General features: G+C 41.0%; 55 protein-coding genes and 2 pseudogenes (1 of these 57 running past the window's edge). 20 read left to right on the top strand and 37 right to left on the bottom strand.

Going from position 1 to position 57,671, the window contains the following annotated elements; all coding sequences use genetic code 11:
• Positions 1-749 carry the 5' portion of an FAD-dependent oxidoreductase gene (locus RMY00_RS32600; RefSeq protein ID WP_322651505.1) on the bottom strand. The gene continues 508 nt to the left of window position 1, outside the view, so only the first 749 of its 1,257 coding nucleotides appear in the window; it begins with the start codon at positions 747-749; its stop codon lies off the left edge, out of view.
• Positions 750-914: 165 nt separating this feature from the next.
• Here RMY00_RS32600 and RMY00_RS32595 point away from each other — a divergent pair, with 165 nt between their 5' ends.
• Together RMY00_RS32595 and RMY00_RS32590 are read left to right on the top strand one after the other, a co-directional pair.
• Positions 915-2,234: an ABC transporter ATP-binding protein gene (locus RMY00_RS32595; protein ID WP_322651504.1), complete on the top strand. Its 1,320-nt coding sequence runs from the start codon at positions 915-917 to the stop codon at positions 2,232-2,234.
• A gap of 651 nt (positions 2,235-2,885) precedes the next feature.
• Complete coding sequence (locus RMY00_RS32590) at positions 2,886-3,254, top strand: hypothetical protein (protein ID WP_322651503.1); 369 nt, start codon at positions 2,886-2,888, stop codon at positions 3,252-3,254.
• Positions 3,255-3,270: 16 nt separating this feature from the next.
• Here RMY00_RS32590 and RMY00_RS32585 read toward each other — a convergent pair whose 3' ends face one another.
• Both RMY00_RS32585 and RMY00_RS32580 read right to left on the bottom strand, forming a co-directional pair.
• On the bottom strand, positions 3,271-4,197 hold the full coding sequence (locus RMY00_RS32585; RefSeq protein ID WP_322651502.1) for a phosphodiester glycosidase family protein: 927 nt from the start codon (positions 4,195-4,197) through the stop codon (positions 3,271-3,273).
• 96 nt (positions 4,198-4,293) lie between these two features.
• Entirely contained in the window at positions 4,294-5,559 is a 1,266-nt protein-coding gene (locus RMY00_RS32580) for a DUF4912 domain-containing protein (protein ID WP_322651501.1), read from the bottom strand.
• Positions 5,560-6,132: 573 nt separating this feature from the next.
• On the opposite strand from RMY00_RS32580, the pseudogene RMY00_RS32575 reads away from it, so the two are divergent.
• From RMY00_RS32575 to RMY00_RS32560, 4 genes and pseudogenes are all read left to right on the top strand, one after another.
• Positions 6,133-8,577, top strand: a pseudogene (locus RMY00_RS32575) (PAS domain-containing protein).
• 307 nt (positions 8,578-8,884) lie between these two features.
• On the top strand, positions 8,885-9,379 hold the full coding sequence (locus RMY00_RS32570) for a response regulator (RefSeq protein WP_322651500.1): 495 nt from the start codon (positions 8,885-8,887) through the stop codon (positions 9,377-9,379).
• Complete coding sequence (locus RMY00_RS32565; protein ID WP_322651499.1) at positions 9,345-11,234, top strand: response regulator; 1,890 nt, start codon at positions 9,345-9,347, stop codon at positions 11,232-11,234. Before RMY00_RS32570 ends, RMY00_RS32565 begins: the two co-directional genes overlap by 35 nt.
• A 210-nt stretch (positions 11,235-11,444) precedes the next feature.
• Positions 11,445-11,828: a nuclear transport factor 2 family protein gene (locus RMY00_RS32560; protein ID WP_322651498.1), complete on the top strand. Its 384-nt coding sequence runs from the start codon at positions 11,445-11,447 to the stop codon at positions 11,826-11,828.
• A gap of 33 nt (positions 11,829-11,861) precedes the next feature.
• Here RMY00_RS32560 and RMY00_RS32555 read toward each other — a convergent pair whose 3' ends face one another.
• From RMY00_RS32555 to RMY00_RS32540, 4 genes are all read right to left on the bottom strand, one after another.
• Positions 11,862-14,051 (bottom strand): tetratricopeptide repeat protein, encoded by a 2,190-nt coding sequence (locus tag RMY00_RS32555; RefSeq protein WP_322651497.1) that lies wholly within the window; start codon positions 14,049-14,051, stop codon positions 11,862-11,864.
• Positions 14,052-14,323: 272 nt separating this feature from the next.
• On the bottom strand, positions 14,324-14,860 hold the full coding sequence (gene pyrR, locus RMY00_RS32550; protein ID WP_322651496.1) for a bifunctional pyr operon transcriptional regulator/uracil phosphoribosyltransferase PyrR: 537 nt from the start codon (positions 14,858-14,860) through the stop codon (positions 14,324-14,326).
• A 101-nt stretch (positions 14,861-14,961) separates the two neighbouring features.
• On the bottom strand, positions 14,962-15,933 hold the full coding sequence (gene cbiB, locus RMY00_RS32545; protein ID WP_322651495.1) for an adenosylcobinamide-phosphate synthase CbiB: 972 nt from the start codon (positions 15,931-15,933) through the stop codon (positions 14,962-14,964).
• Between the two features lie 44 nt (positions 15,934-15,977).
• Complete coding sequence (locus RMY00_RS32540) at positions 15,978-16,418, bottom strand: Rrf2 family transcriptional regulator (RefSeq protein WP_229554448.1); 441 nt, start codon at positions 16,416-16,418, stop codon at positions 15,978-15,980.
• A 398-nt stretch (positions 16,419-16,816) separates the two neighbouring features.
• Between RMY00_RS32540 and RMY00_RS32535 the strand changes: the two genes are divergently transcribed.
• A complete protein-coding gene (locus RMY00_RS32535; protein WP_322651494.1) occupies positions 16,817-17,230 on the top strand; it encodes an AbrB family transcriptional regulator in 414 nt (137 codons plus the stop codon).
• Between the two features lie 69 nt (positions 17,231-17,299).
• On the opposite strand, the gene RMY00_RS32530 is transcribed toward RMY00_RS32535, so the two are convergent.
• Positions 17,300-19,204, bottom strand: a complete 1,905-nt coding sequence (locus tag RMY00_RS32530; RefSeq protein WP_322651493.1) for a chloride channel protein — start codon at positions 19,202-19,204, stop codon at positions 17,300-17,302.
• Between the two features lie 188 nt (positions 19,205-19,392).
• On the opposite strand from RMY00_RS32530, the gene RMY00_RS32525 reads away from it, so the two are divergent.
• The 6 genes from RMY00_RS32525 (at position 19,393) to RMY00_RS32500 (ending at position 24,175) form a co-directional block, all read left to right on the top strand.
• The gene (locus RMY00_RS32525) at positions 19,393-19,545 is read left to right on the top strand and encodes a hypothetical protein (protein ID WP_322651492.1); all 153 of its coding nucleotides are present in this window, start codon (positions 19,393-19,395) and stop codon (positions 19,543-19,545) included.
• A gap of 250 nt (positions 19,546-19,795) precedes the next feature.
• Positions 19,796-20,182, top strand: a complete 387-nt coding sequence (locus RMY00_RS32520) for a hypothetical protein (protein ID WP_322651491.1) — start codon at positions 19,796-19,798, stop codon at positions 20,180-20,182.
• 321 nt (positions 20,183-20,503) lie between these two features.
• Positions 20,504-21,388: a lipid kinase gene (locus tag RMY00_RS32515; RefSeq protein WP_322651490.1), complete on the top strand. Its 885-nt coding sequence runs from the start codon at positions 20,504-20,506 to the stop codon at positions 21,386-21,388.
• Between the two features lie 51 nt (positions 21,389-21,439).
• The gene (locus RMY00_RS32510) at positions 21,440-22,045 is read left to right on the top strand and encodes an exopolysaccharide biosynthesis protein (RefSeq protein ID WP_322651489.1); all 606 of its coding nucleotides are present in this window, start codon (positions 21,440-21,442) and stop codon (positions 22,043-22,045) included.
• Positions 22,046-22,664: 619 nt separating this feature from the next.
• A complete protein-coding gene (locus RMY00_RS32505) occupies positions 22,665-23,219 on the top strand; it encodes a hypothetical protein (protein ID WP_322651488.1) in 555 nt (184 codons plus the stop codon).
• A 179-nt stretch (positions 23,220-23,398) separates the two neighbouring features.
• Complete coding sequence (locus tag RMY00_RS32500) at positions 23,399-24,175, top strand: SDR family oxidoreductase (protein WP_322651487.1); 777 nt, start codon at positions 23,399-23,401, stop codon at positions 24,173-24,175.
• 74 nt (positions 24,176-24,249) lie between these two features.
• On the opposite strand, the gene RMY00_RS32495 is transcribed toward RMY00_RS32500, so the two are convergent.
• From RMY00_RS32495 to RMY00_RS32485, 3 genes are all read right to left on the bottom strand, one after another.
• The gene (locus tag RMY00_RS32495) at positions 24,250-25,029 is read right to left on the bottom strand and encodes a photosystem II S4 domain protein (RefSeq protein ID WP_322651486.1); all 780 of its coding nucleotides are present in this window, start codon (positions 25,027-25,029) and stop codon (positions 24,250-24,252) included.
• Between the two features lie 108 nt (positions 25,030-25,137).
• On the bottom strand, positions 25,138-25,365 hold the full coding sequence (locus RMY00_RS32490) for a hypothetical protein (RefSeq protein WP_322651485.1): 228 nt from the start codon (positions 25,363-25,365) through the stop codon (positions 25,138-25,140).
• Between the two features lie 99 nt (positions 25,366-25,464).
• A complete protein-coding gene (locus RMY00_RS32485) occupies positions 25,465-26,226 on the bottom strand; it encodes a hypothetical protein (protein ID WP_322651484.1) in 762 nt (253 codons plus the stop codon).
• A gap of 426 nt (positions 26,227-26,652) precedes the next feature.
• On the opposite strand from RMY00_RS32485, the gene RMY00_RS32480 reads away from it, so the two are divergent.
• A complete protein-coding gene (locus tag RMY00_RS32480) occupies positions 26,653-27,147 on the top strand; it encodes a hypothetical protein (protein ID WP_322651483.1) in 495 nt (164 codons plus the stop codon).
• 8 nt (positions 27,148-27,155) lie between these two features.
• Positions 27,156-27,530, top strand: a complete 375-nt coding sequence (locus RMY00_RS32475) for a hypothetical protein (protein WP_322651482.1) — start codon at positions 27,156-27,158, stop codon at positions 27,528-27,530.
• Between the two features lie 122 nt (positions 27,531-27,652).
• On the opposite strand, the gene RMY00_RS32470 is transcribed toward RMY00_RS32475, so the two are convergent.
• Positions 27,653-28,000 carry a GNAT family N-acetyltransferase gene (locus tag RMY00_RS32470; RefSeq protein ID WP_322651481.1) on the bottom strand — a complete coding sequence of 116 codons (348 nt, stop codon included), beginning with the start codon at positions 27,998-28,000 and terminating at the stop codon, positions 27,653-27,655.
• Between the two features lie 578 nt (positions 28,001-28,578).
• On the opposite strand from RMY00_RS32470, the pseudogene RMY00_RS32465 reads away from it, so the two are divergent.
• A pseudogene (locus tag RMY00_RS32465) lies at positions 28,579-30,121 on the top strand (group II intron reverse transcriptase/maturase).
• An 81-nt stretch (positions 30,122-30,202) separates the two neighbouring features.
• Here the strand turns inward: RMY00_RS32465 and RMY00_RS32460 are convergent.
• The 8 genes from RMY00_RS32460 to RMY00_RS32425 form a co-directional block, all read right to left on the bottom strand.
• Positions 30,203-30,367 carry a hypothetical protein gene (locus tag RMY00_RS32460; protein ID WP_322651480.1) on the bottom strand — a complete coding sequence of 55 codons (165 nt, stop codon included), beginning with the start codon at positions 30,365-30,367 and terminating at the stop codon, positions 30,203-30,205.
• Positions 30,368-30,877, bottom strand: coding sequence for a hypothetical protein (locus RMY00_RS32455; protein ID WP_322651479.1), 510 nt, complete (start codon positions 30,875-30,877; stop codon positions 30,368-30,370).
• Between the two features lie 247 nt (positions 30,878-31,124).
• Complete coding sequence (locus RMY00_RS32450) at positions 31,125-31,502, bottom strand: hypothetical protein (RefSeq protein WP_322651478.1); 378 nt, start codon at positions 31,500-31,502, stop codon at positions 31,125-31,127.
• 348 nt (positions 31,503-31,850) lie between these two features.
• Positions 31,851-34,085: a TolC family protein gene (locus RMY00_RS32445; protein WP_322651477.1), complete on the bottom strand. Its 2,235-nt coding sequence runs from the start codon at positions 34,083-34,085 to the stop codon at positions 31,851-31,853.
• A 103-nt stretch (positions 34,086-34,188) separates the two neighbouring features.
• Entirely contained in the window at positions 34,189-35,751 is a 1,563-nt protein-coding gene (gene kaiC / locus RMY00_RS32440) for a circadian clock protein KaiC (protein WP_322651476.1), read from the bottom strand.
• Between the two features lie 250 nt (positions 35,752-36,001).
• Positions 36,002-36,322, bottom strand: coding sequence for a circadian clock protein KaiB (gene kaiB, locus RMY00_RS32435; RefSeq protein WP_322651475.1), 321 nt, complete (start codon positions 36,320-36,322; stop codon positions 36,002-36,004).
• Between the two features lie 104 nt (positions 36,323-36,426).
• Complete coding sequence (locus RMY00_RS32430) at positions 36,427-37,008, bottom strand: KaiA family protein (RefSeq protein WP_322651474.1); 582 nt, start codon at positions 37,006-37,008, stop codon at positions 36,427-36,429.
• Complete coding sequence (locus RMY00_RS32425; protein ID WP_322651473.1) at positions 36,977-37,117, bottom strand: hypothetical protein; 141 nt, start codon at positions 37,115-37,117, stop codon at positions 36,977-36,979. The genes RMY00_RS32430 and RMY00_RS32425 overlap by 32 nt, the downstream gene beginning before the upstream one ends.
• A gap of 554 nt (positions 37,118-37,671) precedes the next feature.
• Between RMY00_RS32425 and RMY00_RS32420 the strand changes: the two genes are divergently transcribed.
• Positions 37,672-41,004, top strand: coding sequence for an ATP-binding protein (locus tag RMY00_RS32420; RefSeq protein ID WP_416212121.1), 3,333 nt, complete (start codon positions 37,672-37,674; stop codon positions 41,002-41,004).
• Positions 41,005-41,073: 69 nt separating this feature from the next.
• On the opposite strand, the gene RMY00_RS32415 is transcribed toward RMY00_RS32420, so the two are convergent.
• Positions 41,074-42,963 (bottom strand): glycosyltransferase family 39 protein, encoded by a 1,890-nt coding sequence (locus RMY00_RS32415; RefSeq protein ID WP_322651472.1) that lies wholly within the window; start codon positions 42,961-42,963, stop codon positions 41,074-41,076.
• A gap of 253 nt (positions 42,964-43,216) precedes the next feature.
• Positions 43,217-43,855 (bottom strand): hypothetical protein, encoded by a 639-nt coding sequence (locus RMY00_RS32410; protein WP_322651471.1) that lies wholly within the window; start codon positions 43,853-43,855, stop codon positions 43,217-43,219.
• 555 nt (positions 43,856-44,410) lie between these two features.
• Between RMY00_RS32410 and RMY00_RS32405 the strand changes: the two genes are divergently transcribed.
• Positions 44,411-44,743 (top strand): DUF565 domain-containing protein, encoded by a 333-nt coding sequence (locus tag RMY00_RS32405; RefSeq protein WP_322651470.1) that lies wholly within the window; start codon positions 44,411-44,413, stop codon positions 44,741-44,743.
• 8 nt (positions 44,744-44,751) lie between these two features.
• A complete protein-coding gene (locus RMY00_RS32400) occupies positions 44,752-45,762 on the top strand; it encodes a glycerate kinase (RefSeq protein WP_322651469.1) in 1,011 nt (336 codons plus the stop codon).
• A gap of 30 nt (positions 45,763-45,792) precedes the next feature.
• Here RMY00_RS32400 and RMY00_RS32395 read toward each other — a convergent pair whose 3' ends face one another.
• The 3 genes from RMY00_RS32395 to RMY00_RS32385 are packed head-to-tail and all read right to left on the bottom strand — an operon-like array spanning position 45,793 to position 50,214.
• On the bottom strand, positions 45,793-47,070 hold the full coding sequence (locus RMY00_RS32395) for a hypothetical protein (protein WP_322651468.1): 1,278 nt from the start codon (positions 47,068-47,070) through the stop codon (positions 45,793-45,795).
• 3 nt (positions 47,071-47,073) lie between these two features.
• Complete coding sequence (locus tag RMY00_RS32390; protein ID WP_322651467.1) at positions 47,074-47,808, bottom strand: hypothetical protein; 735 nt, start codon at positions 47,806-47,808, stop codon at positions 47,074-47,076.
• A gap of 54 nt (positions 47,809-47,862) precedes the next feature.
• Positions 47,863-50,214 (bottom strand): tetratricopeptide repeat protein, encoded by a 2,352-nt coding sequence (locus RMY00_RS32385; protein ID WP_322651466.1) that lies wholly within the window; start codon positions 50,212-50,214, stop codon positions 47,863-47,865.
• 81 nt (positions 50,215-50,295) lie between these two features.
• On the opposite strand from RMY00_RS32385, the gene RMY00_RS32380 reads away from it, so the two are divergent.
• Complete coding sequence (locus tag RMY00_RS32380) at positions 50,296-50,691, top strand: hypothetical protein (RefSeq protein ID WP_322651465.1); 396 nt, start codon at positions 50,296-50,298, stop codon at positions 50,689-50,691.
• Here RMY00_RS32380 and RMY00_RS32375 read toward each other — a convergent pair.
• From RMY00_RS32375 to RMY00_RS32320, 12 genes are all read right to left on the bottom strand, one after another.
• Positions 50,645-50,911 (bottom strand): type II toxin-antitoxin system RelE/ParE family toxin, encoded by a 267-nt coding sequence (locus RMY00_RS32375; RefSeq protein WP_322651464.1) that lies wholly within the window; start codon positions 50,909-50,911, stop codon positions 50,645-50,647. The two genes, RMY00_RS32380 and RMY00_RS32375, sit on opposite strands and share 47 nt — an antisense overlap.
• The gene (locus RMY00_RS32370) at positions 50,908-51,135 is read right to left on the bottom strand and encodes a hypothetical protein (protein ID WP_322651463.1); all 228 of its coding nucleotides are present in this window, start codon (positions 51,133-51,135) and stop codon (positions 50,908-50,910) included. The genes RMY00_RS32375 and RMY00_RS32370 overlap by 4 nt, the downstream gene beginning before the upstream one ends.
• A 94-nt stretch (positions 51,136-51,229) precedes the next feature.
• Positions 51,230-51,871: a restriction endonuclease subunit R gene (locus RMY00_RS32365; protein WP_322651462.1), complete on the bottom strand. Its 642-nt coding sequence runs from the start codon at positions 51,869-51,871 to the stop codon at positions 51,230-51,232.
• Between the two features lie 124 nt (positions 51,872-51,995).
• Positions 51,996-53,387: a histidine--tRNA ligase gene (gene hisS, locus RMY00_RS32360; RefSeq protein WP_322651461.1), complete on the bottom strand. Its 1,392-nt coding sequence runs from the start codon at positions 53,385-53,387 to the stop codon at positions 51,996-51,998.
• Positions 53,388-53,512: 125 nt separating this feature from the next.
• On the bottom strand, positions 53,513-53,959 hold the full coding sequence (locus RMY00_RS32355) for a DUF3598 family protein (RefSeq protein WP_322651460.1): 447 nt from the start codon (positions 53,957-53,959) through the stop codon (positions 53,513-53,515).
• 109 nt (positions 53,960-54,068) lie between these two features.
• Positions 54,069-54,245 (bottom strand): hypothetical protein, encoded by a 177-nt coding sequence (locus RMY00_RS32350; protein WP_416212120.1) that lies wholly within the window; start codon positions 54,243-54,245, stop codon positions 54,069-54,071.
• A gap of 258 nt (positions 54,246-54,503) precedes the next feature.
• Positions 54,504-54,710: a hypothetical protein gene (locus tag RMY00_RS32345; protein ID WP_322651459.1), complete on the bottom strand. Its 207-nt coding sequence runs from the start codon at positions 54,708-54,710 to the stop codon at positions 54,504-54,506.
• A 55-nt stretch (positions 54,711-54,765) separates the two neighbouring features.
• Positions 54,766-54,993: a hypothetical protein gene (locus RMY00_RS32340; protein WP_109007171.1), complete on the bottom strand. Its 228-nt coding sequence runs from the start codon at positions 54,991-54,993 to the stop codon at positions 54,766-54,768.
• 3 nt (positions 54,994-54,996) lie between these two features.
• Positions 54,997-55,470 (bottom strand): type II toxin-antitoxin system VapC family toxin, encoded by a 474-nt coding sequence (locus RMY00_RS32335; RefSeq protein WP_322651458.1) that lies wholly within the window; start codon positions 55,468-55,470, stop codon positions 54,997-54,999.
• A gap of 31 nt (positions 55,471-55,501) precedes the next feature.
• Positions 55,502-55,690, bottom strand: a complete 189-nt coding sequence (locus tag RMY00_RS32330; RefSeq protein ID WP_322651457.1) for a hypothetical protein — start codon at positions 55,688-55,690, stop codon at positions 55,502-55,504.
• A 125-nt stretch (positions 55,691-55,815) separates the two neighbouring features.
• Complete coding sequence (locus tag RMY00_RS32325) at positions 55,816-57,315, bottom strand: P-loop ATPase, Sll1717 family (protein WP_322651456.1); 1,500 nt, start codon at positions 57,313-57,315, stop codon at positions 55,816-55,818.
• An 87-nt stretch (positions 57,316-57,402) separates the two neighbouring features.
• Positions 57,403-57,546 carry a hypothetical protein gene (locus RMY00_RS32320; RefSeq protein ID WP_322651455.1) on the bottom strand — a complete coding sequence of 48 codons (144 nt, stop codon included), beginning with the start codon at positions 57,544-57,546 and terminating at the stop codon, positions 57,403-57,405.
• Between the last annotated feature and the right edge of the window lie 125 nt (positions 57,547-57,671).

Here is a 57,671-nt window from a genome sequence, read left to right as displayed (position 1 = left end):
TTGGGGATGACATAGGCAACTTGCCACTCATCACCACGGTCAAGCATGGCAATGATTTTACCTTTACCAAAGCGCCCCATTCCCCCCTCTGGATCTTCTGGCTGACGTGGTAGGCGGAACCAGAGGACATCCATTGGCGGCGAGGTTTCGATGGACTCAAACTCACCCAAGTGGCGCAAACGTGAGTGGCGACCATCTGCACCCACTGTCACTATTGCCCGGATTTCATGCCAGCCACCGCCTCCCCGATAGCGGACACCTTGAATTACGCCATTTTCCGCAATTAATTCCTGTACATTCGCACCCATTACCAGATGGAAATTAGGATATTTTTGTGCTTCTTGGGTGATGAACTCCAGGAATTTCACTTGCGGAAGCATTGTAATGTAGGGGTAATGGGTTTTTAGATGGCTAAAATCTGCCAATGTGACAGTATCTTCAGGAGTTTTAAACCTAATTTGGCGCATTTTGGCATGGGGAAGTTTTAGCAAGCGATCGCTAAGTCCCAATTCTTCCATAATTTCCATCACCGATGGATGAATCGTATCGCCGCGAAAGTCGCGATCAAAGTCTTTGTGTGCTTCGAGCAGCATCACCGAAATGCCTTGACGCGCTAACAACAGCGCCAAAACTGCTCCTGCTGGCCCCCCACCCACAATGCAACAATCTGTGGTTTGTGCGTCTACAATGTCATGGACAGGGTTAATGCTTGGTTCTTGGGAAAAATTTTTAGGTACATCGGTAGTCATAACAACACCTCTTGATAGCCCTAAAATTCAGGATAGTTTGCTTTTGATGGTGCAAGCTGTTTTTTTTACTTTTCGTATTTACATACAACGTGTATTATGATTGGCGCTAAACTGTCATTGGTCATTAGTCCAATGCCCAATGCCCAATGACAATAATTAACAATTGTGTCCCAAGTTGTTTTAGAAAACGTTTATAAAAGTTTTTCCCCGCGTAAAGGGGAAGGTGTTACTTCACAAACTCAATCCCCACTCACGCCTGGGGAGAAAACTGATGCACCCCAAGAACGTGGGGGAAGTGTCAACGTTTTGCGGCGGATTAACCTAACGATCGCAGATGGCGAGTTTATGGTGCTGGTAGGCCCTTCTGGTTGTGGTAAAAGTACCCTGCTACGCTTAATTGCTGGTTTAGAAGTGATGACTGGCGGTAATATCTGGATAGGCGATCGCTTGATCAATGACCTACCACCCAAAGAACGCGACATCGCAATGGTATTTCAAAATTACGCCCTTTATCCCCACATGACGGTGTACGACAACATCGCCTTTGGGCTGCGACGCCGCTTTGGGAGAGCAGGGGGAGCAGGGGAAGCAGGGGGGGAAATTACTTCCTCATCTCCTTATCTTCGGACGTGGACAGAAAATCTCTTCGTGGGTGCGACAAGAAAGTTACCGAAAGGACTGCGCTACATTTCTGATAAAGAACGGGCGGTGGATGAACAGGTGCGTAGTGTTGCCCAACTATTGCAAATCGAAACATTGCTGAATCGCTTACCGAAACAGCTATCTGGGGGACAAAGACAACGGGTTGCATTAGGAAGAGCGATCGCGCGTGACCCGCAAGTATTCTTAATGGATGAACCGCTTTCTAACTTAGATGCCAAACTGCGGGCGGAAACCCGCGCTCAAATTGTCAAATTGCAGCGCCAACTGGGGACAACAACAATTTACGTTACCCATGATCAAACAGAAGCGATGACGATGGGCGATCGCATTGCGATTATGTCTGAGGGTAAAATTCAGCAAGTTGCTTCTCCCTTAGAACTTTACAACCGCCCTGCCAATCTTTTTGTTGCAGAGTTCATTGGTTCACCACCGATGAATTTTATTCCTGTAGAATTTCATGCTCCACAGTCGATTACTTATTCCCAGTTTCGTTTCACACTCCCAGAAGTTTGGGGAAGAGCTTTACAAAAATATGATCGGAAAACTCTAATTTTAGGCATTCGCCCAGAACACTTGAACTTGAGTATGCCTGCTACTAAAAATATACCAGTGCAAGTAGATTTGGTAGAGAATCTCGGTAACGATTCTTTTCTCGCAGTTAAAATTGCTGAACCAGGATCTCAAAGAGCCACTACCAATTACTTACAAGTGCGAATCCCACCAGACCGATTTGTACAACCTGGGGAACAACTTTGGTTATCGCTAACTCCAGAGAAAATTCACTTTTTTGACCCGGAAACTGAGCTAGCAATATTTCCCTAAAGTGGGAGTAGGAGAGAAAGAATCTAACCCACCTTCCGCAAAGGGACAAACAAAATCAGAATTGAGAGCAGTTGTTTCAGATTGCAATCTCAAGGCAGAGCATCACAAATTTTATAATAAATTTAATTTATCCTTTTAACAAATAAGACTATTTGCTTTTATTGCATCAATCGATTTATGCTAAAACTAGCAGAGATTTGCGCTTTGAACAAATATAAACTTGGCTTGCGATTAATACTAGTCTTTAGCTCAGTAATTAACTTTGTAAATCTCTAGTACAACACGGCGGAAATAAACATACCCTTCGGGTGACGCTCCTACGGACGCTCGTTCCGACGTTCGTTCCTCACTAACGCTGCGCTATCGCTACCGCTTCGCTAACGCTACCGCTACGCTAACACCAGTTGCCTGCAAAGGAGCCAGTGCGGTCTTGGGGTCTCCCCAAGTGGAGCATCTGGCGTTGGAAACCCTCCCGCAGCGCTGGTTCACCATTTCAAATGGCGCAAGAGCATGGAATACAATTCTTTTGACTTCCGCCTTGCGGTATTAGTGGTATCAAATTTAGGTGTCTTGCCAGCATTCAAACAGCAAACTAATGCTAACTAAATTCCCCAAAGAGACTTTAAGAAAATAAAGGAGAACAATAATTAAATGCTAAATCAGGAGATTGATTATCCTACCATACCCAAGACAAGTGCAATGATCATGAAACTTTTCCAAATCACTCTAGTGGTTTTAGTACTGTTGATAAACTTAGCAATTGCTTTCCCTTCTTGGGCAGACAAAGCGCCGTCTTTAACTAGTAATTCTGACTACTTTCAAGTAGGGCAAAAAGTGATTTGGCTTTACAAACCTCGCGCAGATTCTAGCGATGTCCAAAGAATTCCCGCCGAAGTAGTCAAGTTAAGTTCCAAGCAAGTGCAAATCAAGGTGTATAAACATAATCACGAAATTGTCAATCGTTGGGTGAATCCAAACAAACTTGAGAATTCGCAAAAAGTTAAAGAGTCAGTACTATAAAATTGAGTGATTATTTTTATTTTTTGTAAATCAAAAAAACTGAGCCAATCGGCCCAAGGTTTTCTACATAAGTTTTCTGATTATAATACAATCCTGGAGACATACCGCCATCAAATAATATCGCTTCTTGAATCTTACCTAAACAGTTATTGTTAGCAATACCTTCTAAGACATTATCAAACATGTCTGGCAGTAACTCTTGATTAACTTGAGATAATTCAATATCTGAATTAGCTTTCAAGTCATTAACTAATAAAATTACATAGCCTTGATTAGTAATAGCTGCCATAGAGCGATTTTTAGCATTTTTACAAGCAAATTCTCCTAAATCTTGACAAATATCTTTAAATTTACCCTGACGATAGAATCTGCCATTACCACCCACTAAATTGTAATTGAGAATATCACTTTTTCTTCTACCAGCTTGGATAGTAGCCTGTCGCTGATTAGGTGTACCCCCTGATATCCCAAAGGAAGAACGCTTATTTTTAAATACTCCGGAATACTCGACACCACGAGAAATATTTAAGCCCTGTGGTTTATCATCAGTACCTATATAGTCAGCATTAATTGCGGCAATGGGTAGCTGTCCGTTTAATTTGGCATTCTCATCGCCAATGAGTTCACGAAACTGTTTTGGTACATATTCTTTACGCAGTTTCCCTCTAGCATCTTTGGCGTAGAGTTTATGAGATAGACCAACATTAACTTTGAAATCTAACTCTGCTGATTTAGGATTGAAAATAATCACATTGTTAATACCTCTTTGATTTCTTTTACCTTGATTATTGGTTTTAAAAAAATCGATGCTGAACTTAGCATCTTTACCAGGGCAAGTTTTTGATGCTTTTGGGGCTGAATTCGCCTCAATCTCTTGACAACCTGATAATAAGGTTGCGCCAATTATCAAGATAAATAACAAAAATAATTTTTTTGTATACATAACTAATGCAAAAAAACCGCTACAGAATTACTATAGCGGGGAATAATTTAAAATTTCAGTCTGGAGTTTATCTCAGAGGTTGTTTGAAACCAAAACTTAAGAGAACCATTCTAAAACAGCTTCTTCTTTGGTGTTGGTATTTCTAGATGGTGTCTCACGATTAAATTTCATCTGAATTGACCGGGTTTGCTCACCATCAGCAGCTACAGCCAAAATCGGATAGTCAATTAAACCATCCTGGAAGGACATCTGGAAGCGGAATGTTCCATCTGGATTTAGCTGAATTGGACGGCCGCCAATGGTTACGGTAGCATCTGGTTCGGTTGCACCGTAGACTATCAACTCAGCATCGGCAATTAACCAGAACTGGCGCGGACGCACTGGTACGGCGGAAGCCGAGAAGCCAACACCTGACATTCCTGCACCGGAAGCGGTTAAGCCTGACACGGTAGGAACTGCCCACATACCCACACCAGATGGGAAAACGTAAGAGCTAATAGCTTGTTCAGGACGCGCTGCTCCTGGTACTTGGTGCTGGGAACCGAAGATAGAACCAGCAACCCGTAGTGATTCGGCAGATTCTGCTAAACCAAAGATTTGGTCGTAGATAGGGTTGCCGTTACCATTGACAACAGCAGCATTACCATTGGCGGTAGCTGCAACCTTCTTGGCTGGGGGAACTAGTTCGTATTGAGTCTTACTACGCAAATCTTCTTCAAAGTTAACAGTGATGAAAACATCTTCAATCCAGTCAGAAGGATAAACGGGAGGAATGTGTACTCTAGCAGAACGAGCAAGTACCAACCAGCGACCATCAGCAGCACGATAGCCGATATCTATCACATAATCGCGATCGCTAACTGGAACTGGTAGATACCATTCTCTAGCTAGTTCATCAGCAGGATATTCTTGAATGCTGTGGGGGCTTTGGTATTCGATATTGATGTCGGTGACATCATAAATTCGTAGTGCAAGTTGTTGTCCCCCTTGCCTACGCAGTTCTTCTTTGTGCTCATTGGGAATATCCCAGTAAGTGTAAGCCCACTGAGGATCGCGTGGTAAGAGGACAATCCGGCTTTCACCATAGCCAGAGGGCAAATCTGCGAGTCCTTCATCAACATCAGCCAAAGATCCACCAGTTCGATCTTCCTGACCTAATTCAAACTTTGCAGCTTCCACGGTTTCCTGTGCCTCCAATGAACGAGATGGACTAAGTAAATTTTTACTGCGCTGGACTTCTTGAATTGATGCCAGTAATTGTGATTTACGCATTCGGCTATACCGAGAGATGCTATATTCGCTAGCAACTTTGCGTAGTTGGCGTAAGGTCATCTCCTCTAGGGGCGGGCGTTCTTTTGCCATTATTTTGGCCTCCAGTAGTTTAAGCGGTAAATGATTTCCCCTGGTTAAAGAATGCTATGTAAAATGTCATCCACTCCAGATGAATTTCTTATCCTGACTTCTGGTTTTGCCCAGTTTTTAAGGTTTTTTAGTCTGTTTTTAAATTGGGGTAACATCCAATCAATTCCTTAGTTATGCCATTAGCATTTCTTTGGGATCGAGGAAGTTCTATCTGTTAAGTCAATATTAACCACTAAGCATATCTAGGGATCAAGGGGTCTTAATAGCTTTTTTGCCTGTTTTACGAATTTACAAGCCCTTCTGGGATCGTTTTGTCATAATTTCATGACATTAGTCGCTGCTTAGATGTTGAGCAATAGTAATAATGTCAATTTTTCATGACATTGTGCTTTGGGCATTGAAACCACCACTATAGGGTTTCTAGGTTGAGTCGAATACAGACCTAACCCCCAGCCCCTTCCCTGCAAGGGATGGGGAGTAAGATTCAAAACTTCTCCGGGGTGTATTGCATACAAAAGGAAGGTGCGATCGCTATGATTCAGTCATTACTTAATCAGAAAGAACAAGGAATAAATGACTAACCTGATTCTAGTTGTAGACGACGACGATTTAATGCGATCGCAGCTGTGTGAGCAATTGACACAAGCAGGATATCAGGTGGTAGAAGCGAGTAATGGGTTAGAGGCGATCGCTACCTATACTCGCCTCCAGCCAGAGATAGTACTGTTGGATGCCATGATGCCAGTGATGGATGGGTTTAGTTGCTGTGTTCAACTGCAAGCACTTCCCGATGGCAAGAATACACCAGTGTTAATGATTACGGATTTTGATGATCAGGAAACCGTAGAGAGAGCTTTTGCTGTAGGTGCAACTGATTTTATTACCAAGCCGATTCAATGGCTAATATTACGTCAAAGATTACGCCGGATTCTGGGAGCTAGTCAGGCTGTGCAGGAATTACGACAGCAAACTGCACGAGAAACTCAACTCAGGATAGCATTAGACGCGGCTGGCGTGACCATTTGGAACTGGGATCTGCTAACGCACAAAATTACTTGTTCAGATAATTTGGAAGCGCTTTTTGGCTTAGAGAAAGGGACTTTCAACTACACATATCAAGCTTTCATTAGCTGTATTCATCCCCACGATCGCGATTTCGTGAGGCGATCGCATCAGCAAGCTATTCAGGATCGAGTCAAATACGACATCGAATTTCGAGTCCGGTGTAAAGATGACACCTATAAATGGGTTTTGGATCGCGGTCAGGTAGTATGGGATGAAGATGATAATGTCGTGCGGATGACAAGTTGCTATACAGACATCACTGAACGCAAACAGGCAGAAGAACAACTGCGTCAGAGTGAAGAACGTTTTCAAATAGTCGCCCGTGCTACCAATGATATTTTATGGGACTGGGATTTGCTGACTAATGAGGTGTGGTGGAATGAAGCTTTACAAACACTTTTTGGTTACTCAAAAGAACAAATAACATTCACCGCCCATTGGTGGAGTGAACATATACATCCAGATGACAGGAAGAGAATCGCCACCCAAGCACGGGCACTTATAGATAGCGGTAAAAAATTCTGGTTAAATGAATATCGCTTTCGCCGCAGCGATGGTTCTTATGCTTACATGTTTGATCGCGGCTATGTCGTTCATGACCAGACAGGTAAGCCAGTACGGATGATGGGCGCGATGATGGATATTACGGAACGCCAAGCTGCCCAGCGTGAGCGCAATCAGGTACAAGCAGAATTAGAACGCCAAAATATGCGATCGCAACTGTTCGCTAATATCACCCTGAAAATTCGTCAGTCTTTACAAATTGATGAAATTCTGCAAACCAGCGTTACAGAGGTACAAAAGCTACTGCTTGCTGACCGTGTATTAATCTTGCGCTTACAGCAAAATGGCTCTTTTCTTGCCGTTCAAGAGGCAGTAGTTCCCGGTTTACCCTTTGTTCTAGGGTAGCAAATTATCGACCCTTGCTTTCGTGACGATTACATTATGCAGTATCGTCAAGGACGAATTAGTTCCATTAACGATATACGAGAAGCTGATATCCAACCTTGCCATGTCGAATTACTGCAACGATTTGCTGTTAGAGCCAATCTTGTAGTCCCCATTTTCATTAAAAATCAACTTTGGGGTCTACTAATTGCCCATCAGTGCGCCCATCCCCGCCAGTGGACTAAATGGGAAGTTGAACTTTTGCAACAGCTGGCAGATCAAATAGGCATTGCCTCAGCTCAAAGCCTAATCCTAGAACAAGAAACTCGGCAGAGGCAAGAACTTATCCGTTCCAATGAAGAATTAAAACAATTTGCATTTGTCGCCTCCCACGATCTGCAAGAGCCACTACGTAAGATTAAAAGCTTTGGCGATCGCCTCAAAACTACCTGTGGCGATACGTTAACTGAACAGGGACGTGACTATCTAGAACGAATGCAGAATGCTGCATCGAGAATGCAAACATTAATTGAAGACTTGTTAACACTTTCACGAGTTACTACCAGAGCGCAACCTTTTGTATCAGTAAATCTCACAAAGATTGCCCAAGAGGTATTGTTTGATTTAGAACTTTATGTGCAACAAACTGAAGGAAGTGTAGAAATCGGGGAATTACCCACCATTGAAGCCGATCCTTTACAGATGCGTCAATTGCTGCAAAATCTCATTGGTAACGCCCTCAAATTCCACCGTCCACATATACCACCTGTTATCAAAATCTATAGTCAATTTTTAAACAATCAAGCAGATAACATACTTACTCATTCTGAACTTTGTCAAATCATCGTAGAAGATAATGGTATTGGTTTTGAAGAAAAATATCTTAATCGAATTTTCAATGTTTTTCAACGATTACATAGTAGCATTGAGTACGAAGGTACTGGCATAAGTTTAGCTATCTGCCGGAAAATTATTGAGCGTCATCACGGAAATATCACAGCCCAAAGTATACCTGGGCAAGGATCAAAATTTATGATCGTATTGTCAATGAATTCGCATTCTTGATTTTTATTTCTGGAGAGGGATAATATTAGACCCCAAAATTAGCTTAATTCTACAACTGCGCTCTGTAATTTGTCGATTGATGCATTGTAAAAACTAGTCATTATGTTAAGTATTAATGAGATTCGATTATTTCGGGCTATTGGCGATTACGACATGCAGTTTAGTGTTAAATATTAACGAAAAAATCAGCTTTCACAGCTAAATATATAAATTGCATATTTGATTCTTTATGTCAATGCAAGAGTTGCCATCTGTGTGTGCCAAGTTAATAATTTGTTTCATACTAATACAAAGGAGAAGATGCATAGTGAAGGGTCGAGAAACAAACGTCACAATCTTAATGGCTGATGATGATGAAGACGACTGCATCTTGGTTCGTGAGGCATTGGCAGAAAGTCAATTACCAATTGAACTATACATCGTCAGTAATGGCGAACAGTTGATGGATTATCTGTACCACCGTGGTGGATATGCTAACAACAGCATACCGCATCCCGATTTGATTTTGTTAGATTTGAACATGCCCAGAATTGGTGGTCTGGAGGCGCTCAAAGAGATAAAAACTGACCCACAATTGCGGCAAATTCCAGTTGTTATCCTGTCAACATCACGAAGGGAAGAAGATATATATAATACTTACAATTTGGGTGCAAACTCCTTCATCACTAAGCCAGTGACTTTTGCTTCATTAGTTGAGGTCATGAAGACTCTAGTTAAATACTGGTTTGAAATTGTGAAACTGCCACTAGAAGCTGTGGGAGATAAACATGAACAACAGCCCTATCAAAGTTCTGTTCATTGATGATGACGAAGACGACTATATTTTGACTCGTTATTGGTTCAGTGAATTTCAAGCAGCAAACTGCGAGTTGGAATGGGTAAATAATTATGAAGCAGCAAGGAATGCGATCGCTTGCGATCAACATGACATTTATCTTGTAGACTACCGCTTGGGTGCAGACAGTGGACTGGAACTTTTGCGCGAAGCAATTGCCAACGGCTGTTGTTCTCCGATAATTTTGCTGACTGGCCAGGGCGATTGGGAAATAGATATTGAAGCGATGAAAGCCGGAGCCGCAGATTATCTTGAAAAAAGCCAGTTGACTGCACCTTTATTAGAGCGTTCTATTCGTTATGCCATTGAGCGCAAACAAACAGAACAGAAAATCCGCGAACAAGCTGCTTTACTAGATGTTGCCACCGATGCAATTTTTGTGTGTGATTTAGAAGAGAAAATTTTATTTTGGAACAAAGCTGCTGAGAGTCTGTACAGTTGGAATAAAGAAGAAGCTATCAATAAAAAGACACGAGTTCTCTGGCATGAAAAACATGTGTCTCAAGTTGAAAAAGCACTCAATATTATGATGAAAAATGGCTCTTGGGAGGGTGAGTTACATCAAAAAACAAAATCAGGTAGAGAAATTATTGTTGAAAGCCGTTGGACGCTAGTGCATGAATTCGGTAATAAAGCACAATCTATTCTGATTGTTAACACTGACATCACGCAAAAAAAACTACTAGAAGCACAATTTCTCCGTGCCCAACGATTGGAAAGTATTGGTACTTTAGCCAGTGGTATTGCCCACGACCTAAACAATATTCTTGCCCCGATTCTGATGACAGCCCAACTGTTAGAGATACAAATTCATGATGAACGTTCTCGGCGACTATTGCAAATATTGATTACAAACGCTAAACGTGGAGCTACTTTAGTTAAGCAAGTCTTATCTTTTACTCGCGGAATTGAGGGCGATCGCACTATATTGCAATTAAAGCATTTAATAGTAGAAATTCAGCAAATTATTAGAGAAACTTTTCCCAAATCCATTGAGGTTTCCACTCAAATTTCGCCAAATCTTTGGCCTGTATGCGGCGATGCTACCCAATTGCATCAAGTACTGATGAATTTGTGTGTCAATGCCCGTGATGCTATGCCAAATGGGGGAACTTTAAAAATATTAGCAGAAAACCTCTTAATTGATGAAAATTACGCCAAAATGAATATAGATGCTAAAGTTGGTCACCACATTGTTATTACTGTTAGTGATGGCGGAATTGGTATTCAAACAGAAATATTAGATCGAATATTTGAGCCATTTTTTACTACTAAACAACTCGGTAAAGGTACTGGTCTTGGTCTTTCTACAGTACTTGGCATTATTAAAAGCCACGGCGGTTTTATCGACGTAGTAAGCGTTGAAGGAAAAGGCAGCCAATTTAAAGTATATTTGCCAGCACAAGAGGCGGCAGTAACTATAGAAGAACAAGAAGAGGGATTACCCTTAGGACAAGGAGAATTAATTTTAATTGTAGATGATGAACCTGCCATTATAGATGTGACAAAAACATCTCTAGAAAGCCATAACTACAAAGCAATCACAGCTAGCGATGGTATTGAAGCAATAGCCTTATATGCAGAACATCGAGATAAAATATCTCTTGTCTTAACTGATATGCTCATGCCGTCAATGGATGGGATAACTACTATCCGCACGCTGCGAAAAATTAACCCAAATGTCAAAATCATTGCTGTCAGTGGACTGACTTCGCAAGATAAAGTTAATACAGCTTATGACATGGGTATCAAAGCTTTTTTATACAAGCCTTATACAGCTAGCCAATTATTGCAAACTATTAGCACAGTCAAAAATAATTAGAAGTTGGGCATTGAGCATTGGAAATTACTAATAGACATAGGAGTGAAAATGAATGTAGAGACGTTGCATTGCAACGTCTCTCCAGGGGTTTCAGGTGACGCATAATTAATTTCTGGAAAGATCTAATTTATTTTTCAAAGTTGAGAGTTATAATTTAAGAATTGCTAACTCCCAACTCTTCACTCATAACTCTTAATTATTTAATTACCCATGACTAAGGATGAAGTCTTAGCGGCTAATGCGGCTTTTTATCGAGCTTTTGAAAGAAAAGATATAGAGACAATGAGTGCAGTATGGTCACAAGGAACTGGTAGTTTTTGTATTCATCCTGGAAGTAATATACTGCGAGGTTGGAAGGAAATTCGCACCTCTTGGGAGCAGATATTTAAAAACACCGCTTATATTGAAATAAACACAGATATAATTGCTACAGAAATCACTGAAAAAATTGCTTATGTTGTGCTGAGAGAAAATGTGTTCCAAGTGGTAGGTGGCAGAAGACTTGAAGCACAATCAACAGCTACAAATATATTTCAGTTCCTTGGCGAGAAGTGGTATTTAGTACATCATCACGGTAGCCCAATTTTGCGGTAGATCAACTACTAACCAATGCCCAATGCTCAATGCCTAATGACTAATCAAATCTTGAAACCGCTGGTCTTCTCGAATATTGCCAAAATTAAGATCAGTTTTTGCTGTCTCTCGATATTCAGGATTGAGGTTGATAGCTTGTTGCAAATTATCTATTGCCAAATCGATATTCCCTAGCAAACTATAACAGTAAGCTTTGTTATAGCAAGCATCGTGATAGTCGGGTTTGATTTCGAGGGCTTTGTCATAAGAGGCGATCGCTTTTTCTAATCTTCGCAAATTAAATAGTACAATGCCCCGGTTGTACCAAGCATCGTGATAGTCGGGTTTGATTTTGAGGGCTTTGTCATAAGAGGCGATCGCTTCTTCTAATCTTCGCAAATTAAATAGGGCATTCCCCCGGTTGTTCCAAGCTTCGTGGTAGTCGGGTTTAATTTTGAGGGCTTTATCGTATGAGATGATCGCTTCTTTTAATCTTTCCAAATTTTTTAGCGCAATACCCCGGTTGTACCAAGCTTGGTGGTAGTCGGGTTTAATTTTAAGGGCTTTGTCATAAGAGGCGATCGCTTCTTCTAATCTTCGCAAATTAACTAGCGCAATACCCCGATTGTACCAAGTTTCGTGGTCGTTGGGTTTAATTTTAAGGGCTTTGTCATAAGAGGCGATCGCTTCTTCTAATCTTTCCAAATTAACTAGCGCAATGCCCCGATTGTACCAAGCTTCGTGACCGTCGGATTTGAATTTGATGGCTTGGTCGTATGAGGCGATCGCTTCTTCTGATCTTCTCAAATTAACTAGCACATTGCCTTTGGCAAACCAGATAGAAGGGGAATCAGGTGTGAAAGTGAGAGCTTTGTTTAAGCAACGTAGTGCATCTTGATAGCGTTTTAAGTTAATTAGATTCCAGCTAAAACTCAATAGGAAAGCTGGAATTTCTTGGTGTTTCTCTGCTAGCTGCAAAATCAACCGCGTGAAGCGCAATGTGTATTCGCCTGCTTCTACTTGCTTTGGCTTGGCCTCAATTTGCCCATCACGTGGTTCTAGGATGCGTTCAGCTGAAATCAGATAATTGGTAGCCCTGCGTATTTGCCAATAATACCAAAGCTGCTGCCAGAAATTTCTCGCCGCTAACATCCGTGCAGTCGCCTCCACTGTGAAGCGATAAAGTGGAAGGTCGAATTGTTGCAGCAAGTCCACGGCATCATAAATATAGCGGCTCACAGAATACTTCTCTACTGCCTTGTTATAACGATTTTTCCAAGTGTCTTTTAGGGTGTCGCGGTAATTTTGTACAGTCAAAGCCAAGCTTTCATTTTGCAGGCGGTGGAGATTCTCGACTACATTTCTAAATGTGCTGTCATTGCGCCTAGCTAGTTCGGGATATTGTTCTGTCTCTGCTTTGATGTTAGTCTCAGGAACCGTTTTTGCTAACATCGCAATGATGGCATCATCTTCTGGTTGTGGCAATTCATAAGTTTTAAATCGGTTCCACAGCTTGGGGTATTTATCCCATTGCAGTTTTTCCCAAGGACTGGGTTTTCCAATATCTTCGGAGTATCTTTCATTTCGTGCAGTGGCGATGACGCGGATTTCTGTCGGTTCGCATAACTCTTCATACTTATTTAAAGCTTGCAACAGCCTTTCTTGCAAGGGGACTTGAAACCTTTCTGCTAAACTTCTCTCGGCTTCTGGGGATATTTCGTGGCGGCTAGCATACATTTTCTGATTGAGATCATCAAAGAAAAACAGCAATTTGCGGTTTGTGCCTATCTCCTTTGGCATAGCCGCCGGAATATCTAGCCATTCTCCTAATTTGAGGTAAAGCACCGTCCAGCCTTCTTGGTTAAGATACTTTGCCAACTCGGCTGCTTCCCGCGTTTTCCCTAATCCCGTGCGTCCTAAAATCAATATCCAGCGATGTTCTTCTAGCTGCCGCTTTAGCTCATTGCGGATGTGACGATTTGGTACACGTTGTTGGTAAACTATGTTTCTATCAGCCAAAGGGTCATCATCATTACCACCTAAAATTCGCTGCATCAAGTCTTGACTCTTCGGTTTAATCACCTCAAAGGCAAAAGTTTTCTCCGGAATGCGTCGCTGGCGGTATTGCCAAATGAGCCACCAGAAAACACCGACGATCGCAGGGAACGCACCTGAGAGCAGGTTGTTAATAAAGTCTTTGTTGTTGTTGTAGAATTCTACAATTGGCTGAAGAAGGTTAAACACGCAGTTTATTTTAAGCGATCGCTACCTAATTACTCCTTAATCACAGTGTAATTCTTCTTACTACTCGCTATGAAGCCCTTAGCTTTTAAAAATAACTGCTGATTCAACCTTATTTTAGTATTGGTGTAGCGCTCGTAGTTAAGTTTTTGAGCAAAGAACTCGGAACTTCCACCTTTTAACTCGAAACTTCGACCTCTGAACTCGAAACCCAAGCCAAAAGCCTTATAATTTTGTCTCCCAACTCCAAAGGACAAATGACTAATGACAAATAACTAGTGACTAATCAACTCCACTGCATCTCGTTCATCGTAATTTTGTAAGTAAACTTTGACAACTTCTTCCTTAGCAGTAGGTAACTTCTTGCCAATAAAATCGGGGTGGATTGGTAATTCTCGGTGGCCCCTATCTACCAGCACAGCTAAACGAATCACCTCTGGTCTACCGTAGTCGTTGACTGCGTTCAAAGCAGCGCGAATCGTCCGTCCTTTGAAAATTACATCATCCACAAGTACAACAGTTTTACCCGTCAGGTCAAAAGGAATTTCGCTTTTTGCTGGAGTCCGCAATCCAATTTTGTCGAGGTCATCTCGGTAAAATGTAATGTCCAAAGCGCCAACTGACACGGCTACACCTTCGAGCGACTCAATCTGACGTGCCAACAATTCGGCTAATAACGCACCTCTTGTATAAATACCAAGAAGCACCAGTTGAGATAAATCGCGTGTCCTTTCCACAATTTGAGAGGCAAGGCGAGTCAAGGTACGACGGATTTCTTCTGACGAGAGAATTTCAACTACTTTGGCAGACATAGTGAGTGATAAGTTAGGGGTGATGAGTTAGGAGTTAGGAGTTTTTATTCTTAACTCCTGTACAGACGTGATTAATCGCGTCTCTAACTTTATATTTATCATTACCTATTTGGAAGTATTAAGAATATTGCGATCGCTATCCCTAACCATACCAAAAAACAATATCGGGTCAACTGCAAAGCATTCTGAATGGAAGTTGCAGTAATGGGATAAATAGCATCTCCTAGCAGTGGTTTGTACTTAGCTACCCCGCGATACCAATTTGTACCCCCCATCTGCACACCCAAAAAAGCAGCATAGGCGCACTCACTCCAGCCAGAATTGGGACTAGGATCGTTAATTGCATCCCGACGACAAATTTGCCAAACATACATCGGTTTACCCGATAACAGCGCCAGAGTCATAACTGTTAACCGACAAGGTAGCCAAGTCAAACAATCTTCTAACCGCGCACAGAACCATCCCAAATAAGTATAGGGTGCTTCTCGATAGCCCACCATTGAATCAAGGGTACTGCTAGCTTTATATGCTAAAGCCAAAGGAGTTGGCCCCACAACTGGCACAAAGACACCAATAATTGCATAAAAAAGTGGAGCCATCACCCCATCAGTGGCATTTTCTGCAACCGTTTCTAAAACGGCTCGGTAAATTTCTGTTTGTGAGAGGTTTTGGGTATCCCGACCAACATAATTACTTAAAATCTTTCGAGCTTTTTCCAAATCTCCTGTTGTTAAAGGTTCTAAAACAGCCACTGCTGCGGCTCGTAAACTTCTACCAGCAAAACAACTAGCCAAAAGAATGCTATTTATGGCAATTCCCAACAACGGATGAACCAATTTGGCACTTTGAATAATCAAAAAGCCAACAAGCGCACTACCAATTATCAGGATAATACCTAGTAAAATTCCAGCTAGGCGTTGCGTTAGAGAATTTTGACATAATTTAAGAGAAAATTTGGTCAGACGAAAAATTACCCACCCCATAACTTGCACTGGATGAGGCCAATTCCAAGGATCGCCAATTAAGTAATCTAAAAGTGCAGCGATTATTAAGATATAGATGCTATTGCTCATAAGTTACGAGTCAAAAATCAATATTTGAACGTATTGACTTTTGACTAAACCACAAAACTAGCTTCTTCTCCAAGAGCAGCTTGCCAGCTACGAGCATCATAATAAAGGTCTGCCAAAGTAATACTGTATAAAGCTTCTTTAAGCTTTTGGTTGAGTCTCTGCCATAGGCTAAATGTTACCCAATCTTCAGCTTGTGCAGGTGCTGGGGTGTGATGGGGTAAAGGGCTAGTCTCGCCAACTGCTTCTAAAATTTGTCCTATAGATATTTGTGCAGGCTCTCTTGCCAATTGGTATCCGCCGATGCTACCACGAATTGATTTTACTAAAGATGCACGACGCATTTCTATTAGTAGTTTTTCAAGGTAAGGAGCTGGAATATCTTGGCGTTTAGCGATCGCTCTTACAGATACAGGGCCATATTTTGGCTGTAAACTCAAATCTAGCAACGCCTTCACACTATAGTGTCCTCTGGTAGTTAGTTTCATTTTGGTAAGCTTTATTGTTTGTCCTCTGTCTTATGTAAATAACCAATTGACCAATAACCAATTATCAATGGTTAAGGATCAGTTTTACTTATCATTCTGTGACACTGTTATCATCCTCAGCAAGTAAACAACTTTTCGAGCGTCACTTTAGAAAACTTAAAACTTGTATAGTCTAGCAGTGATTCACTAACTATATATAGATAGTTATCAGCATTGCCAGCGTTATCTAAAATAGATTGTCTTAGCAATATTGGTAATGGGATAACAATTGTGCATCTGAGTGTAATATACTTGGCTAGGTTGAGATAAAAACTAAAGGATTATGTTCCTATTAGCTCAACGTCAGCTAAAATAAAATCGATTCCAACACTTCAAACATTCATTTTCGACCTAAGTTGATGCCTAAACAGAAAAAAATTGAACCCCTACTCGGTGAAGAACTGCTCAAAAAAGTCAAAGAGCTAGAGAACGAGAGTAAAGAAGACAAAGCCAAAAAGTGCGGCTACTATACCGTTACCAAAAATGGTATAGAGCGTGTCAATATGATGAAATTCTTAAATGCCCTAATTGATGCTGAAGGCATTCAGTTGGATAGTACACCCAGTGCTAATGGGCGTGGTGGACGTAGTGCTAGCTATAGAATTAGTGTGCAATCGAATGGTAACTTACTGATAGGTTCAGCTTATACAAAACAGATGAATCTAAAACCAGGAGATGAGTTTCTAATCACTTTAGGTAAAAAGCACATTCGTCTAAAACAGGTAGACCCAGAAGATCGGGAAGGTGATGAAGACATAGACGCTACAGCTTAATAAATGGTCATTAGTCAATTGTCATTTGTCCTTTGTGAAAACCAATGACCGATGACCAATGACCAATGACTAATGACTAATGAATATATCTGTGGTTGGTAAGGCCGGAAAATAGTGGAGAAGTGCTTTGCGCGTAACTGCTAAATTGCAGGTTAATGCAATTTGCTCTTTTTCTAGTAAACCCAAAATGCGATCGGGTTTATCTCGTGCTACTACTGGTAATTGATGCAAACCTCTAAGACTCATGCGGTCTAAAGCTTCAGATAATAGTTCATCTTGCCATGCATAAAGGATTTCAGTAGTACAAATGTCTATGAGAGTTTGACTAGATAAATTATCTGGAATTTCAGTTGGTGAATTTGAGTAAGTTTGCCAAAGAGCAAGGGCACGGTTAATATCTTCCAGAGAGAGTATGCCAATTAATTGCTCTGCTTCATCAACTACTAAAGCACTGCGGACGCGATCGCGGATCATTTCTACAGCTGCATCTAATACTCCAAGAGTTGCAGGTAACTTTTTTGGGCAGGGATACATAGCATCTTCTACCAAAATTTGCTGTACAATTTCCGCTTGTTCATCTTTCAATTCAGAAAGACCAATTTGTTGTAAGTTAGAGTTAGAGTTAAAAGTTGGTTTAATCCTTTCCACTAGCCAAACACTCAAACCCACAGCGGCCATCAACGGTAAAACAATGCGATAGTCGCGGGTTAATTCAAAGAGCATTAAAATAGACGTTAAGGGCGCTCTAACACTACCAGCTAACACTGCTGCCATTCCTACCATTGCATAAGCTGGGGGAGCCGCCATCAGATCGCAAAGAGCCGGGAATGCCACAGCCAAAATTTTGGCGTAAGCCGATCCGAAAGAAGCGCCTAAAAACATTGCTGGTGCAAACAAACCGCCGATGAAACCACTACCTGCACTAATTGCAGTCATCACTAACTTCACCACCAACAGCACCACCAATAGGTAGAGTGGAAACTCCACATCCTGAAGCATTGCTTCTACAGTTTCATAACCCACACCCAGAATTTGCGGGAAGTGCAAAGCAACTGCGCCAATCATCACACCGCCAATAATTGGATGAATCGGCTCAGGAATTTGTCCCAAAAAGGCAAAACCTGGAACTTTGCCACCAAAGCAGGCTTTTGCTCCCCGAATTGATTGAGTATAAGTGACAGAAATTAGGCTGGCCCCTAAACCCAAGCCAAGGTAAAGGGGTAATTCTAAAGGACTGCGGACTTGGTAGACAGGTAAATCAAAAGCAGGTTGTGCCCCCAAACCAATTTGGGCAATTAATGCTGCTACCACCGCCGCTAACAGCACCACACTCACCGCAGAAGTAGCGAAAGATGTCGCCCCCATCACCACCTCTAGAGCAAAAAATACTCCAGCGATGGGAGCATTAAATCCAGCCGCAAGTCCAGCCGCAGCGCCAGCACCTAAAAGCAAACGTTGGCGTTCTTGAGATACATTCAGGATCACAGACAACAACATCCCAAAATTTGCGCCAATTTCTACACTCGGCCCCTCTGGGCCTAAAGAAGCACCGCTACCTAAAGAAACAGATGCAGCCAGCATCTTCGTGACAGGTCGTAGTGGTTGCTTAATCTCTGTTCCCTGAGAAGCGGCGATAAGAGATGAAAGTCCAGGGCCAAAATCTTGAGTGCGCCAGCGCATCAAGCCAACGATTAATCCGCCAAGGGTGGGAACGCAGGCTAAAGTCCAAGCACCCCAGACGCCGATTTGACCCATTAAATTTTCCAGCATCAACTGGTGAATCAGCTGGATTAAATAGTGAAAGGTGACTATACCCATACCCGTACCACCGCCAATGAGCATGGCTAAAAACAGGACAACGGTTTCTGGGGATGGTTGAAAACGATTAATTAGGTGGGCTAAACGAGCAGAAGGTGTAGGAAAGGCAGGTTGTTCCGTTACCTTCCTTAGTTGAGTGGGAGGCAAGAGAGTCATTGAGAGGCGGGGTAAATGTAAGAAAAAATTTAAATTTTTATCTGTTACTTATCATTGTGAGCCATTATTTAGCAACCAGACAAGTAGACTTTATTTGCTTGATTTACAAAGATTTAGTAAAAAATGTGATTGTGCAAATTTTTATGGGGAAAATGGTTACATGGGAGACAATTATTTAAGGGTCAGCGATGCCTAGTTTGGATGTAGCTGCGGCTAGTGGGGTGGGAGTGAGCGCCAACGCTATTCTTTTTAAAGACAACAAGTTTTTGTGGGCTGGGTGGACGCACCCACGAATATTAACTAGTAGTCCATTAAAGAAACTTTGCGGAGGTTTATGGTAAGAAAATCAAGTTGTTTTCTTCCCGTGCTTCGTTTCACCCGTCATTTTTGGGTTGGTCAAGTACTAGGAGTCATCCTTGCCTAAATCTAGCTATACTCGTGTTGCGACCATTGGCCATCCTTGGTAGTAATACAATATATGTATGATTTATGGCTGAGGTCAGACCATACTTGGAAGTCTGCTAAGTATTGATCGGAATTCAGTATAGCTATTGTTATAGAGCGAGTAAATGGACTAGGCGGACGAGGTAAATGAATATACACACCTTTGATAATCATTATGTTACTTGCCCAATTTGTCAAAGAAATAATACGCCCAAACTAGTTAAAACGCGCATGGGCTTGTTTTGCTGTCCCAATTGCCAGGAACGGCTAGTAGTTTGCCAAAGTGGTCATTATGTGCGCGATCCGTTTACTTGGAGACAATTGATGGTTGCTTCGTCGCTACGTCGTCAAAGCCGACCTTTAGCTAGGATTATCAGAGATTTTGTCTTGCTAAAACGTCCTATGGTAGCCTTGGCTGTGGGGAGTGCGATTTTCTTTAGTGCGATCGCCTTAACTCAGGAAAGGACAAACTACGATCACCCAGGATTACCCACAACAGAGAAAGTTAATAAACCAGGAAACAACTTTCAGTAAATGGATTACTTTGGTATAAATCAAATCTTACTTTGATTTTTGTAATATTATAACTAAATACTTCTATGAAACCGTGTCTTATTGCCCCAAATAGGACACGATTTTACATTATGTTCGCTTAAATATACCTCTCTGAAAAATACCTAAATTCAGCCATTTAGTGAGTATCAACACACCGACGGCTAATAGAGATAAAATAGAAATTATAAATTTGTAAGCACAATATAATAACCATTCATGAAATAAATTTTTGATAGTCAACTTGAAGCAGAATACATGGATGCGGATAACTGGACATATCAACTACAAAAGGTACAACCCATGAGTTCTCGCGCACTGTTGTTAGTAAATCGTCATGCCCGCCAAGGAGAAAAGGGTATATCGGAAGCGATTGAATATCTAAAAACACTCGGCTTTGATTTAATTGAGGAGTCTACAGAAGACCCCAAACATCTTGCGGAAGTTATAGTTCGCTATCAGCATCAAGTTGACTTAGTAATAATTGGTGGAGGAGATGGGACTCTCAATGCGGCAGTAGATGGTTTAGTTAAGACTCAGTTGCCCTTGGGAATTTTGCCTTTAGGAACTGCCAATGATCTGGCTAGAACTTTGGGAATCCCCAATTCCCTCAGCGAAGCTTGCAACATTATTGGATATAAAAATTCACACCGCATAGACTTGGGTTGGGTGAACGACAAGCACTTTTTTAACGTTGCCAGTCTGGGATTGAGTGTAAAAATTACTCAGCGACTTACCAAAGAAGTCAAACGCCGTTGGGGAGTATTTGCTTATGCTGCCACTGCATTGCAAGTGATTTTGGAAGCTAGACCTTTTACTGCGGAGATTTTAATCAATGGTGAATTAGTTCGCGTGAAAACAGTGCAAATTGCTGTGGGTAACGGCCGCTATTACGGTGGTGGTATGGCAGTGGCTGACGATGCAACAATAGATGATCAAAGGTTAGACCTTTATAGCTTAGAGATTAAAAATTGGTGGGAGATTCTACTATTACTCCCGGCGATGCAACGAGGGCGACATATACATTGGAAGAGTGTACGCTCTCTTCAAGGTCAAGAAATAGAGGTGCGAACTCGCAAACCTCGCCCTATTAATACCGATGGTGAAATTACTACCTATACACCTGCTCATTTTCGAGTTATACCTAAAGCTATAGCTGTTTTAGTACCCCCAGAAATTAGGAGTTAAGAGTTATTCTCTCTCATCTCCCTCTACTAAAAATGTGGGAACTTGCACCAAATGCATCTGAGATTTTCTCAAGATATAAAGTCCTTGTTGCAACGCCTAGCTGAACAACCGTTAACTCTAGGTGATATTTTGGCAGAAACCTCAGAACGGGGGTTCTGCCTAGTAATTACATTATTAATTTTGCCTTTTTTATTTCCTATGCCACCGGGATTAACTGGGCCGTTTGGTGGTGCTTGTTTACTGTTGTCAGTGCAAATGGTTTTAGGGAGGCGATCGCCTTGGCTACCGAAAAGAATTGCTAACTATAAATTTCCTCGTCCCTTTGCCCAGTTACTTTTGCAAAATTTGGGACGTCTTACCAAAGTATTACAGAAAATCGCCCGTCCTCGATTGGCAAAAATAGCCCATAGTCCTGTGATTTGGCGAATTAATGGGCTTTGTATCTCTTTTTTAACAGTATTACTAATATTACCAATTCCTTTTACAAATCCTATCCCCACTGTAGGTATTTTACTTTTGACTGTTGCCACCATCGAATCTGATGGTTTATTAATTTGCATCAGCTACGGTATTACTATCCTAATTACCTTGTTCTTTGGATTTATGGGTTATGCAGTATGGTTAGCTCCTAGTTTGCTGCCATCTATATTTAAATAATAAAAGCCCCCAACTTTAGGCTGAAGGCTGTAATTTATTAGGGTGCATCTACCATTTATTAATCCACTTTATTGATTGCCATATCCGGGAAAATTAAACCTTTATTCTTATATTCAAAAATATCAGCAATAAAAAAGCCTTCAACTAAAAGCTGAGGGCTGTGATTTAATTAAGGTGCATCTACCATTTAGATATCCGCTTTATTGATTGTCATATCCGGGAAAATTTAACTTTGCAAAAAATTATTTGAATTTAAAATCAAAAAATGTCAATAATAAAAAAAGCCCCCAACTAAAAGCTGAGGGCTGTGATTTAATTAAGGTGCATCTACTATCTATATATCCGCCTTAGTTATTACTGCATCAGGAAGAATTGAAAAAAATAGATAGCTGTAGAATTAATTTCGTTAGATACAAAAGTAGTACTGATATCATCGAGGATAACCTACGGTTTTTAACTAGGTAATTATTGCTCAACTTCATAGTAATTTTACAATTACCCGAAATTTCCCTTGGATACGCAAAGTTTCTGTTAATATCTTTGAGCCTATATCCGCAATAGTACGAATTTAGTTTATTAGTTGGGTATATAGCTATGAAAGTTAAACGTACCCAACTTGATGAAGCGATCGCAGTTTCTATTAGCCCTTGCTAGTTTTAGTATTGTCGGGGGAAGCTTTTTTCTGAGAACAACTTTTAACAGTACTAAGGAACCTAAAATAATAACCGATACATCACGCTACCAAGAAATTCGTAATCAACTATGGTCTGATAATGACCAAGTAAAACATTTTCCTAATCAGATTCCCACTGATGCCAAAGATGTTCGCATTGCTTACTCTCCCGAATTGCAAGGAAGTAGTTTTTTTCAAATTAGGCTGAAACAGCCACCAAACAAGATAGAAAAACTACTTTCACAATACAGAAGTAGTGCCAAGCACAAATATAGGGGTGGTAACACAAACGATCACATAAATCAACCTAATGGTGTGCCGACAACTTTTTTCTACACTAGTGGCTCTCATACAGAATCTTTTCCACCTAACTATGAAATATTGGTATTAAATACAGAGGATAAAGGTAGACCTGGCTTCAAGTGGAATCATGGAAATAGCTACGGCGTCGCTATTAATACTTCCGCCTCAGAAATTATTTACTGGTCTGAAAAATGGTGATTAACAATTTCATTTTGAATCGGAATCGCCATGAGAAAAATTATGATTTTGGTCATGTCCCTCACTTCATTACTAAATAGGGCTTTTCAGCTTTTAGGTATATCACTTTGGGTAGTTAAAACTTTTAGCCAACATCACTAAAATTATGATGGTGCTTAAAAACTATCTGAATATGTAGAATGCCAACTGCTTTAATTACTGGTGCTTCTAGTGGTATTGGTAAAGCTTTTGCCCAAGAACTAGCTGCACGCAAGACCAATCTTGTACTCGTTGCTCGTTCCCAAGAGAAACTAAGCCAATTAGCTAAAGAACTAGAAGAACAACACGAAATTCAAGTAGAGGTTATAGTTAAAGACCTCACAGAAGCTAATGCAGCAGCAGCTATATTTGATGCTACTAAAGAAAAGGGATTAACTATTGACTTATTAATCAACAATGCTGGTTTTGGTTACTATGGGGACTTTGCTGAAGGTGATGGAGAAAGACAAGTCAAAATTGTACAATTAAACATTTTGGCATTGGTAGATTTAACCCACAAATTTCTCCCATTGATGCGCCAACGTCGTTCTGGAAGTATTATTAACGTATCCTCTATTACCGCATTTCAACCGATACCATACCTTTCTGTTTATGCTGCTAGTAAAGCTTTTATTCTCAGCTTTAGTGAAGCACTATGGGCAGAAAATCGTCAATATGGTGTCCGTATTTTGGTCACTTGTCCAGGGCCAATAGAAACGAACTTTTTTGCAGAAGCTCATTTTCCTCCAGCGCTAGCAAGCATTACAGATAAAGTGTATTCTTCCGAAAAAGTTGTTTGGGAATCGTTAGACGCTTTAGAAAAAGGCTATCCAACTGTTATTAGCTCTGATAGTATTACTCAAATTAGAAGCAAATTATCTCGACTTGTACCGCGCAAACTTTTGTTGAATATGTTAGCAAAACACTTTAAAGCCTAAGTATATTTATTTAGGAGTTAGAAGTTAATGAAAGCGTGTAATTTAAAAATCCTAACTTTTCACTCCTAACTTATTTAGATATACCTTGTTAATTGAACTCGGTAACGGTCTTTTTTTGTAACGGCGATTTCCCCAACTTCTAAACGTCCTTTAGAGCGAATGGCGATTAAGTCGCCTGATTTGACTTGAGAACTAGCTTGAGTAACTTCCTTCCAATTGACGCGCACATCACCAGCATCAATAAAATCAACCATTTTGCTGCGGGACATGCCAAAACCAGCAGATGCGATCGCATCTAACCGCAAAGAAGCCTCTACAGTAGTTAATTCTTTTTTCTTTGGTTCCCTAACCCTTAATTCACTTACCTCAATTCGCTGAGTTTTCACAGGAACCGATCGCACCTGTTTAAGATTCAATTCCAAAAATTCCACCAACTCCGGCGTAACAATTGCCTGGGCCCCCCGTTCTCCCAAGACAATAATATCTCCTGTCTTTTCACGAACAATTCCCGTTCCCAACATTGCGCCTAAAAAGTCGCGGTGAGAGGCGGTATCAAACAGGAAATTACCAGCAATTTCTACAGCTACAAGGCTAACTTGAGATTGATCTAAGGGAAGTTCTGAACGAGCGATCGCTATTCTTTGGCGTTCAGCTTGCGGATATCCGCCCCACGCAGCTAACTGCACTTCTGTTAATCGGTTAAACACCCGTTGAATTTCTGCCAATTCTGGCGGAGATAGAAAATCAGTCAAAATCACTTCCCAAGTTTTGATGGCTTGCTCTGCTTGATCAATTACACGAGCTACACTATCTCTATTTTCAACACCTTTTAAAAGTTCTTCTCTTGGCAACATTCTTAAAAATTATGAGTTATGAATTGAGAATTAAGCTGCTATAACTATCTTGATTCTAACTTTCTAAAGCGATTACTGACAGAGGCATTACTTAGCCGACGCGATCGCCTACGGCGGGTGCTTGCGCCATCGCGCTCTGTTTGGGATTTGCGTGTTCACTGGTTGTCGAGTATCAGAAGCACTAGCACTCCAGACGACTGATATCAAATCTGATGCTATTACTTTTCGCAAGTCTACTACCAAAGGCAAGCATAAAACTTGGATTGTGGATATCCCATCAGCACTAGCAGCAATCTTAAACAAATACCAATGCCGGGGTAATGCACGAGATAGCATCGTATCTCCTCAATCCCCCTATTTTTGCTCCCTGCCTTCTTTTTTTACCCATGTTCTTCACTGCTACCTACTACCATCCTACTTTTAATTTATTTCAGTCTAAAGTCCAGAACGAAGATGTCCATGCAATAATTTATCTATACGAAACATCCCCAAATAATATATCCATACTCTTGACACATTGACAAGATCAAGAGCTAATTCTCGAAGGCATTCAGGTGTTAAAATAGCATTTTCTTTGCCCAATATTGTATTTATATACTCTGTAAGATTTCCATGACAAATATTATTTCTGATTCTGACAATCTCTACATTAATCCGGTTGGCTTTTCTTGATGTAAGTTTGCTTTCAAAATCAATTTCATTGGGCAAGATAAGTGCTTGCGTAGGAAGCCCAAAATCTTTTGCCTTTGATATTAAAGGGTTGCTTAAGACTTGATAACAAGAGAGGTTAGAAATATCCTCAGACTTTTCGAGTTGGTGTATTGTTATTCTTAAAGAAGCCTCAATCCCATTTAGTATGGTTGAACACGCAGGAATATATAAATCATGTTCCAAAGCATCAATAGCTTGTACAAAAAACCAATGCATAGCAGCATCTCCACAATAGAGAATAAAAAACTGGGTCGCCTTGGTGCGTTGAAATATAGTTAGATTTTTACTGAGTATAAAATCATTATTTCTCTTTAATTTAAAGTAAAAATTCCAGAAATCATCTGGGTTATTAATTTCTCCCATTTTGTGATGGAAGTCTTGAAAATCAGTATCTTCGCAGATTAGATTTTCAATTTCATATTCTTCCTTAAAGCCATTCATCCAATAATCTTCTATTTGTTTTTTGAAAGCATTAATTTTTTTCATAAGGTGGCTTTTTTTAGATTGTTAAACAATGGTCTGTTTACTAACTGGCTTAGATTTGCCATTTTTATTTGCAAGAATAATTTATCCTTGCTCATTTCCATACCCACTAAAATGAACAATTTGTGGCTTATACTGGTTTAGCATTTGTAACAAGTCATCTGGTATAACAGCCTAAGTTGAAAACAAATCAAGAGAGCCACGAAACTCAAATACACGAATCTTTTCACTTCCCCGCTTAGTTATTGCTGACTGATGTTGAACTATAACATGGCATTTTCTCTAATCTAAAAATCTCTCATGCTTTTCTTTTGATAGTTCCAGCAACTAGAGTTTTAATTCCTATTGACCCCTGATGAATAGTACGTACAATTATACGTATGGACTAATAATTTTCTTAAATCGGCGTTGACTAAAAACGCATAACCTATGTCTATCGGGACTTTCGGCAATATCTACTCAGATGAGTTAATTACAGCCACTGAGTTGAATCGTCAGCCTGGGCGAGTTCTGGACAAAGCTTTAGAACGTCCAGTGACAATTACTCGCAACGATCAGTCTTTTGCCTTGTTGCGCCGGGAGGAAGTGACTTTTCTCGTAAAGGCAGCAACACAAAGTAAAGCTGTTGTTGAGGCATTAACTGTCGCCTTCTCTTTGTTGCTGGAAAAGGAAATCGGTTTTGAACATCCTTATGGATGGCTGAGTGTGTTTGAAGAAGATGATTTGCAACACTTTATAAACGAGCTGAGTGAGGCTTTTCGGTTGATAGATTCCTCAACTACAGCATGGGAGATAATTGACGCGATCATCCATGAATGGCATGAGAGCGCCGTAGCGATCGCTAGTCCTGAACTGGCAGATGCTTTTAGTGCCGAGACTGATGAAGTACCATTAAAGCCGCCATCTAGTCAGAGTACTGTTTGAATGAGAGTATGTCAGATAACCAACAAGAAAATCCAATAGTGGAGAATGTGGAGCCGCCATTCGTTAAACTGACGGCTCCAGCATTATCTGAGATAGAAAGCACTTGGTTGGTGGTAGCTAAAAATCGTCGGGTGAATCGGGACTGGGAAGCTTTAATGCAGCGCTACCCAGAAAACACACGTCGTTGTTACAAGGATTTATGTACTGCACCAACCGCCAGACAACCTGGGCGTGTTTTCCCTTTAAAGGGCAAACCCTACAAAGGGGCATGGGAATATGAGGTGACAAAAGGGGACAGAGTATTTTATGTTCCTGATCAAGAACAGTTGAAAGTTGTTGTCTACTACGCAGGAAAACATCCAAATCCTTCACCCACGCCGTAATTCATCCTAATAAAGATGAGTGGGCTACAAATTAAAAGTTCTTTTCGTGGAAATATTCTTAAAAATTATGAATTAGTCATTAGCCATTTATCTTTACCAATGCCTCATTCCCCTTTTTAAAACTATCTTGATTCTAACTTTAATTCCCATTCCAGCAGGTTTTCATCCTTAGCAATTTGTTGCATTTCCAGTTTTTCTAAAATGCGAATAGAGGCAACATGATCCTCTGGAGAATGAGCGATAATTCTTTTAAGTTCTGGCTGAGTAAAGGCAAAATTCACCAGTGCTTCTACTGCTTCAAAAGCAAATCCCTGCTGGCGATAAGCTGATAGCACTTCATAACCCATTTTTACAGTTCCTATGCGATCGGGTTTGCCAAGGAAACCCAAATCGCCAATTAAAGTAGAATCGGCAATGTGAATCATTAGCCATACACCCCAACCCAACTGGGAAGGATCGTCTATTAGCATCTGAGCATACATTGGGAGTGCGATTCGTTGGTTAGTGAATCACGGTAATCAGCCCGTAAATAACTAATCCAGCCCGTCAGCAGATTACTGACATTAAGGCTGAACTCTCGGTTTGATGTAGGTGAAAGCCCTACCATTCAAACTCAGAATTGACTCCTTAACTGCCCACACCGAACAAGCTCGGTTCTTGTAGAGTGAAGCTGGGAACAGGGCGCAATCAGACAGCCGTTGCGGGTTGACACTGGCGCCAACAGGGGGTTCCTACGATGAAAAAGAGCCTAGAAAAGTGACCTAGTATGGAGCAGGGCGCAACACAAAAAACCCTGACTTGACTGGAGAAATTAATTCCCGCCACATAATTCTGAAATAGTGGCAAGAGTCTAGGGAATCCAGTGGTCAAATTGGCTACATCTAACGGAACCATCAATCTCTCCGAGGGAACGAATAAAAACGATTTGTGAGTCCTGGGGCAGTCGAACCCCAAGTAGGCTAGACGAGAAGCGGAACTCTCGCAAGTCGGGTAGGACAGACCGTAATTGGTCTGAGGTGTTCAGAAAATACAAACTCTAGAAGAGAAAATGATTAGACACAGTAAACATACTAGTGAATCTTGGAAAGCCTTACCGTGGAAGAAATTCCGCCAAAATCTTTTCCGCCTTCAAAAGCGCGTATTTAAAGCTGTTCAAGTTGGAGACAAGCGGAAAGCTAGGTCACTCCAAAAGCTTATTCTAAAATCCACCTCGGCTCGATTTCTTGCAATAAGACAGGTATCTCAGCTAAACGCTGGCAAAAAGACGGCTGGTATTGATGGTAAGAAATCCCTCTCATTTGAAGAACGCTTCAACCTTGAAGAACTACTGAAAATGAATAGTGGAAATTGGAAGCATCAAGGACTACGGGAAATCCCCATCCCCAAAAAGGACGGGACTACCAGAATGCTTAAAATACCTACCATAGCGGATAGAGCTTGGCAATGCCTAGCAAAATATGCTCTGGAAGCCGCCCACGAAGCAACCTTCCACGCTAGGAGTTACGGGTTTAGAACTGGGCGCTCTGCCCACGATGCACAGAAGTACATCTATAACAACCTCAACTCGGGAGCCAACGGAATAGAAAAACGAGTAATAGAACTCGATATTGAGAAGTGCTTCGACCGGATTAACCACTCAGCAATAATGGACGAACTCATTGCACCCAAAGGCTTAAAACTCGGTATCTTCCGATGCCTTAAGCTAGGAGTGAACCCAGAATTCCCCGAACAGGGTACACCTCAAGGGGGAGTAGTGAGTCCGCTACTAGCTAACATCGCACTCAACGGGATAGAGAGTATCCACCGATACAGAGCCAACGGGCGAATCAATGAACCATCAATCCGATACGCGGATGACATGGTTATTATACTCCGACCCAAAGATAACGCAATAGAGATACTTGGAAGAATCAGCGAGTTCCTTCGCAAACGCGGAATGAATGTAAGCCAAAAGAAGACCAAAGTTACCGCCGCGACAGATGGGTTTGATTTCCTCGGCTGGCACTTTAAAGTCCAGAAGAACGGAAAGCTTAGAAGTACTCCCTCAGTGGACAACTTTAAAGCATTCCGTAAGAAAGTAAAACACATCGTCAACAACTCGAATTATGGTGCTACCACAAAGGCTGAGAAACTAGCACCGATAGTTAGAGGTTGGAGAAAGTACCATAAGTTCTGTAAGATGAACGGCTCCAGGAATTCCCTGTACCACATCCAAAAAAGAGCCTACACGGTATTCAACAAGGAAACCAAGCAAAAACCGCTACTCTAGCAAGAAACTACTAGACAAAGCATTCCCAAAGGTTTCTTACTCCGAAAACAAACACACTTCTGTCAAAGGAACTAAATCACCTTACGACGGAGACACAGCCTACTGGAGTGAACGTAATAGTAAGCTCTACGACGGCGAAACCTCTAAAGCCCTTAAGAAGCAAAACCATAAATGTGCATCCTGCGGCTTAAAGTTCATTGATGAAGAACGGATTCATCTGCATCACATCGACGGAAATCATGCCAACTGGAAGAAAAATAATCTTGAAGCAATTCATGAGAGTTGCCACGATTACAAACACATGAGCAAAAGCGCAAGCTGAGAACATCGGAAGCTGGGTGCGATGAAAGTTGCACGCCCAGATTTAACAGAGAGGTGCCCCGGGTAATACCGGGCATCGACTCTACCAAATATCCAACACCTCAGATCCATACCAATCATCAGGAACTCTTACCTCCAAAAGCCTCTCTACTTGAGGTTTATTTCTTGTCACAACGGCTTGCGCCACTTCCAAAGAACAGGGAAGTAACTCAAGTCGCTGTGTCGTGATGTGTAAATTATGATTCATTCAATACACAGTATTTGTGTCAGCATAACCTTGGATATTTTCTGGATCAAACTGACGTAATATTCGGGTTGCTTGTCGAGTGAGAGTTTCAGAACCTTGAACGGCAACTAAATATTTACCTGCATCTAAACGGTTGCGATAAGGTAAAGCATCACCACCACCTACAAGTAAACCGACTCCGCCACCGACCACTACACCACCCAGAGCACCACTAGCAGCACCCAGCAGTCCGCCAACGATGTGATTGCCAACTTCACCCGCCCAGGCAAAAGTATCTAAACCAGTAATCAGGCTGAATGTAAAACCTGCAAAAAATCCGAATGGTATCAGCCAGGTTGCCATCAGTTGCGCTTGCTTTTTGGCTTGGTCTTTAGGGTCAATTAAGCCAAACTCGTCAGCTGTTTTATATCCTTTTCCCAGGATAGTGCTGTTTATGCCTTGTTCTTCTAAAGCTAAGTAAGCAGCTTCGGCTTGAATACGGTCTGGTAATACGGCAACAAGGTAATTCATTGATTTTACAATTTGTCTAATAGAAGTTTTGCCTTAATTAACAGCGTATCAGTCCTGGTCGAATCATCTTGCATTGGTTAGAAGTTAGGAGTACAGACGCGATTAATCGCGTCTGTACAGGAGTTTGGAGAGGCTTTTATTTTTACTCCTCTAGCAGGCAAGGAGTTGGGGGTTAAGTCTGTATTAAACTCAACAGCAAAGCGCGTAGCCTGCCGCAGGCATCGCCCAAGTTAAATGTACCATCCGATTACTTTAGCGAATCTAGTGGCTCACAAAAATTGTTCACGCCTTGCTTGAGGACATAAATCAAAACTGGTGTTGCCAAAATTTTAGGAAACGTTGGCATTGCTTTTAGATGTTCCATCATCTTTTGAGGTGAACTATTAAGCAAATCTTCCCGATATTCTTGTTCGCAAATTACCACACGCCATTTTCTAGCCAAAGCATCTAACCACTCGGAATTTGCTCTTTCTGGTTGTTGTCCTGCTCGGATAGCTAGCGTCATCGCCGCATCTTCTAAATCTCCATCACAGTCTTCAATCAAATCCAGCGCTTCCATATCGCTGGGATCTTCTGCCAATTGAGAGCGAAACTGTGCAATTTCTTGAGATGTTACTTTAGTCATGAGTCTTTGACAAGGCGAGCTATCGGACACTCAGTTATGCTACATCATTTCACAAAATTGCTGTTACAAATACGTTTTTTTAGCAAAAAGCCTCATTATTCAATGTAATTATTGAATAATGAGGCTTTTAGAATTTTTAATTGAAAGATAAGTCAACAGTACTAGTTCAGGTTGGCGGAAATAAACTTACCCTTCGGGTGACGCTCGCAGGCTCGCTAACGCTGCGCTAACGGCAGTTCCTCATGAGGGGAACCCCCAAGACCGGACTGCCTCACCATTTCATTACAGCCAGAAAGCTCAAAATTAAAGCATGGGTGACTTTTGACTTTTGACTTCCCCAAAGGGGCACTAGCGTAATGCTCTGAGGGTAACAGACCGTTGTAACTGAGCTAAAGCACGGTTGTAATCCAAAATTGCTGTAACTCGATTACCTTCAGCTTGTGTGAGGTCGTTTTCAGAGTTAATGACATCAGTTTGAGTACCTACACCAGCTTGGAATCGCAAACGCGCTAAACGTAGAGCTTCTCTAGCTTGTTCTAAAGCGGTATTAGCGGTTTGAACATTCGCCAAACTAGATTGCTGGGTAGAATAGGCTTGTTCTACCTGAAAACGAATTTGGTTGCGCTGTTCGGCAAATTGAGTTTCTGCGATCGCAATATTAGCTCTAGACTGAGCTGCCCTTGCTCTTGCGGCTCCTCCATCAAACACATTTAGGGTTGCCCTAACTCCGAATGAATAACCATCAGTAATACTGGCATTATCATTGAACTGATCTAGTAGATCGTAAGTACCTACCAAGCTAATTTGAGGGCCTAGCTCCGCAAGGGCTTGCCTACGCTGTTGCTCATAAGTATTGCGTTGTGCTAGCTGCTGTTGCAATTCTGGACGATTTTGATAAGCCAGCACAATACTTTGTTCTAGCGTTGGGTTCCAAAGACCAGCTAACTGTACAGGATCGGCTGCACTGATATTTACCGCCTGCGGTAAACTTATCCGAGTTGCTAATTGACGACGGGCTATTGCCTGCTGCGATCTAGCATTAGTCAAATTTTGTTGGGCATTTGCTAAATTCACCTGCGATCGCAACACATCAAATCGCGTACCAACCCCAGCTCGCTCTAAAGCTTCTGCATCACGCAAACTAGCCTCAGAGTTCACCACAGCAGACTGGCTAATGCGTACTTGTTCATCCGCTTGTTGCAGATTGTAGTAGTCAGTGGCAACATTCAGACGGATTGTCTCAGACTGAGTTTCTACAGCAAACTCATAGTAACGTAACTGTTCTTCAGCCGCTCTGATATTAGCTTGTACTCTCCCAGAAGTATAAATGTTATATGAAAGTTGTGCTTGACCAGAAAAAGATGTACTGGGTTTATCTTGCTGAACGGCGAACGGATTTTGCCCGTTTAATTCGTCTTGAAGCTGACCACTAGCAGACTGACTACGAGTAATATCCGTGCTAACTCCCAGAGTGGGTAATAAAGCAGCTTGCGCCTCGCGTAGAACCGCTCGATTGCGTTCTAGCTCTAATAAAGACACCTGTAAATCCCGATTATTGCGCCGTGCTAGCTCCAAAGCCTGTGCCAAAGTAATTGGCTGATTTGCCTGAAGTCTCACTTCCTCCGGTTTGGTGGGAAATTGCAGGGGATTTGAGCTAGGAATCAGGTTCTGTGGAATTTGCACCGGCCCTGACGGCGCAGGAGTTATGGTTCTCGGTACTGTGGAAGGTTGCACCGAACCCCCTGGCGTAGGAATCACGGTTTCCGGCACTGTGGAAGGTTGCACTGAACCCTCTGGCGCAGGAGTTACGGTTTGCGGTGCATTGGGAGTTGGCGTCGAATCTGTTGGAATTGGGGCATTACTCTGAGCAATGCGTAAGCCAGCAGCATTTTGTTGTGAGCAGGTATTTGAAATCACTAGCAAAGCAGCTGATTTGCTTTTTTCTAACTCCTGTGGACATTGTTGCGCTGACAACAGTTTTGCTGACCCTACACCTGTAGCTGAAGTTTGTAAAAATGTCTGCGACTGAGTAACAGTATTTATCTTTTGAACCACTGGCTGCTGTGCAGAAGACAGGGACAAAATTTCTTTTTGGACAGAAAAGGGTTTTGAAGTGTAGTTGGGAACTACTATGCTCTTTGATTCCTGCCCATAAGCCCTTGAATTACTGTTTTTTTGGTTATTTTGAGCATAACGGCTGACAGCAAGCCGTTGAGAAGCATTAGAGGTAGGTGTCAAACTTAAAAATCTACCTTTATCTTTCTTAAGTACTTGTTTTATTGGCACAACAGTATTTTCAGCCGTAAACACTGGAATACTGTTATTACTTAAAGGCTTCATACTAAGTTTAGTGAAACCGAAAGCAGGTACTAGGGTTGGAACACTAACATTTGCACCGTAATGCAGTTGCGTATTCACAATGCCCCCAACTAAGTCTTGACCATAAGTAGAAGTCAAAACACTAGGAGAAGAGGCCAGCTGTACCCCAGTTAGTTTTACAGTACCAGCCCAAGTTGGCTGAGTTGTTAAGACTGCTGCTGTCACACCAGGCAATAAGCTATGGAATAATTGCTGTCCTTTCACCGCATCCCTCACACGAAAATCAATCTAGCGGCAGAAAACCTTTCTTCACCACAGAATATAGCACGATACTAAATTTAGGAGAGAATATACTACGATACTAAATTTAGGGTTCGGAACTCTGTTTGTCTTCAAAACGTCTAACAATGCGAGAAAGTTCCGCCTTTTCATCGATACTAACGCGAGTAGGAGCACCGCTAATAATCCGTTCGTAGTTTCGGAAAGAATCTTTGATATCGGGCCCGTCAGCAGTGATATTATACTCACGAATGCCCTTATCATGCCAAGAGCCTCTCATTTTAAATACGTTAATCGCCCGCGACATTTCTCCACGAATTTCTACGTACTGTAGCATCAAAATTGTATCGGTAATCGTGGAAATATGAGAGTCAGTAATGGAATGCGCTCCCAGGAATTGATCAGTTGTGTTGGTAAAGAAACCAGTAATTTCTTCTTGTTTAGCATAACCCGTCACACCAATTACAAACTGCCGAAATGCATTATTGCTGACTCCTCTGGCTAAAGCTGATAAAGAGTCAATAGCAATTCGGGCTGGTTTAAATACAGCAATTTCTGATTTTATAATTTGTAAGTGATCTTCTAAACCAGTTGACTCGGGATAGGTACAAATTATTTTGAGTAAACCTTGATCTTCTAATTCTTCAAAATCAATTCCCCAAGAGGAAGCATTACGAGATAGTTGGGCGCGTGATTCTTCGTAAGCAAATAATATTGCTTGTTCTCCATTCAGGCAGCCATCTTGAATAAACTTACTTACTAACAGGGTTTTACCAGTCCCTGTGGCTCCTGTTGCCAAAATAATCGAATCTTTAAAGAAACCACCACCGCACATTTCATCTAAGGTTTTTACACCAGAAGATACCCTGATATTAGAAGATCGTTGAGTTAAGCGCATTGCTCCCAGTGGGAAGATGTTAACTCCTTCATTAGTAATCGTGAAGGGATACTCGCCTTTCATGTGAGTTGTACCGCGCAACTTGAGAATTTCAGTTGTGCGACGGCGGCGTTCTCCTTCTAAAACGTTGCGAACAATTACTACATTATCGGAAACAAATTCTTCTACTCCAAAAGAGGCGACAGGGCCATATTCTTCACTACGTTCAGTTGTAATAATAGTGGTGACATTGAGTAGTTTAAGACGAGCTACTAGGCGGAAAATCTCACGCCGGACTACTCCCATTGCTTCATACTGCTGAAATACTGCTGTTATTGAGTCGATTGAAACTCGTTTAGCTTTGTATTTGCGAATCGCATATTGCAATCGCTCAATTAGTGCAGACAGGTCAAAATTCCCAACGATATCTTGCCCTTCAGGATCGGGAGATGCATCGAGAATAAACAACTTACCTTCTTCAATTAGGCGTGGCAGGTTCCACCCAAAAACATGAGCATTTTTAATAATATCACTGGGTGATTCTTCAAAAGTAACAAATACTCCTGGTTCGTCAAAGTAGGTAATGCCGTTATAGAGAAACTGAAGAGAGAATAAAGTTTTGCCTGTACCGGAAGTGCCACTAATCAAGGTAGTTCTACCAATTGGTAAACCACCATGACTAATATCGTCAAACCCTTCGATCATCGTGCGAATTTTTTCTACACCCCCAATTTTTGGTGTGTTTTTTGGTTTTACTTGCTCGGTTTCACTCATTGCTTGATAACAAAAGGGTATTAAAAACTGTTTTTTATAAAAAGAATTCAGAACTCAGAAGTCAGAATTCAGTATGAATTTGGTTTATACGATTGGGTGATACCGCGTTCCTTGCGCGTCTCGTAGACAGCATCTGTAAGTACTTTTGTCCAATAATGACGAAACTAGTATTAAATATTCTCGCCTTAAAACTCTATCTTTTTATAGGTAGAAAATTCTGTATTCTGTATTCTGTATTCTGGCTCCTTCATTAATTTTCCTCTTCAAAATCTCCTTCACTCAGTTCTTCATAGAGCAAATCTAATCCAATCAATACTCTCTCCCTATCTGAAAGATCCCCGATAATTTTGCGAACGGGTGGAGGCAAAATTTTAGATAATGTTGGCGTCGCCAATATTTTATCTTCTTCTGCCAGTTGCGGGCTTTTAAGTACATCGATCACTTTTAAAGCATAAACCCCTTTAAACTCCTGCTCTAAAATATTTTTGAGTGTTTTTAATGCCCGGACTGAATTAGGGGTATTCCCCGCTACGTAAAGTTTGAGAACGTAGGTTTTTCTGGCTTTATCCATATACATGCAAGCTAGTCATGAAAATATAAATAGAATATTTGTTTACACATTGTGGGTGGTTAACAGAGGTAGCTTGTGCTAAGTTCAACATTGATAACTTTAATTTATCTAGAAATCGAACTTCTGTAGAGTTCGCATAGGTGAGCCAGGATATCTATCAACGTTAGACGATAATCAAGTAATGCTTCGTTGCTCCTTCCTTCTAATTTTAGCTGGTTAGAAAATTCTTCAATTATCTCCATGTGAATTTCAATGATTTGGGGCACAGGAATATTCGCATAAAATATAGTATTGATAAATTTATCAATTTTTTCTTTGAGCGTTTTATCTGTGGTAAAATAGGTTATAAGAATCAAGCTGTAATCTGATTTAAGGTGTTTTAATAATCCTTGTCTTTCTGCTGGAGTCATCTCCTGGAAAAGCTGTTGGCTTTTTTGGATGTGACTGGCAAATACATAGATATATTTGTCTGTGTATGCTTGATTTAAATTTTGTTGCAGCAAATTGGGTAAATAGTTAATTTTTCCAGAGGTAGTTGCAACAAGGGGTAAATAGCAAAATTGGGCAATAATCGTGTCAATAACTTTCCACAGCCATCGGTTCCAACCTTTTTGGTTGTGTAGATCAACTAGATTATCTAAACATTTCTTAACATCAGGTTGCAGAATCAATATCGGTAATAACATTTATTCTTAAATCTATCTCCTCGATCGCCATGACCAAGAAACGTGGGCTGAGAAATTTGGCTAACGCTTCTAAGGGAATACTAGGTGTGCAGTAAACTGGTGATTCCACCCCAAAACAACGCTTTATGTTAACAGGTAGTGCTAATAAAGCGTGGCGTAAATCAAGCTACCATTATAAAACTTACAAAAGCCTTGATATACAAAAATTTTGACTTTTGCCTTTTGACTTCCGCCTTCCGCCTTGCGACCCCTAGCCACTCAACAACTTAGTGCAGCAACTGAGTAATTAGACTTAGTAGGTCTTTGATGATGAGGTATTTGTCGGCATAGCAAGACACAGTAGTTAATCTATTATTTGCATATTTATGTATATAAATAGATAGATTTTTTGATTTTTCTCCTTGATAAGATACTTAAACGAACTTAAAGGATTGTCCCATTCTAAATCATTATAATTCCTCAAGGTTCTAAAGCGATTCTTTGGGGCCATAATTGTTTTAGCTGTCGCTATCGATGAGGAGTTTAAATACCAGTAAGACACTGGGGAGGCTAGTTGCTAAAACTTAGAAACGTCGCCTCTTGGAAAAATATAAAGGACGCAAAAGTGTCCGTGAGGGTAAATCCCGTTTTTTTAATGGCGTTGAAATAACCAGAGTTGCTTATATGAGTCTTCTTAGAGGATATGGCTTCAGGCGAAAACACCATCAAGATTTGGCAGATGGAAATGCCGGAGGGTTCCACAGGAAGAATGACCCCAAAAGCCCTATGTTAATGCTAGATTACCCGCTTTATGACTTTCAGGCAACCGTACCTAGCTGCCCTCAAACAAGTTCTCTAGCAGTGGTGTTAGAGATTTTTGAGCAAGAGCAGTGCGATCGCTTGGTAGTAGTGAATCAACAGCAATCCCCCATCGGATTGCTGTATTCTGCCCGTTTAATCCAAAAATTATTAGTACATAGTGACGATAAAAATCTAAATTTACACCAATCACTCTCTATTTGGGGTCAAGGTTTAATTGAGCCAATACAGACAATATCAGCTTCTGAGCGTGTAGAGCAATTAGGCTTGCACTTGAGTTATGCCCAAGCCGAAAAGCAGAAGTTGGATTGGGCGCTGATTGACTCTGATGGTCAATATTTGGGGCTGCTGGATAGTTCCCGCCTGTTGCGATCGCTCGCTAAGGAACGCATGGCTGGATTACAAAGTTCAGGCATCGAAAGGGCGTCTAGTGAGCAGCCGCCAAATCAACCCAAGTCATTTGGACACCAGCCACTGGTACAGTTACTAGAAAGACTGCCTTGGCCTTTGATGTTGCAAACGGGTACTGGCGAGGTGGTAGCACGAAATCCCGCCTGGTGGGAGCAATTAGGAGCCTTGAAAGATCCAGAAGGAGTTAGGCAACAGGTGGAGGCAATACTTGTCCCTAACCACTCCGAAAAACCAGAATATGCCACCCAAAGAGCCATCAAGGTTTATCCCAATGGTAGGGAGAATGAGCATGGTGGTGAAGAAGAACTAACCCAGCAAGAAGCATCACCAGATCCTGTATACAGTCGCTGCTATTTAGATAGTCAAGTAGGGACTTGTACTTGCGTTGTCGAAGTGCAAAATGGTCAAGAGCGAATCTGGCAGTTTGCCAAAATTCCTTTAGATAGTCCTGAGTTTCAAGTCATGAGTGCTGAAGCTGAGGTTGCACTGGGCGAGGATTTGTGGTTATTTTTAGCTACTGATGTGACTGAGCAGCAACAGCTTTGCAAAGAACTGGCTGCAAAGAATGCCGATTTAATTCAACTAAATCGGTTGAAAGATGAATTTTTAGCTTGTATTAGTCATGAACTCAAAACTCCCCTAACAGCCGTTTTAGGATTATCGCGGTTGCTGGTGGATCAGCAGTTGGGAGAACTTAACGAGCGTCAAGCCCGTTATGCGGGGCTGATTCATCAAAGCGGACGCCATCTGATGAGCGTGGTTAATGACATTTTAGATTTGACCCGGATGGAAACGGGACAAATGGATTTGACGCTAACTCCAGTGAAAATTCAGGCAGTGTGCGATCGCGCTTTATCAGATGCTAAAGCCATGCACACTCAAACTACCAAAACGACATCAGCCTCACCAACTCAAAACGCCCGTTCATCTGCTCCCCAATTTTGCCTTTCCATTGAACTAGGTTTAGACCAGATAGTGGCAGATGAATTGCGCTTGCGCCAGATGCTAGTACACCTACTTTCCAACGCCTTTAAATTCACCGAATTATCTGGCGAAATTGGGCTACGGGTGAGTCGTTGGGAAGGCTGGATTGCCTTTACCGTTTGGGATACAGGCATTGGCATTCCTGAACACCAGCAACACTTAATCTTTCAAAAATTCCAACAACTAGAAAATCCCCTGACTCGCCAATTTGAAGGCACTGGTTTGGGGCTGGTATTAACCCGGGCCCTGGCTCGTCTCCACGGCGGAGATGTCAGTTTCTTATCGCGTGAAGGAAAAGGTAGCCAGTTTACACTACTTCTGCCGCCCAGTCCCCCGAAAACAGGCTTTTCGGAACCAGATATGGAAATCAAAGAAGAGGAAGAAACACGACACCAATCGACACGGGAAAACTCCGCAGCCGTTGAGCATGTTATTACTTTCACACAGCATCATCCGGCTAGTTCGCAACGGTTGGTTTTGGTAGTCGAGGCAGTAGCGCGATATATTGAAGACTTGACCGAACAACTTAAAGGTTTAGGATATCGGGTAGTAATTGCGCGATCGGGAACAGAAGCAGTTGAAAAAGCTCGGCGCTTGCAACCAATCGCCATATTTTTGAACCCGTTGCTACCCTTGCTATCAGGTTGGGATGTGCTGACTTTACTAAAATCTGACACCGCAACCCGTCATATTTCTGTAATTGTGACAGCGACGGCAGCCGAAAAGGAGCAAGCATTTGCTAACCGAGCCGATGGTTTCTTAAGCTTGCCAGTAGAGAATCACCTTTTAGCACCAGTTCTCGAAAAATTATGTACTTCACCAGCAGTTTTGCCGCAAGGGTCAAACAACAGCGCAATTGTCCCCACTAAAACCCCACTGCGAATTCTCCGGTTGGTGAATCCCCAACTGGAATCGGTCAATCCCCACCCCTCACTTCGAGAACACCGAGTGATTGAAGTAGATGACCTAGATCAAGCAGAACTTCTGGCGCGGGTATGGCAGTTTGATGTCATTTTGCTAGATGTCGAAAGTACCACCGCCCAAATTTATCTACAACAACTAATTCAACACCCACGTCTGGCGGCTATCCCACTAGTTACTTGCGATGTCGCAACTACTCTAATAGCTTCTAAAATCCCAGAATTATCTGTATTTCCTTACTTAACACCATTTGCTAGGGACAACAATAGTCGCACCGAAAACACAGATGCCTTACTATCAGTATTGGAAATTGCTTCTGGGATTTGCTGTCCTCCTAACATCTTGGTAGTGGATTTGACAATGCTGCGTGATTTACCACAGGTAAGACGCAAGCAAGTTAAGGGTTCTCGGACAGCAAAAAATTGCTCAATTAGCAGTGAAACTGCACAACGGGGGTCTGAGTGGTTCCAAGCTTTAATTCAGTACTTACAAACAGCAGGCTTCAAAGCGGCGATGAGTCCCTGCTGGGCAGAAGTATTACAACAAATTCGCCACCAAAGCGTTGACTTACTGCTAATTTGTTTAGGAGAATCCACAATCCACAAAGACGTGCTAAAAGCACTGAAAACATTGGGGGATTCGCCCGATAAATTACCACCAATTTTAGTGCTGAATCAGCGATTAAATCACCCAGAAATCAGTTTCCAGTCTGGGGTAGCTGATAAGGAAATTGACAAGCAGAAGAAGAATAGTTTGGAATCGATAGAAACTGTTGTTGGTGCGATCGCTACTCAAATATTACCGCGATCAATATCAATGGAAGACCTATTAAACCAGATTAATCATGCTTTAGCTGTCAATGGTTACAATGACAAATGTTGATAAAGTCATTAGTCATTAGTCATTGGTAATTTATTCTCAAAGGACAAATAACCAATGATTAATGACAATTTATGAAATATCCATTTTTTCACTTTTCTTTTTCTTAAAAGGAACTCGAACCAAGTTATAAGCACCCTTGGTTGATAAATTTTTGTAATCATCTGGCTGTAAGTCCATTTGTAAAAACTTTTTCTGTTCAGCCAACAGCAGCACTGAGGCAGGTTTTAGTCCTTTGGCAGCCTGGTTTTTGATATGCTCGATAGCCTCTTGGGGAGATCCTAAATAATTTACATGAATGTGGCTATAAAATACTACACTAGGCTTTTTGAAGCCAAGCATGATCAATTCTTCATTTGGTTGTTTTGCTTCTAGAATGACAGCAGACAACTCCCTTAAGGGTAATTGACGTTCTCGATCAATAAAGAACGAAGCAGGTGTTAAGACAAAAATTAAAAACGCCACAAACCCTATTAAATTAATACCGATAACCTGTTTCCATTGCCGACTTAGTAATAAACCCGCAACTAAAACGGCACAAACTAGCCATATTACCCCGGCTATCACTGGTAAACCAGTTCGTTGAATTTGTTCGTGGAAGTTGCTTATAGCTGGATCAGTACCTAATATGTGGGTTATGTTAAACAGTGCTGTAGCCAGAACTGATAAAAACACTACATTTACCCAACCACTCACTCGCAGAAAAGAGGGGGAGATGGGAGGAGTGGGAGAAGAAGAAACAGGAATTGTTTGCCTAGCTTCAGTATTCTGTAAGAAGTCACTCCACAACAGGGCTACTAGAATGGCTGCTGCTGGCATTAAAGGCAACACGTAGCTAGGGAGTTTGGTAACAGCAACGGTGAAAAAACCAAAAATGGTAGCAAACCAGAACCAAGCGAACAAACCAAACTGCTGAAAACGTTCAAGGGATCGCCAGTGCGATCGCTGCCAAAACTTTAATCTTACTATAGAGAGTGGTAAATACACTGAGTAGGGCGCAAAACCCAGCAGTACCACTAAAAAGTAAAAATACCAAGGTGCTGAGTGACCATTAACGACTTCTGTAAAGCGTTCTAGGTTGTGATAACCAAAAAAGGCATTAATATAATTCCAGCCATTGCGCCAAATTACTAAAGCATACCAGGGCACTGATAAACCTAAAATTATCAATACACCCACGAGAAGGCGCATTTCCCGCAACACCTCTCGAAATTTTCCTACATAAAGCAAAAATACGGTAACAATTAGCCCTGGTACAACAATTCCCACTGGCCCTTTAGTCAAAATTGCGCCAGCAATTAGCACATAAAAAGCTAAGTACCACTTATTAGGGAATAGAGCATTGGTTATTCTTTCTCCCCCTGCTCCCCCTGCTCCCTCATCTCCCTTCCCTGCGTACCCTAGAAAGAAACATAACAAAGCTGATGCCATACATCCGGTGAGCAGCATATCAGAGACACCGGTTCTCGCCCAAATAATAGTTTCGGGATTGAGTGCCATGAGGGCTGCTGCTATAAAAGATGTGAAGTAGCGGCGAGTAGGACGTGAAACTTGCTCTAATTCGTCTTGTTTAGCGAAGTACCACTGTATAGTGTAAAAAGCTAAACAAACTAAGGCGAAGGCTGCGATCGCAGAAGGGAGGCGTACTGCCCACTCATTCACCCCTATAATTGCATAGGCGATCGCCTGACACCAGTAAATTAAAGCAGGTTTATCGAAACGAGTGTCACCATTGAAAAATGGGGTAATCCAATCACCTGTGACGAACATCTGGCGGGAAGCTTCGGCAAACAAAGGCTCTGTCTCATCAATCAAACCAATACTGCCCAAGTTCCACCCAAAAGCTATCCAGCCAATCAATATCAACCACAAAATCGACACAGTTATACTTTGGGCTGGATTCTTTGCTATTTTGTTGAACCACTGATCAACATTGTGCTTAACACTCAACTTCATGTTCATTAGTCAATAGTCAACAATCACTACTCAATAGTCGTTGATTATCTATATTTTGTTCTTCGGAGTTTTGAATTCAACAATATTACACTTTTTCCTGTTCAGTAACGCCAGTTGTTCTAAGTCGCCAAAGAAACTTCTCCAACCCACTACTAGTCTGTCAAATACATTTTGACGGATATAAAGACATTTGAGAAACAGAAAAAACTCTTTCCCATTCCCTATTCCCTACTCCCCACTCCCCACTCCTAAATATCGACTATGGACTCAGCACTAGTTGCCATTCTCTGTTTTGGGAATTCCATTTAGGTAATTGAGTTTCGCCAACAACATAGGGGCCCCAGTAACGACGGGAACCATCTTGTGCGAAAGCAACTAAAATATCTCCCTTCTCCAGCTTCAAATTATTCTGAGGTAGGGATAAAATTAGTCCCTTCTCACTTCCTTCTTGGGGAGCAAAATCCCAATGTGCTGGTACATCATAGTTAGCCTGTTTAGTACCAGAGCCTTTTGGAAGCGATTGTCGCGCCAGTAGAGCCAACCGTACAGGCTGATTTGTTTGATTGCTCATTCGCAAAGTTCCTTGATCCTTGCCTTTGCTTGCTGATTTATCACGCTCTGCCAAGACAGGATAAGTATTCTCTTTAATATTATTATGTTCTACTTGATTGGTTGAGGTAGTTACTGGAGTAGATAGATTAGCAGAAATCCCCTTTTCAGGTGAAACGGGTGTAGAGGAAGCCGTCTCCCACTGAGTAGTTTCGGTCGGCGGTTGTGAAGATGTATCTGGGTTTGTGGACTCAAAGGATACTGTCACTCCAAAGCATCCCACCAGAGCAACAAGCAGTCCCAAGCAAAAAACTGTAACACCAATGTTACGATATACTGAGGATTTCATATTGATAGTTATTAGAAATAAATATTTTGTTTAAGCTTGACCAAATAGTAACCTATTATCCCAAAAGGGAATCATAGAAAGTAGTCTAATATAGACTTTCCTAAAATTAGTGATACTTATGTATTACAAGTATCATGTTGATTAGAAAATATTTGCAGGAAGTAATTTCCTTGATGTTTGACAAACAAGGGGTAGAGATGCCCATTGCTTTGTGTTTTGAGCGTAGGCTTGGATAAAAACAAGAAAGTAGATACCGAGCCAGCCAATTCATTTATATAAAGAAAAATTTCGTGAAACCACAAATGGCCCCAACAAGGCGTTTTTTGCCAAACCCTTAGATAAATCTAAGATGTATATTTCATCTAGCGTCAGAATAAGCAGCCTTTTAAGGCGCTAAACTTGCTTAAAGATGATATGATGTACAAATTTGAATCAACGCTGGAAACCCACCATATATCTATAATATTAACAAACAAGCTGAGGCTAAAACCAATATCCTCTTTTGAATATAGAGATATTTCAAGATATCTTGACTTTCACCCAGAAGTGTATGTGATGCAAAACACTCGTCTCAATAACTTATTCGATGCTATTACTACACGGTTGGGCCAATGGTTTTTAAATCCTTGGCGGCGGCTATCGCTGTTGATCATTAGTTTTTTGTTTGGTTTTTTTCTGGCAAACGTAGCTTCCACTACAGCCGGTCAACGAGCAGAATTAGACATTGTGGTTGCTGCTTTTTTAGTAATATTGACGGAAATTACCAGTAGGATATTTTATTATCGCAGCTTTTTAGAAAGGCGATCGCTCTTAGTAGATTCACTAAATCTCCTCAAAGTTGGTTTTATCTACGGCCTGTTTCTCGAAGCCTTCAAGCTGGGATCGTAGGGTGGGAGATGAAGGAGATAAACAAGCAGTCAGCAAGAGAAGCGGCGTTAGCAGATAGGTTGAGGGCAAAAGCTTTTGGAATCACGCCGGAAAATGTCGATGAGGTGATAGAAAAGCGAGCGCATTTACTAAAATCTGTCTTCCCAGCTTTTAGCCAATTCTGCCAAACTAGCCTCATCGAACCCCAGGAAATGTTACAAGTGTTATGGGATTTGTGGCTACCTTTAGGAATCAAGCTAGCATCGCAGCGCCAACAGTTAGAACGCCCCCTAATTCAAGGAATATTGGGAGGACAAGGCACTGGTAAAACCACAATGTCTAAAGTTCTCAGCTTGATTCTTGATCGGTTGGGATATCAGGCTGTGAGTTTATCTTTGGATGACTTATATAAAACTTACAGCGATCGCTTGGTTTTAACACAGCAAGATCCCCGCTTGATTTGGCGCGGCCCACCAGGAACCCACGATGTAGATTTAGGTTTAAATGTACTAGACCAAATCCGCCAGTCGCAAAGTCCTGTGATGCTTCCCCGCTTTGATAAATCTGCTTTTGGAGGTGCTGGCGATCGCACTACTCCAGAAATCGTTACAGGTGTAGATATTGTACTATTTGAAGGTTGGTTTGTGGGCGTGCAACCAATTGACCCAGATATATTTGAGACTGCACCGCCGCCAATTATCACAGATGAAGATAAAGCATTTGCCCGTGATATGAATTGTCGTCTCCACGATTATTTACCACTGTGGGAACGATTAGACAGCTTAATTGTGCTATATCCAACTGATTATCGCTGTTCTTTGGAGTGGCGCAAACAGGCGGAACAGCAGATGATTGCTGCGGGTAAATCAGGGATGAGCAATGCAGAGATAGAGCAATTTGTCAATTATTTTTGGCGATCGCTTCACCCAGAATTATTTATCAAACCATTGGTAAAAGATGCAACAGTGGTTGATATGGTGATTGAGATTCATGCCGATCATAGCTTTGGTGAAGTGTATTGCGATCGGGCTAATTCGTAATTCTTGTACAGACGCGATTAATCGCGTCTCCTATGATTTTGACGCAGATTTAGAAGCGTTACTAAATAACCAAGATAGAAGATTTGCAACTGTAGCAGCCCCAAAAGAGAACAGCGCAATAATTGCATCACGAGGTAAAACACCATCTAACCAGCTACCCTGTATTTGAGAAACTGGAAAATCTGGATCTATACCGATTTGAATCTTTTTAGTTTTTCCAGAAAAGCGGGCTTCTATGCCCTTTTTGGGAACAATTTCCAGATGACGTATTTCTTTAATGTTTAAAGGAGTTTTAATAGGATCAGGTTTGTCACCCATGAGAAACTCATTTTTCTTAATCTCCTGTTCCTGTCCTACCATGCGGATTTTACCTTCTACAATAGTAGAATTTATTAAATCCTGTTTAAAATCTTTACCAGATATATCTAAATTTAGAAATTTCACCTCTTTGGTTTCTATCTTTTCTCTAAACCATTGTTCTGATTCATATTTTGGAGCTTCGGCTAGGGTAATATAAAACTTGGTATTTGGCGCAATGTTTGGGTTAAGTTGTTGATTATATGGCTTAACATTACATTCTAGTGGTGTTTGCTTATCTGGTTGATTTAGTAACTTTTTTAAATTTGGTGGTAATTCATATCCTTCTAATATTACTCTGAATGGTTGTTTACCTAAATCTAGTTTTAATCTATTTTGGTTGTTTTTTAAGTTTAGTTTAGAGTTAGATTGTAGCTTAAAAGTAAGTTGAGTGCGTAAAAAATCATAACTTAATTCAGTTACTTTTGTATTGGGTTGCAGCGGGAGTTCTTCTAGGGTTATTAGATTGTTTTTATCACTTGTTGCATGCAGATTATTTGGAGCAATAATCCATCTGCTATCGTTATTTTTAAGGTCGATTGTTAAAGAGTGTAAGTGATTAAGTTTTGGCCAAGTTTTACAGTTAAAATCGCCTGTGAAAGTCAGGGTTTGTCTGCCATAATTTTCTAGTTCTTTAATGCCGCTAATATTTTGAAGAAAGAGTTTTGATTCTTCTTCATTATAGGTAAAACTCATTTTTTTAGAAATAATATTACCTTCAAAAGTATGTGTGCCAGGTACAATAGCGGCAAAGGTGACGATAGTCAATAATAGAAGTAACAGCAACACTAACAATGAATTTTTATGATTTGAAATAATTCGTAGTAAGCGTTTTAGCACTGAAGTGCTGACTACAAAGAAAGCAACTAGATATGTTTTCAGAAAATTCAACCATTGGCGAATCTTGATGAAGTTGGGAAACTTTCGTTTGGTTTTTTGCCGAGATGCCATGATTTATTTCAACCATTTTGGGTTATGCTCAAATACAATTCGTCCTTCGCGACGAGCGCTAGTTTCATTTGTTGATTCAACAAAAGCAACGTAGTGCAGTTCATAACGTCCAGTTGGAGCGTTGCGTCCATCCCAGGTAAAAATAGTTTCACCGCTTCTGGGGTTAGGACTGGAAGTGCTGTAGATGTGTTTTTGACCATGAGGGAAGACTAGGATTTCAAAGTTGGTAAATTTCACTCGATCCTCGGAATAAAAGACAAATTCATACTTACCTGAAGTTTGCCCCAGGATAACTGGAACAACTACAGGTTGAGAATCTATCGTATAAACTGCTTTAGCGCGAAGTTTAATTGCTGGTATTTTTGCTTGCCTGAGAACGTAAGTATCCCAGCTAAAGCTGAAACGCGAACCATTATTAGACAATGACAAATCATCCAATTGATAGTCATAATCATCTCCCAAGGATCTCACTTTTATCTCAGGCTTTTGTCCACCTTTAATTTGCGGAATTTGTAGCGTGAGGATTTTGCCAAAACTGGTTAAGTCTCGGGTAGCAAAAGAAATTAGGTTTAAGTCATTGTTGCTTAAGGGTTGTTGTATTATACCTTCGCAGCGATTGGGTGGTTTACGGCGGATATAATCGGTAGATTTGGGGTTCCCTTTTGGGCAAGAAGCAGCAGCGGGAAGATGGCTGAAGCTGAGGATTAATAGGCTGGCAAGAACAATTTTATAATTCATAGTTTGTTGAAAGTAAAGAGGTACAGACGCGATTAATTGCGTCTGTACAAAAGGCTATTTAATGTTCCAAGTGGACAGTTTTTTTTGAACCTTAGATATGGGATAAGCGAAATCTCGCCCATATTTTCTGCCTGCAACGATGATGCCTAAAAGCCGATTTTGCGAATCAAGCACAGGACTGCCAGAATAACCGGGTTTAAGTGCGGCTTGAGATATTTCTAATTGCTGGTTGTTATAGCTACTGATTTGTCCTGATTGCATAGACCAAGATTTATCTACTCCCCTTTGAGTAAAATGACCAATAATCCGAATGGGCATTTTTGAGGTGATTGCAGTTGAGGAGATGGGTAAGGGTTGGATATCTTCTGGCAGATTAACGCTAACTTCTAAAACAGCTAAATCGAGTTGTTCATCTACAGAAGTCACTTTGAACAGCTTGGCATATCGTCGCATTCGCACTCGGTTGGGTGGCGGTGAACTGAAAAATTCAACTTGAATATTTTTACCCTGTTCATTGCCATCAAAAATGACATGACGATTGGTGAGAATTAATGTCCGGTTGCTTTCTCGCTTAATTACTACACCAGTGCCAATCTCAGTTCCCAGGCGCTCACTGTTAAAAAACTCCGCAGTGATGAGTACCACAGAACGCATAACTGGTACATTAGGATCATCTTTAGGCAACCATTGGCGATCGTCTTTTACGCTTGCTAGTTTATTCTCTTGCTCTGTCCATAACCGATGTGCCTCTCTATTGTTGTTCCTGACATAGGTATTATTGGGGTCAAGTTCTTCTCCTTTGTCGAAATTTGCAATGGCTTCTTTTAGTTTTCCTTGCAGTTCCAGCACTAAACCCAAACCATTATAAGCATCGATTGGGTTTCTTATTCTTACAGAAGTATCTTCTGGTAATGTTAGGGCTTTTTGGAAGGCGGCGACGGCAGCATTAAATTTACTCTGGAGTGCTAATGCAAAACCTAAAGCGCTGTAAGATGCACCATCGTTAGGGTTGAGTTGAATTGCTTTTTGGAAGGCGGCAACTCCTGCATCTAATTTCTTCTGCTCAATTAGGGCAATGCCGAGACCCCTATAAATATAAACATTGCTAGGGTTGAATTCAATTGCTTTTTGGTAGGTGGCAACTGCTGCATCTAATTTCTTCTGCTCATTCAAAACAAAGCCGAGACCGATGTAAGCACCAGCTTTGCTAGGGTTGAATTCAATTGCTTTTTCATAGGCGGCAACGGCGGCATCTAATTCATTCTGCTCATTCAGCGCATAGCCGAGATTGTAGTAAGCATCAGCATCATTAGGTTTGAGTTGAATTGCTTTTTGGAAGGCGGCAACTGCTGCATCTAAGTTCTTCTGCTCCTGTAGGGCATTGCCGAGCTGATTGTAAGCATCAGCATTGTTAGGTTTGAGTTGAATGGCTTTTTGATAGGCGGTAACTGCTGCATCTAATTTCTTTTGATTTGTCAGGACAATACCCAAACCGATGTAAGCATCAGTATAGTTAGGTTTGAGTTGAATGGCTTTTTGATAGGCGGTAACTGCTGCATCTAATTTCTTTTGATTTGTCAGGACAATACCCAAAACGGTGTAAGCATTAGCATCGTTAGGATTGAGTTGAATTGCTTTTTGCAAGGCGGTAACTGCTGCATCTAATTCATTCTGCTTTCTCAGCACATTGCCCAGACCGCTGTAAGCTTCACCTAAGTTGGGGTTGAGTTGAATTGCTTTTTGGAAAGCGGCAACCGCTGCATCTAATTTCTTCTGCTCATTCAACGCATAGCCGAGATTGTAGTAAGCATCAGCATAGTTGGGGTTGAGTTGAATGGCTTTTTGGTAGGCGGCAACTGCTGCATCTAATTTATTCTGTTGTCCCAATGCAACGCCGAGATTGTAGTAAGCAATAGCCAAGTTTGGGTTGAGTTGAATCGCTTTTTGGAAGGCGGTGACGGCAGCATCTAATTTCTTTTGTCCATACAACACATTTCCCAGAACATTGTAAGCAGTCGCCAAGTTAGGGTTGAGTTGCAAAGCTTTCTGAAGAGATGCTAATGCCTCCTGTTGTTTACCTTGAGCATTTAGCACGTTTCCTATACCCACGTAAGCTTCAGCATCATTAGGGTTGAGTTGTAATGCTTTCTCGTGCGCTGCTAATGCTGCATCTAATTTCCCCTGTCGCCGCAAAGCATTTCCCAAATTGTTATAAGCTTTGCCATTATTGGGTTCAACTTGCAAAACTTTACGCCAAATCGTTTCAGCTTGGGAGTTGTTACCCACTGTTTCGGCAGCGTTGCCTTGTTGAAATAGCTGTTCAATATTGTTTTGAGCGACTACAAGCTGGGGTGTGGTAGCCAGAGATAGAGTTAAAAATAAAGTAGTAAATATACGGTTGTGCATAATCATGCTAATACGTTCTCAGATTGTATCAGGACTCACGGAAAACTCGTCAAAAACCTGATGAATCTTTGAGACATACTCGTGGACAAGTCTTTGATACTCGCAGACGAGTCTTTAATACTCGTGAACGAGTCTTTGATACTCGCCGATGAGTCTTTGATACTCATGAACGAGTCTTTAATACTCGCCGATGAGTCTTTGATACTCATGAACGAGTCTTTAATACTCGCCGATGAGTCTTTGATACTCATGAACGAGTTTTTAATACTCGCCGATGAGTCTTTGATACTCGTGGATGAGTCTTTGATACTCGTGGACTATGACATTTTTTCTAAAGTTTTATTTATTACATCGAAAGGCGATCGCTTAAACTATGCTATGGTGCGATCGCTCTTCTTGTTAACTAAAGTATTTAATATAGAGTATGAAGTCACTTTTTATCTTTATAAAGACTACTACGATGCCCAACTTCTATGATGGTTATCAATAAAATCTCATCCAAAATATCATAGATAATGCGATAGTCTCCTACTCTAATTCGATAACCATTGTCTCTATTTTTTAGCTTTTTAACACCATCTGGACGTGGTTCTGTGGCTAAATCATCAATTTTAGCGTGTATGCGTTCTTGAAGTTTTGGCGGTAATTTTTTAAGTTGTTTTGATGCACCTTTAGAAATTTCAACTTGATAACTCACGCCACTTTTTTACTTATTTCTTTTTTAACTTCTTCCCAACTCACAGTACCATTAATACGTATATCTTCTTTACCTTCATCATAGGCTTTTAACTCTTCCTCCTCCTCTTCTTTTTCTATTCGTTGTAACAATGTAAGAATTTCATCTAAAGTGCTGTCATAAGCCTGTTTCAGTAGTAAGTTAATGGCTTTGATAATTTCTTCTCTTTCAATTTCGGTTTTCATGTTTAAGCCAGAAATATTGAATTTACATACATTATATACAGTAGTCTGGAATCAAGGCATCGCTTGAGACTCAGGACAGTCCCTACTGCCTTAATCACAAAGTTAATTGACAAATTGCTTTTAAAACTTGTAACAACTGACTTGAACGCTCTCTTTCCATTAAATTTAATTCTGGCAAGAGATAATAAATAGGGGGATTTCCTTGTTCAAGATAGACAAACTGATAACTTCTACCATTTGTCACTAATCCCCAAACTGATTTTTGATTATCTAAATTTTTATAAGAGTATGTGAGTAGCTGAGGTAAACCAGTTGAAATATCAACCTGACAATTTTTAGATTCAATTAACAGTACCCAAAAATATGTTTGAGGTTTTGTGTGTTTAGCTTTACTAACAGCTAAAATATCAAATCTTCCTTTAATTTTGATATCTTCATCTTCAACTTCAATATCAGCAATATTTTCCTCCAAAAGAATCTCAATTGGATAGCGATAAAAACCAGCTAATCTTAGTAATGGGGCAACTGCAAGAAACTTTACCTGGCCTTCAGAAACTTTGCCTGCTGTAAGGTAGCGTCGAAAGTCATTTCTAATTTGCAGAAGTTCCTGCTGTTCTAATTCCGTGAGAGGTTCCAAAGATAAGTAGTTAGAAAATGAGTCAGTGTATTGTTCTTGAAAGCCAAACAGACGATGAACTTCTTCTAAGGATAAATTACGAGCGTTGAGAATTGTCATATATTTTTGCTTGATTATTGATCTAGTGATTGAGATTCATGCTAATCATAGCTTTGTGAAGTGTATTGCGATCGCACTTAAGAACGTTGATTGAAATTTTTGCAGTTTATATTATTATCAACGTTTATTTGCCAAGTCTTCTTTTAACTTCCTCAGCTAAATTTACTAGTAGCACTTCTACTTGCTCACCTGTTTTTAAATCTTTCAGCGATGACTTTTGTGCTGCTGCTTCCTCAGAACCAATAATTACACAAAATTGAATTCCTTGTTTATCTGCTAGCTGAAATTGTTTACCCAAGGGACGCTTCTCAAAATTAGTGATAACATTAATTCCAGCCTGACGCAGATGTTGCGAAACTTTTAAATAAGTTGGCATTAAATCTTCTTGCATATTCACTACCATCACCTGGGCTGGTGTTGCAGCTAAGGTACTAAGAATACCAGCTTTTAACAAGCGACTAATTAAGCGAGTTAATCCTATAGAAATACCTACACCAGGCATTTTTTCACCCAAGAATACTCCAACTAATTCTTCATATCTGCCGCCAGAGCAAATACTACCTAAAGCTTCATGCCCTAATAAGGTTGTTTCGTAAACTGTACCAGTATAGTAATCAAGACCACGCGCAATTGATAAATCAATACAGAAACGATTTTCAGCAACTCCAAGATTACGTACACCTGCAATTACCGTTTGTAATTCAGTAATTCCCAGGCTTAATTGCTCGGTTTCTGCCAGATTCTCTGCAAGATGCTTGAGTTTATCTAATACTTCATCAACAGAACCATCTATTTTAATAAAATCAATAATTTTTTGAGTCTGTTCTCCGGAAACTCCCTCTTTTTCCAACTCTTGTTTTGCTTTATTTTCACCAATTTTTTCTAAATTATCAACAATACTAATACACGATTTAATTTTATCTTCAGTAATTCCTACTGACTTAAAAAAACCTGTAAGAACTTTACGATTATTGATGCGAATCAAGAAATCACCAATATTTATTGCTTCAAATATCTCAGTGATAATTGCAGGCATCTGAGCATCATAAAGCAAGCTGAGTTCACGACGAGCAACTACATCAATATCGCACTGGCGAAACTGACGAAAACGCCCATCTTTCGCTCGTTCACCTCGAAAAACCACATCCATTTGGTAGCGGGCAAAGGGAAAGGTTAACTCATTCAGGTGACGGGCAATATACGCTGCTAAAGGAACTGTTTGGTCAAATTTTAAAGCTCTTGCTTCTGAACCAGTTTCACCCGATTTATCTCTCTCGGCTTGCCGATTTGGTGGCAAGATGGGGTCAATGCCATAAATGATATTGTCACCTTGATTACCTTTAGCTTGCAGCACTTCTAAACGTTCTACAGCAGGTGTTTCGATGGGTGTAAATCCATAGCTTTCAAAAACTCTACGGATGATATCTAGCAAATATAATTCTAGACGCTTTTCACTAGGCAGAAATTCTGGAAAACCGCTAGGAGTAGAAAAGTTTATTTTGTCACCTTTTGCCATGCGTGTACCTTACTAAGTTGAAATTTGAGATGGAAGCTTAACTACTGCAAGCTGCGTCTACACAAACAAAATCCGCCTGCGCGGACTGGAGAATAATAAATGATTATCTCTGAGCGAAGAAATTACTATCTTAACCGTTCTTCTTGAATTAAGGTGCGTTGAAAGATTTGATTGTTTTTAAACCAATGCCAAGTGCGGGCACGATTGTTACTATCAGGGCTAATGTAAATCATTTCGTATAAGCTCATATCTGGGTTTGTTTTATAAGTAAACCGCAAAATCACAAGTGAATTATCGGCTTCCCAGGCTTCACCTTGGATGCGATCGGTGTCAAACCACAGCTTATTATCTTTATAGCTTCCTGGAAATTCATACTCTTCTTGTTTCCCATCAGACCATTTATAGCGATTGATTTGATAGTAGGGATGAGGGCCATTTTCTGGAAATTGACAAGTTAAGTGAGATTCATACTTGTCGAGTATTTTTCCTGTTGTATCAACTACTGTATAAGTTCCTACCCAATCTCCCTCATGACGGACAAGCACCGGCATTCCTTCTCGAATATTTGACATAGCAATTCACCTTTTATTGTTCTAACATTTGGAAAAATCGATCGAGTAAAGTAATCGGGAAAAGTTTTCGCTGTACAACCAAGGTCTTTTATTACAATGCCTAGAACCTTTAAGCCAGTGACAGCAAATGCCAGTCTTCACTAAATAAGGCATTTTCTAAAATCGAGTCGTCACCTGGTGCTAAGTCCGCGATGAGTAATGCCCAATTGATAATACTTTTAGAAACAGGAATCTCTACCGTGGCATCTACTGGGCGATTCAGAACAGGGATTGCAATGGTATCCATTTTAAATCTCTGTCCAGGTAGTCAGCTACAACTTAATTATGTTCGCATATTATGAGTGGGCAGTGGGGAAGGTTGTCAAAGATGGCTTTAATCATCGCTGGCATAACTTGAGGCGAAGCATAACGAATTCCGTTTTTCTTCCAAGCGATGCCTGCGGAGGGCTACGCCTACGCATTTCTCGTCAGCTTTTAATATTCTTGTGTATCCATACGAATATCTTTCGCCAGTTTTACCGCGTGCGATCGCCAGTTTACGCTTTTATTGTCCACGCCCTGGCTTGCAATCTGCAAAACCTAATGCCTCTGTGTCGAGAAAACTTGCGATCGCCATCTCAATAACTGCTTCGATTGGATATTCAATTTCAGTAGCACGAGCAATTAGAGCGGCGCGAATTCGTTCAGGTAAGCATCCTAAAATAACTTCGGCATCATGGGGGGAAAGTTGCTCTTGGAGTTTTGCTTGCATCGCTTTACTACCATTTTTCTTCCAAGCTAAGGCGTTCCTCGTCGGCTTCTAAAGGCTAAGTTAAGCGGTGGCTAGTATCCGTTGTATCACCACAAATATCCTTCACTCGTCCACTCCAACGTGTTGTTATACCGGGCTTCCGCGACAAGTTCACGACTTCTCTGCCGCTTTCTGCTTCCTTCTTACGTAAGTCTGCAAATATTGCATCTAAATCATAGTTGAAAGACTTCGCATACTCTTCACGGATTTGGTGGATCTCTTCGACAATCTCATCTGTCCACATAACCTAATATCCCATTAGTTCGTTGGGTGTGCAAAGGATAGGCAATACATAGCCAAAATCAAGGCTAATCTCCGCTAACTTACCCTGGATTTGAGCATTAGCAATATGTTTACAATTCCACGTTAACAGATAATCCATGCCGTGGACGGTTGCGGCGGCAATGTGAATAGCATCTACCTTTGCTTTCGGAGGCAGATTACTTTGGGTTAGAAATTGAATAGCTAAACTTTGTACGGCTTGATTCAATGCCAATAAAGGAAAGTCTTGCAAAATTTCCAGTCGTTGAGTGGCGATCGCTGTATCTCCCTTAGCTACTTCGTCTAAAACAGCCTCTGAAGTGTAAAGAGTGAAGTTATTTCGACGAAAGTCCCACCAGTCCCGTGTTATTTCGATATTGGCAGCAATAATCAGGTTTTTGGTCGATCTGGCTGTCAGATAACCAATAACACTGGTTTCAATATAGACGGTTTCACTCACAGTATTTTCTAAACTTTATCTGCCCCTTATCCTATAACATGATGGACTCACGGCTAACCTGTTCAGTTGTTTCACCTTCAGTGATCGCTTGCTCCATTGCCACGTCTTCAATAATTTCTGCCAGAAATTCTGAGACTTCTTTTCCATTGTCACGAATTAATTCGACGATGGCGCTTTTCAAAATTTCCTTAAGTTGGTATGAAGATCCAGAATTTCGCATACAATGAGCGCTCGCAAATAGATCAATAAAACTTATGGCTCAATTTTATCGTAGTAGCAGACTATCAAAATCCTCAAGATGCATTTGAATTGTTAGCCCTCTCGCTTAATGTATTTTGCCTCTACTTATCTAGCGTGGTTACGCCTCTTTTGCTGATCCTGATTGAGTTTTTGAATATCTAAAGCCTGACGGTAGCATGGATGGATCTCCCAAATTACACCGAAGTCTTGATTCGTTCTGCTTGAAAGAAAATCAGGCATATCAGCGAAGTAATAATGCTCATATCCTTGATCTTCCTTTTCCGCTCTAGCAACGACAAAGCCTAATCTAAACAGAAAGTGTGCAATATCTAAAGACGATTTTACTGGCTTGCCTTCGATCACTGGCGATAAATGATTTGTTATATGATTAGTGATCCATGAAATTAATTCATCCCGCGTCATTCGACGTTCTGCGCCTCTAAAACCATTTATCAACTCTTCTACATCACGGCACTGATGCTTATGCTCTGCGATTAAATCACTAATACGTTTCCTCCCATATTCTCCCCAAACTGCATCTATATGCTGTTTAGCAATTAATCCTTGTTTCTCCCGAATGGCTTCTTCTTGTGCAAATTTACATAGTTGAATAGCCCATCGAGGTCTATGGTAGGAAAGAGTATAAATAATTTGGTACATAGGTCTTTCGTTATTATTCCATAGTGTTCGTGTTTCAAAAATCTGATTGACATAATGTTCTTCAATCTCAATTTCTGTTGAGTATCCAGTCAGCAAAGGAATTTCTATTTTTAAAGAATTCATTTGATATCTGATCCGCTTATAGAGCAGGGTTCGGAAGTCTGCCTGACTCCAAGTAATGTCATGAACATATTGCTCAAACTTGTCAAGCGATTCATCAAATCTTCGTATTAAAGGCCATACGTCAGTTCGCATGGTTATTCTGAAATTTATGCCAGTGACCTGAGCAGCAAGATAGCGACATGCTGAAAAGAAGGTACTTAGTTCTAGATTTTCATGAGGAGTGCGTTGATAAGTAGCATCAAGATCGTCTACGAGAAACCATACTTTCTTTCCGTCAAACCGCTTTAGAAGCTCTATTTCATTGGTTGCGTGTAGCTTTTCAACAGTTGCTTGTTGCGGAATTAGTTTCCTTAGCCTATCTGTTAGTGCAGACACAAGATTACGACTTTTGAAACCATCAAGCTCTGCACTTTCGACCAAAGTAATTGCATCATCTCCAAGCGCTAAATTTAGCTCTGCACCGATATGGCGATTTACGAGAGCGCAGATACGCACCATCCAGTCTCGGATATAGTCATTTGGCAACTTAAGCTCAGATGAGAGCTTAAAATTAGAGCGAACTAAATCACTACCCTTACAACTGATAACAATTACATCATCTCCATGCTCCTCTTGAATCTTGGCTTCAATCCATCGAATCAAAGCAGATTTACCAACCCCTTTTTTAGCGGTTGCTAGAAGAATACTTTTTGTTGGGTTAAGAAATTTTTCAAAGGATGATTGCTCAACAAAGAAATTTAAAACTTCAGATGGCTGAACGTCATCTCCAGCTTCATTACCAAAATCTATCCTTTTAAGAATCTGGTTTGGATTAGTAGTCATAAATCAAAGCAAGGTCAACAGTAACCGACAGCGCTTCAACTCTATCCGATGCCTCAGTGGTCGTCCAGTACTTTTAGAGTTGAAAAGTTATGTATGTAATACCACTAAGGACATTAAATACTGACAGATAGTCTTGTAGTAACTGCTGGTGGCTTTACGAATGCGATCGCTTTTGCGTATCCCGCCTGTCATCTCATATCCCCGGCTGTCTTTGCCATACTTCAACACCACGCCACTGGCCAAGTGAACGAATGAACTTGTGTTCTGAACGAATGAACTTGTGTTCTGAACGAATGGACTCGTGTTCTGAACGAATGAACTTGTGTTCTGAACGAATGGACTCGTGTTCTGAACGA

The sequence above is a fragment of the Nostoc sp. ChiVER01 genome, from assembly GCF_034531155.1.
GTDB lineage: Bacteria > Cyanobacteriota > Cyanobacteriia > Cyanobacteriales > Nostocaceae > Nostoc.
This window is presented reverse-complemented; position numbering and strand designations above follow the sequence as displayed.

Excerpts from the sequence above, each read along its gene's own strand:
- RMY00_RS32580 (WP_322651501.1), bottom strand. The coding sequence starts at position 5,559 with ATGGCAAAAGAACGCCCGCCCCTAGAGGAGATGACCTTACGCCAACTA.
- RMY00_RS32485 (WP_322651484.1), bottom strand. The coding sequence starts at position 26,226 with ATGAAAAAAATTAATGCTTTCAAAAAACAAATAGAAGATTATTGGATG.
- RMY00_RS32390 (WP_322651467.1), bottom strand. The coding sequence starts at position 47,808 with ATGAATTATAAAATTGTTCTTGCCAGCCTATTAATCCTCAGCTTCAGC.
- RMY00_RS32400 (WP_322651469.1), top strand. The coding sequence starts at position 44,752 with ATGAAGGAGATAAACAAGCAGTCAGCAAGAGAAGCGGCGTTAGCAGAT.
- kaiB (WP_322651475.1), bottom strand. The coding sequence starts at position 36,322 with ATGGATAAAGCCAGAAAAACCTACGTTCTCAAACTTTACGTAGCGGGG.
- RMY00_RS32325 (WP_322651456.1), bottom strand. The coding sequence starts at position 57,315 with ATGACTACTAATCCAAACCAGATTCTTAAAAGGATAGATTTTGGTAAT.
- RMY00_RS32345 (WP_322651459.1), bottom strand. The coding sequence starts at position 54,710 with ATGCAAGCAAAACTCCAAGAGCAACTTTCCCCCCATGATGCCGAAGTT.
- RMY00_RS32470 (WP_322651481.1), bottom strand. The coding sequence starts at position 28,000 with ATGCTAATAGACGATCCTTCCCAGTTGGGTTGGGGTGTATGGCTAATG.
- RMY00_RS32455 (WP_322651479.1), bottom strand. The coding sequence starts at position 30,877 with ATGAATTACCTTGTTGCCGTATTACCAGACCGTATTCAAGCCGAAGCT.
- RMY00_RS32430 (WP_322651474.1), bottom strand. The coding sequence starts at position 37,008 with ATGTTATTACCGATATTGATTCTGCAACCTGATGTTAAGAAATGTTTA.
- RMY00_RS32480 (WP_322651483.1), top strand. The coding sequence starts at position 26,653 with ATGTCTATCGGGACTTTCGGCAATATCTACTCAGATGAGTTAATTACA.
- RMY00_RS32535 (WP_322651494.1), top strand. The coding sequence starts at position 16,817 with ATGCCTAAACAGAAAAAAATTGAACCCCTACTCGGTGAAGAACTGCTC.
- RMY00_RS32520 (WP_322651491.1), top strand. The coding sequence starts at position 19,796 with ATGAATATACACACCTTTGATAATCATTATGTTACTTGCCCAATTTGT.
- cbiB (WP_322651495.1), bottom strand. The coding sequence starts at position 15,933 with ATGAGCAATAGCATCTATATCTTAATAATCGCTGCACTTTTAGATTAC.
- RMY00_RS32510 (WP_322651489.1), top strand. The coding sequence starts at position 21,440 with ATGCATCTGAGATTTTCTCAAGATATAAAGTCCTTGTTGCAACGCCTA.
- RMY00_RS32365 (WP_322651462.1), bottom strand. The coding sequence starts at position 51,871 with ATGACAATTCTCAACGCTCGTAATTTATCCTTAGAAGAAGTTCATCGT.
- RMY00_RS32505 (WP_322651488.1), top strand. The coding sequence starts at position 22,665 with ATGAAGCGATCGCAGTTTCTATTAGCCCTTGCTAGTTTTAGTATTGTC.
- RMY00_RS32340 (WP_109007171.1), bottom strand. The coding sequence starts at position 54,993 with ATGTGGACAGATGAGATTGTCGAAGAGATCCACCAAATCCGTGAAGAG.
- RMY00_RS32475 (WP_322651482.1), top strand. The coding sequence starts at position 27,156 with ATGTCAGATAACCAACAAGAAAATCCAATAGTGGAGAATGTGGAGCCG.
- RMY00_RS32450 (WP_322651478.1), bottom strand. The coding sequence starts at position 31,502 with ATGACTAAAGTAACATCTCAAGAAATTGCACAGTTTCGCTCTCAATTG.
- RMY00_RS32540 (WP_229554448.1), bottom strand. The coding sequence starts at position 16,418 with ATGAAACTAACTACCAGAGGACACTATAGTGTGAAGGCGTTGCTAGAT.
- RMY00_RS32500 (WP_322651487.1), top strand. The coding sequence starts at position 23,399 with ATGCCAACTGCTTTAATTACTGGTGCTTCTAGTGGTATTGGTAAAGCT.
- RMY00_RS32530 (WP_322651493.1), bottom strand. The coding sequence starts at position 19,204 with ATGACTCTCTTGCCTCCCACTCAACTAAGGAAGGTAACGGAACAACCT.
- RMY00_RS32585 (WP_322651502.1), bottom strand. The coding sequence starts at position 4,197 with ATGTATACAAAAAAATTATTTTTGTTATTTATCTTGATAATTGGCGCA.
- RMY00_RS32490 (WP_322651485.1), bottom strand. The coding sequence starts at position 25,365 with ATGCTATCTCGTGCATTACCCCGGCATTGGTATTTGTTTAAGATTGCT.
- RMY00_RS32560 (WP_322651498.1), top strand. The coding sequence starts at position 11,445 with ATGACTAAGGATGAAGTCTTAGCGGCTAATGCGGCTTTTTATCGAGCT.
- RMY00_RS32590 (WP_322651503.1), top strand. The coding sequence starts at position 2,886 with ATGCTAAATCAGGAGATTGATTATCCTACCATACCCAAGACAAGTGCA.
- RMY00_RS32525 (WP_322651492.1), top strand. The coding sequence starts at position 19,393 with ATGCCTAGTTTGGATGTAGCTGCGGCTAGTGGGGTGGGAGTGAGCGCC.
- RMY00_RS32495 (WP_322651486.1), bottom strand. The coding sequence starts at position 25,029 with ATGTTGCCAAGAGAAGAACTTTTAAAAGGTGTTGAAAATAGAGATAGT.
- RMY00_RS32395 (WP_322651468.1), bottom strand. The coding sequence starts at position 47,070 with ATGGCATCTCGGCAAAAAACCAAACGAAAGTTTCCCAACTTCATCAAG.
- RMY00_RS32385 (WP_322651466.1), bottom strand. The coding sequence starts at position 50,214 with ATGCACAACCGTATATTTACTACTTTATTTTTAACTCTATCTCTGGCT.
- hisS (WP_322651461.1), bottom strand. The coding sequence starts at position 53,387 with ATGGCAAAAGGTGACAAAATAAACTTTTCTACTCCTAGCGGTTTTCCA.
- RMY00_RS32565 (WP_322651499.1), top strand. The coding sequence starts at position 9,345 with ATGAACAACAGCCCTATCAAAGTTCTGTTCATTGATGATGACGAAGAC.
- RMY00_RS32405 (WP_322651470.1), top strand. The coding sequence starts at position 44,411 with ATGCAAAACACTCGTCTCAATAACTTATTCGATGCTATTACTACACGG.
- kaiC (WP_322651476.1), bottom strand. The coding sequence starts at position 35,751 with ATGAGTGAAACCGAGCAAGTAAAACCAAAAAACACACCAAAAATTGGG.
- pyrR (WP_322651496.1), bottom strand. The coding sequence starts at position 14,860 with ATGTCTGCCAAAGTAGTTGAAATTCTCTCGTCAGAAGAAATCCGTCGT.
- RMY00_RS32420 (WP_416212121.1), top strand. The coding sequence starts at position 37,672 with ATGAGTCTTCTTAGAGGATATGGCTTCAGGCGAAAACACCATCAAGAT.
- RMY00_RS32410 (WP_322651471.1), bottom strand. The coding sequence starts at position 43,855 with ATGAAATCCTCAGTATATCGTAACATTGGTGTTACAGTTTTTTGCTTG.
- RMY00_RS32330 (WP_322651457.1), bottom strand. The coding sequence starts at position 55,690 with ATGCGAAATTCTGGATCTTCATACCAACTTAAGGAAATTTTGAAAAGC.
- RMY00_RS32415 (WP_322651472.1), bottom strand. The coding sequence starts at position 42,963 with ATGAACATGAAGTTGAGTGTTAAGCACAATGTTGATCAGTGGTTCAAC.
- RMY00_RS32460 (WP_322651480.1), bottom strand. The coding sequence starts at position 30,367 with ATGAATCATAATTTACACATCACGACACAGCGACTTGAGTTACTTCCC.
- RMY00_RS32370 (WP_322651463.1), bottom strand. The coding sequence starts at position 51,135 with ATGAAAACCGAAATTGAAAGAGAAGAAATTATCAAAGCCATTAACTTA.
- RMY00_RS32355 (WP_322651460.1), bottom strand. The coding sequence starts at position 53,959 with ATGTCAAATATTCGAGAAGGAATGCCGGTGCTTGTCCGTCATGAGGGA.
- RMY00_RS32515 (WP_322651490.1), top strand. The coding sequence starts at position 20,504 with ATGAGTTCTCGCGCACTGTTGTTAGTAAATCGTCATGCCCGCCAAGGA.
- RMY00_RS32350 (WP_416212120.1), bottom strand. The coding sequence starts at position 54,245 with ATGGATACCATTGCAATCCCTGTTCTGAATCGCCCAGTAGATGCCACG.